48 protein-coding genes, 1 tRNA gene, 3 pseudogenes and 1 riboswitch (1 of these 53 running past the window's edge) are annotated in these 56,318 nt (G+C 63.6%); of the genes and pseudogenes, 21 read left to right on the top strand and 31 right to left on the bottom strand.

Features of this window, described 5'->3' with window-relative positions; translation table 11 throughout:
• Nucleotides 1–774 precede the first annotated feature (774 nt).
• Complete coding sequence (locus ACGLHR_RS20710; RefSeq protein ID WP_400096136.1) at nt 775–4,233, top strand: GLUG motif-containing protein; 3,459 nt, start codon at nt 775–777, stop codon at nt 4,231–4,233.
• A 267-nt stretch (nt 4,234–4,500) separates the two neighbouring features.
• Here the strand turns inward: ACGLHR_RS20710 and ACGLHR_RS20715 are convergent, their stop codons facing one another.
• The 6 genes from ACGLHR_RS20715 to ACGLHR_RS20740 all read right to left on the bottom strand — a co-directional run bounded on the left by ACGLHR_RS20715 (nt 4,501) and on the right by ACGLHR_RS20740 (nt 10,610).
• Entirely contained in the window at nt 4,501–5,196 is a 696-nt protein-coding gene (locus tag ACGLHR_RS20715) for a DUF2894 domain-containing protein (RefSeq protein ID WP_400096137.1), read from the bottom strand.
• Nucleotides 5,189–5,836, bottom strand: coding sequence for an OmpA family protein (locus tag ACGLHR_RS20720; RefSeq protein WP_400096138.1), 648 nt, complete (start codon nt 5,834–5,836; stop codon nt 5,189–5,191). Before ACGLHR_RS20720 ends, ACGLHR_RS20715 begins: the two co-directional genes overlap by 8 nt.
• Entirely contained in the window at nt 5,833–8,823 is a 2,991-nt protein-coding gene (locus tag ACGLHR_RS20725; RefSeq protein ID WP_400096139.1) for a DUF802 domain-containing protein, read from the bottom strand. The genes ACGLHR_RS20720 and ACGLHR_RS20725 overlap by 4 nt, the downstream gene beginning before the upstream one ends.
• 10 nt (nt 8,824–8,833) lie before the next feature.
• Nucleotides 8,834–9,589, bottom strand: a complete 756-nt coding sequence (locus tag ACGLHR_RS20730) for a DUF3348 domain-containing protein (RefSeq protein ID WP_400096140.1) — start codon at nt 9,587–9,589, stop codon at nt 8,834–8,836.
• Nucleotides 9,590–9,817: 228 nt separating this feature from the next.
• Complete coding sequence (locus ACGLHR_RS20735; RefSeq protein ID WP_400096141.1) at nt 9,818–10,219, bottom strand: cupin domain-containing protein; 402 nt, start codon at nt 10,217–10,219, stop codon at nt 9,818–9,820.
• A 100-nt stretch (nt 10,220–10,319) separates the two neighbouring features.
• Nucleotides 10,320–10,610, bottom strand: coding sequence for a hydroxyquinol 1,2-dioxygenase (locus tag ACGLHR_RS20740; RefSeq protein WP_400096142.1), 291 nt, complete (start codon nt 10,608–10,610; stop codon nt 10,320–10,322).
• A gap of 624 nt (nt 10,611–11,234) precedes the next feature.
• Here ACGLHR_RS20740 and ACGLHR_RS20745 point away from each other — a divergent pair.
• Nucleotides 11,235–11,309: transfer RNA gene (locus ACGLHR_RS20745), tRNA-Thr, on the top strand.
• Nucleotides 11,310–11,497: 188 nt separating this feature from the next.
• Here ACGLHR_RS20745 and ACGLHR_RS20750 read toward each other — a convergent pair.
• Nucleotides 11,498–11,641: pseudogene (locus ACGLHR_RS20750) on the bottom strand (6-aminohexanoate hydrolase); the annotation flags it as partial.
• A gap of 5 nt (nt 11,642–11,646) precedes the next feature.
• On the bottom strand, nt 11,647–11,781 hold the full coding sequence (locus ACGLHR_RS20755; protein ID WP_400096184.1) for a hypothetical protein: 135 nt from the start codon (nt 11,779–11,781) through the stop codon (nt 11,647–11,649).
• 429 nt (nt 11,782–12,210) lie between these two features.
• Here ACGLHR_RS20755 and ACGLHR_RS20760 point away from each other — a divergent pair, with 429 nt between their 5' ends.
• The 3 genes from ACGLHR_RS20760 (at nt 12,211) to ACGLHR_RS20770 (ending at nt 16,234) form a co-directional block, all read left to right on the top strand.
• Nucleotides 12,211–13,377, top strand: a complete 1,167-nt coding sequence (locus ACGLHR_RS20760) for an alkaline phosphatase family protein (protein WP_400096180.1) — start codon at nt 12,211–12,213, stop codon at nt 13,375–13,377.
• A gap of 4 nt (nt 13,378–13,381) precedes the next feature.
• Nucleotides 13,382–14,620: a cytochrome-c peroxidase gene (locus tag ACGLHR_RS20765; RefSeq protein WP_400096143.1), complete on the top strand. Its 1,239-nt coding sequence runs from the start codon at nt 13,382–13,384 to the stop codon at nt 14,618–14,620.
• Between the two features lie 180 nt (nt 14,621–14,800).
• Nucleotides 14,801–16,234, top strand: a complete 1,434-nt coding sequence (locus ACGLHR_RS20770) for an alkaline phosphatase family protein (protein WP_400096144.1) — start codon at nt 14,801–14,803, stop codon at nt 16,232–16,234.
• A gap of 163 nt (nt 16,235–16,397) precedes the next feature.
• Here the strand turns inward: ACGLHR_RS20770 and ACGLHR_RS20775 are convergent, their stop codons facing one another.
• The 10 genes from ACGLHR_RS20775 to ACGLHR_RS20820 form a co-directional block, all read right to left on the bottom strand.
• Entirely contained in the window at nt 16,398–17,216 is an 819-nt protein-coding gene (locus tag ACGLHR_RS20775; RefSeq protein ID WP_400096145.1) for a DODA-type extradiol aromatic ring-opening family dioxygenase, read from the bottom strand.
• Between the two features lie 18 nt (nt 17,217–17,234).
• Nucleotides 17,235–18,101: an IclR family transcriptional regulator gene (locus tag ACGLHR_RS20780; RefSeq protein ID WP_400096146.1), complete on the bottom strand. Its 867-nt coding sequence runs from the start codon at nt 18,099–18,101 to the stop codon at nt 17,235–17,237.
• Nucleotides 18,102–18,142: 41 nt separating this feature from the next.
• On the bottom strand, nt 18,143–19,273 hold the full coding sequence (locus ACGLHR_RS20785; protein ID WP_400096147.1) for an FAD-dependent monooxygenase: 1,131 nt from the start codon (nt 19,271–19,273) through the stop codon (nt 18,143–18,145).
• Between the two features lie 473 nt (nt 19,274–19,746).
• The gene (locus ACGLHR_RS20790; RefSeq protein WP_400096148.1) at nt 19,747–20,544 is read right to left on the bottom strand and encodes a YdcF family protein; all 798 of its coding nucleotides are present in this window, start codon (nt 20,542–20,544) and stop codon (nt 19,747–19,749) included.
• 130 nt (nt 20,545–20,674) lie between these two features.
• Nucleotides 20,675–21,289: a hypothetical protein gene (locus ACGLHR_RS20795; protein ID WP_400096149.1), complete on the bottom strand. Its 615-nt coding sequence runs from the start codon at nt 21,287–21,289 to the stop codon at nt 20,675–20,677.
• Complete coding sequence (locus ACGLHR_RS20800) at nt 21,286–21,939, bottom strand: PolC-type DNA polymerase III (protein WP_400096150.1); 654 nt, start codon at nt 21,937–21,939, stop codon at nt 21,286–21,288. The genes ACGLHR_RS20795 and ACGLHR_RS20800 overlap by 4 nt, the downstream gene beginning before the upstream one ends.
• A 47-nt stretch (nt 21,940–21,986) precedes the next feature.
• The gene (locus tag ACGLHR_RS20805) at nt 21,987–22,961 is read right to left on the bottom strand and encodes an oxygenase MpaB family protein (RefSeq protein WP_400096151.1); all 975 of its coding nucleotides are present in this window, start codon (nt 22,959–22,961) and stop codon (nt 21,987–21,989) included.
• Nucleotides 22,962–23,005: 44 nt separating this feature from the next.
• A complete protein-coding gene (locus tag ACGLHR_RS20810) occupies nt 23,006–24,028 on the bottom strand; it encodes a cytochrome d ubiquinol oxidase subunit II (protein WP_400096152.1) in 1,023 nt (340 codons plus the stop codon).
• Nucleotides 24,025–25,410 (bottom strand): cytochrome ubiquinol oxidase subunit I, encoded by a 1,386-nt coding sequence (locus ACGLHR_RS20815; RefSeq protein ID WP_400096153.1) that lies wholly within the window; start codon nt 25,408–25,410, stop codon nt 24,025–24,027. The genes ACGLHR_RS20810 and ACGLHR_RS20815 overlap by 4 nt, the downstream gene beginning before the upstream one ends.
• Nucleotides 25,411–25,414: 4 nt before the next feature.
• Nucleotides 25,415–26,032, bottom strand: coding sequence for a GbsR/MarR family transcriptional regulator (locus tag ACGLHR_RS20820; RefSeq protein ID WP_318232218.1), 618 nt, complete (start codon nt 26,030–26,032; stop codon nt 25,415–25,417).
• Nucleotides 26,033–26,472: 440 nt separating this feature from the next.
• Between ACGLHR_RS20820 and ACGLHR_RS20825 the strand changes: the two genes are divergently transcribed.
• From ACGLHR_RS20825 to ACGLHR_RS20855, 7 genes are all read left to right on the top strand, one after another.
• Nucleotides 26,473–26,991: an arsenate reductase (azurin) small subunit gene (locus ACGLHR_RS20825; protein ID WP_400096181.1), complete on the top strand. Its 519-nt coding sequence runs from the start codon at nt 26,473–26,475 to the stop codon at nt 26,989–26,991.
• Nucleotides 26,992–27,006: 15 nt separating this feature from the next.
• Entirely contained in the window at nt 27,007–29,493 is a 2,487-nt protein-coding gene (locus tag ACGLHR_RS20830; protein ID WP_400096154.1) for an arsenate reductase (azurin) large subunit, read from the top strand.
• A 165-nt stretch (nt 29,494–29,658) separates the two neighbouring features.
• Complete coding sequence (locus ACGLHR_RS20835; protein WP_400096155.1) at nt 29,659–29,985, top strand: ArsR/SmtB family transcription factor; 327 nt, start codon at nt 29,659–29,661, stop codon at nt 29,983–29,985.
• A gap of 12 nt (nt 29,986–29,997) precedes the next feature.
• On the top strand, nt 29,998–30,480 hold the full coding sequence (locus ACGLHR_RS20840) for an ArsI/CadI family heavy metal resistance metalloenzyme (protein ID WP_400096156.1): 483 nt from the start codon (nt 29,998–30,000) through the stop codon (nt 30,478–30,480).
• Nucleotides 30,481–30,488: 8 nt separating this feature from the next.
• Nucleotides 30,489–30,983, top strand: a complete 495-nt coding sequence (locus ACGLHR_RS20845; RefSeq protein ID WP_400096182.1) for an arsenate reductase ArsC — start codon at nt 30,489–30,491, stop codon at nt 30,981–30,983.
• Nucleotides 30,984–31,001: 18 nt separating this feature from the next.
• On the top strand, nt 31,002–31,496 hold the full coding sequence (locus ACGLHR_RS20850) for an arsenate reductase ArsC (protein ID WP_400096157.1): 495 nt from the start codon (nt 31,002–31,004) through the stop codon (nt 31,494–31,496).
• A 5-nt stretch (nt 31,497–31,501) separates the two neighbouring features.
• A complete protein-coding gene (locus ACGLHR_RS20855; protein ID WP_400096158.1) occupies nt 31,502–32,227 on the top strand; it encodes an MIP/aquaporin family protein in 726 nt (241 codons plus the stop codon).
• 264 nt (nt 32,228–32,491) lie between these two features.
• On the opposite strand, the gene ACGLHR_RS20860 is transcribed toward ACGLHR_RS20855, so the two are convergent.
• From ACGLHR_RS20860 to ACGLHR_RS20880, 5 genes and pseudogenes are all read right to left on the bottom strand, one after another.
• Nucleotides 32,492–32,857 (bottom strand): ArsR/SmtB family transcription factor, encoded by a 366-nt coding sequence (locus ACGLHR_RS20860; RefSeq protein WP_400096183.1) that lies wholly within the window; start codon nt 32,855–32,857, stop codon nt 32,492–32,494.
• Between the two features lie 171 nt (nt 32,858–33,028).
• On the bottom strand, nt 33,029–33,154 hold the full coding sequence (locus ACGLHR_RS20865; RefSeq protein ID WP_400096159.1) for a hypothetical protein: 126 nt from the start codon (nt 33,152–33,154) through the stop codon (nt 33,029–33,031).
• A 1,135-nt stretch (nt 33,155–34,289) separates the two neighbouring features.
• Nucleotides 34,290–34,982 (bottom strand): DsbA family oxidoreductase, encoded by a 693-nt coding sequence (locus ACGLHR_RS20870; RefSeq protein WP_400096160.1) that lies wholly within the window; start codon nt 34,980–34,982, stop codon nt 34,290–34,292.
• A complete protein-coding gene (locus tag ACGLHR_RS20875; RefSeq protein ID WP_400096161.1) occupies nt 34,979–35,179 on the bottom strand; it encodes a DUF1289 domain-containing protein in 201 nt (66 codons plus the stop codon). Before ACGLHR_RS20875 ends, ACGLHR_RS20870 begins: the two co-directional genes overlap by 4 nt.
• 187 nt (nt 35,180–35,366) lie before the next feature.
• A pseudogene (locus ACGLHR_RS20880) lies at nt 35,367–35,669 on the bottom strand (3-keto-5-aminohexanoate cleavage protein); the annotation flags it as partial.
• Nucleotides 35,670–35,807: 138 nt separating this feature from the next.
• Here ACGLHR_RS20880 and ACGLHR_RS20885 point away from each other — a divergent pair.
• The gene (locus tag ACGLHR_RS20885; protein WP_400096162.1) at nt 35,808–36,821 is read left to right on the top strand and encodes an AraC family transcriptional regulator; all 1,014 of its coding nucleotides are present in this window, start codon (nt 35,808–35,810) and stop codon (nt 36,819–36,821) included.
• Between the two features lie 121 nt (nt 36,822–36,942).
• Here ACGLHR_RS20885 and ACGLHR_RS20890 read toward each other — a convergent pair.
• Nucleotides 36,943–37,195 (bottom strand): annotated as a pseudogene (locus ACGLHR_RS20890) (hypothetical protein); the annotation flags it as partial.
• Between the two features lie 217 nt (nt 37,196–37,412).
• Here ACGLHR_RS20890 and ACGLHR_RS20895 point away from each other — a divergent pair.
• A complete protein-coding gene (locus ACGLHR_RS20895) occupies nt 37,413–37,721 on the top strand; it encodes a hypothetical protein (RefSeq protein ID WP_318232179.1) in 309 nt (102 codons plus the stop codon).
• Nucleotides 37,722–38,634: 913 nt separating this feature from the next.
• Here ACGLHR_RS20895 and ACGLHR_RS20900 read toward each other — a convergent pair.
• The gene (locus ACGLHR_RS20900) at nt 38,635–38,874 is read right to left on the bottom strand and encodes a hypothetical protein (protein ID WP_318232178.1); all 240 of its coding nucleotides are present in this window, start codon (nt 38,872–38,874) and stop codon (nt 38,635–38,637) included.
• Between the two features lie 530 nt (nt 38,875–39,404).
• A riboswitch (glycine riboswitch) is annotated at nt 39,405–39,502 on the top strand.
• A 167-nt stretch (nt 39,503–39,669) separates the two neighbouring features.
• On the opposite strand from ACGLHR_RS20900, the gene ACGLHR_RS20905 reads away from it, so the two are divergent.
• Nucleotides 39,670–40,938, top strand: a complete 1,269-nt coding sequence (locus ACGLHR_RS20905; RefSeq protein WP_400096163.1) for a D-amino acid dehydrogenase — start codon at nt 39,670–39,672, stop codon at nt 40,936–40,938.
• A 55-nt stretch (nt 40,939–40,993) separates the two neighbouring features.
• Here ACGLHR_RS20905 and ACGLHR_RS20910 read toward each other — a convergent pair whose 3' ends face one another.
• Nucleotides 40,994–43,441, bottom strand: coding sequence for a DUF3772 domain-containing protein (locus ACGLHR_RS20910; protein ID WP_400096164.1), 2,448 nt, complete (start codon nt 43,439–43,441; stop codon nt 40,994–40,996).
• A gap of 385 nt (nt 43,442–43,826) precedes the next feature.
• Between ACGLHR_RS20910 and ACGLHR_RS20915 the strand changes: the two genes are divergently transcribed.
• The 3 genes from ACGLHR_RS20915 (at nt 43,827) to ACGLHR_RS20925 (ending at nt 46,126) form a co-directional block, all read left to right on the top strand.
• Nucleotides 43,827–44,984 carry an acyl-CoA dehydrogenase family protein gene (locus ACGLHR_RS20915; RefSeq protein WP_400096165.1) on the top strand — a complete coding sequence of 386 codons (1,158 nt, stop codon included), beginning with the start codon at nt 43,827–43,829 and terminating at the stop codon, nt 44,982–44,984.
• Nucleotides 44,985–45,056: 72 nt separating this feature from the next.
• Entirely contained in the window at nt 45,057–45,296 is a 240-nt protein-coding gene (locus ACGLHR_RS20920; protein ID WP_400096166.1) for a DUF2789 domain-containing protein, read from the top strand.
• Between the two features lie 188 nt (nt 45,297–45,484).
• Entirely contained in the window at nt 45,485–46,126 is a 642-nt protein-coding gene (locus ACGLHR_RS20925; RefSeq protein WP_400096167.1) for a hypothetical protein, read from the top strand.
• A gap of 150 nt (nt 46,127–46,276) precedes the next feature.
• On the opposite strand, the gene cyoD is transcribed toward ACGLHR_RS20925, so the two are convergent.
• The 4 genes from cyoD to cyoA form a co-directional block, all read right to left on the bottom strand.
• Entirely contained in the window at nt 46,277–46,651 is a 375-nt protein-coding gene (cyoD, locus tag ACGLHR_RS20930) for a cytochrome o ubiquinol oxidase subunit IV (RefSeq protein WP_400096168.1), read from the bottom strand.
• Nucleotides 46,648–47,250, bottom strand: a complete 603-nt coding sequence (gene cyoC / locus ACGLHR_RS20935) for a cytochrome o ubiquinol oxidase subunit III (protein ID WP_400096169.1) — start codon at nt 47,248–47,250, stop codon at nt 46,648–46,650. Before cyoC ends, cyoD begins: the two co-directional genes overlap by 4 nt.
• A gap of 3 nt (nt 47,251–47,253) precedes the next feature.
• Nucleotides 47,254–49,230, bottom strand: coding sequence for a cytochrome o ubiquinol oxidase subunit I (cyoB, locus tag ACGLHR_RS20940; protein ID WP_400096170.1), 1,977 nt, complete (start codon nt 49,228–49,230; stop codon nt 47,254–47,256).
• Between the two features lie 89 nt (nt 49,231–49,319).
• Nucleotides 49,320–50,189: a ubiquinol oxidase subunit II gene (gene cyoA, locus ACGLHR_RS20945; protein WP_400096171.1), complete on the bottom strand. Its 870-nt coding sequence runs from the start codon at nt 50,187–50,189 to the stop codon at nt 49,320–49,322.
• A gap of 306 nt (nt 50,190–50,495) precedes the next feature.
• Between cyoA and ACGLHR_RS20950 the strand changes: the two genes are divergently transcribed.
• Complete coding sequence (locus ACGLHR_RS20950) at nt 50,496–51,899, top strand: PLP-dependent aminotransferase family protein (protein WP_400096172.1); 1,404 nt, start codon at nt 50,496–50,498, stop codon at nt 51,897–51,899.
• Between the two features lie 38 nt (nt 51,900–51,937).
• On the opposite strand, the gene ACGLHR_RS20955 is transcribed toward ACGLHR_RS20950, so the two are convergent.
• The gene (locus ACGLHR_RS20955) at nt 51,938–53,443 is read right to left on the bottom strand and encodes a PLP-dependent aminotransferase family protein (protein ID WP_400096173.1); all 1,506 of its coding nucleotides are present in this window, start codon (nt 53,441–53,443) and stop codon (nt 51,938–51,940) included.
• Nucleotides 53,444–53,716: 273 nt separating this feature from the next.
• Here ACGLHR_RS20955 and ACGLHR_RS20960 point away from each other — a divergent pair, with 273 nt between their 5' ends.
• Nucleotides 53,717–54,613 carry a carbon-nitrogen hydrolase family protein gene (locus ACGLHR_RS20960; protein ID WP_400096174.1) on the top strand — a complete coding sequence of 299 codons (897 nt, stop codon included), beginning with the start codon at nt 53,717–53,719 and terminating at the stop codon, nt 54,611–54,613.
• Between the two features lie 342 nt (nt 54,614–54,955).
• A protein-coding gene (locus ACGLHR_RS20965) for an aminotransferase class I/II-fold pyridoxal phosphate-dependent enzyme (protein ID WP_400096175.1) crosses the window boundary here: on the top strand, nt 54,956–56,318 show its beginning. It continues 1,445 nt past the right edge of the window; 1,363 of the gene's 2,808 nt are visible here — the first part of the coding sequence; its start codon is at nt 54,956–54,958; its stop codon lies off the right edge, out of view.

Below are 56,318 nucleotides of genomic sequence, written 5' to 3' on the forward strand. Positions count from 1 at the left end.
TTGAGCATGGCCGCGTACAACTTGGTGCGCATGCGCTCGCTGGGAGAAATCCGTCCGCAGTTGCAGTAATCGCGGTAATGAGGCCAGAAACGGGCGCCAAATCATCAAAAAATCGATGAAATGATGCGCAGCTTCCGGATTGTGAAAAATAGGCGGCACATCAACCATACAGTGGGAAGTCTTGCCGCTTGTGCGGTTAGTACTTCAGCAGCCTGCTAATTGTCTTAGGAAGTTTCTCTGTTGATGATCGGAAAATTCATATTTTCTTCCAACTTGCCTTCCGATGCCCGCTTCGGCGCTATAGTCCGCCTCTCTGGGCTCCCTGGAAATCAATAGCCGTACTTGCACGCTGGCGCGCGGCGGTGCGTGGCTAACTTGCTCTCGAAGAGTGGCGCGTATTCGGAAATCCGGATATCGGAGGTTCGAGAATGTTATTCCAGAAAATTTCCTGGGACGACGGACTTATGAACTTGAAACTTGACGAGCGCCGGTTGTGGGTCACACGGAATCGAATGTCATTGAGACGATCGACGCGCTTGGTCGCTAATCGACTTTTCGTTCAGCACCCCGGGTGTTCATTCCTGTTCTCCCAGAGGTTGTCTGTCATGGCATAGGCGCCTGGGGGCTGTGCTGTTGCTGTTTTCCATGGTGACCTCGGCGCAAGTACCCAACGCCGGGCAGTTTGTGCGCGATATGGAGAGTGTCCGCTCGAACCTGCCCGTCCGTTGTACCTGATCTGCTGGGAGCAGCAGAGTTTTCGACTGAAGAGGATCTATGATGAACAAGAGCTATGCATTGGTTTGGAACCAGGCATTGGGTTGCTGGAATGTCGCCAGCGAACTCACCCGTCGCCGTAGTAAGGCGGGCCGTGGCAAGGTGGTGATCGCGGCCGGCATATCGCTGCTGGGCCTGCTGGGGCAGGCGCCGGCGTTTGCCCTGCCGACTGGTTCGACGGTGGTCTCGGGTAGCGGGACTATTCAGATCAATGGCCAGCAGATGACCATCGATCAGCGCAGCGACAAGCTGGTCACCAACTGGAACGAATTCAGTGTGGGCGCCGCCGAAAGCGTCACGTTCCGCCAGCCCGGCAGCAACTCGATCGCCCTCAACCGGGTGATTGGCAACAACGGTAGCGATATACAGGGTCGCATTGACGCCAATGGCAAGGTGTTCCTGGTCAACCCCAATGGCGTGGTGTTCGGCAAGACCGCCCAGGTCAACGTTGGCGGCCTGGTGGCTTCGACGCAGAACATCAGTGATAAGGACTTCGTCGACGGCAACTACCGTTTCGCCGGCCGTTCCACCGCCGCCGTGAGCAACGCCGGTACGCTCACGGCCGCCGAAGGTGGCAGCGTGGCGCTGCTGGGCGCGCGGGTCAGCAACAATGGCGTTATCCAGGCGCAGATGGGCAGCGTGGCGCTCGGCGCTGGCAATGACTTCAGCATCAACTTCGACGGCAACGGCCTGCTCAACCTGCAGGTGAACAGCGCCACGGTGGACGCCCTGGCGCAGAACGGCGGCCTGCTGAAGGCCGACGGCGGGCAGGTGCTGATGACCGCCAGAGGCGCTGACAGCCTGCTGAAGACGGTGGTCAACAACGAGGGCACCATCGAAGCCAGGACCCTGCAGAGCAAGAGCGGCAGAATCACGCTGGACGGCGGCGATGCGGGTATTGTCCGGGTAGCGGGCAGGCTGGATGCCAGCGCACTGGGCGGCCAGGGCAATGGCGGTGTGGTGGAAAGCCATGGTGCCAGGGTGGAGGTCCAACTGGCGACTCAGGTGGACACCCGAGCAGACGGGGGACAGACCGGCACCTGGAAGATTCGTTCAAAGGGGGTGAGCGTGGCCGAGACGGCGAGCCCGGCTGGCACCGGCTCGGTTGCTCAGTCGCCCAACCTGGTCATCAACGGAGGCATCAGCGGTAACGTAGGGGTGAATGGACACGGCGCCTCGAATGGCAGCAGCGGCCCGACCTTGCGGACCGATACGCTTTCGAGCAACCTGGCCACGACCAATATCGAGCTGGCCAGCAGCGAAGGCAATCTGTCGGTTGACGGGCCGGTGTCCTGGGACAGCGGCAACAAGCTGGGCCTGACCGCCGAGCGCGGCGACTTGCTCGTGAACGGCGCGCTGAAGGCCAGTGGCGCCAATGCCGGCCTGGCGTTGAGTGCCGGACGGGGTGACGTCCAGCTGAACGACAATGTCGCGCTCACCGGGGAGAAGGCCAGCCTGGCATTGAACTACGGCAAGAACGGCTATTTCCTCAAGGACGGCAAGGCGGTGACGCTGTCCGGCAAGGGTGCCAGCTTCAGCGCCAACGGCCAATCCTACGAGGTGGTGCAGAACCTGGCGCAATTGCGCCAGATCGAGGCCAACATGGCTGGCCGCTATGTCCTGGGCAACAGGATCGCCGGCAATAACGCCAGCTTCCGATCGATTGGCAATGGTAACGCCCTCACCGGCACCCTCGATGGCCTGGGCAACACCATCAGCGATCTCTCGGTCTACGGTACCAGCGCCTTTGTCGGACTGTTCGATGCGAACTTGGGACAGATCAGCAACCTGAACCTCGACCGTCTCTCGGTCAGCGGGGCAGCGTCCACTCACCGCAATACCCAGGTCGGCACGCTCGCCGGTGTCAACCTGGGCACCATCTACAACATCAAGGCCAAGGATGTCCGCGTCACCGGCGCATCCCATGGCAACACCCTCGGCGGGCTCGTTGGCTTGAACCTGGGCGGCAAAATCGACAGCGCCTCTGTCAGCGGTCAAGTGATCGGTGATCGGTACACCAGCGCGATGGGGGGCCTGGTGGGCGCGAACGTCGCCGATGAAATTGGCATCGCGAAGATAACCAACAGCCGCGCGGACACCTCCCTGTCAGGCTACATGTCGAACGATCCTTCAGCCTACGGCGCGGGCGGCCTGGTCGGCAGGAACCACGGCGGGCAGATCAGCAACTCGTCCAGCCATGGGTCCATCGCGGTCTCGGGTGTCTCCATGAACGTCGGCGGCCTGGTCGGTCTCAACACCGCCTATGGCAACATCAAGAACTCCTCCTCCACAGCCAGCGTTTCGGGCGGCCGCTATACGGTGCTCGGGGGGCTGGTCGGCCTCAACCACTTTGGTTCGGTGACCAACTCCACGGCCAGCGGTGATGTGAATGGCCTCGGTGCGATAGCGATCGGCGGCCTGGTCGGGCTGAACAACTACGGCTCCATCGCCAACGCCTCGGCCAGTGGCCAGGTAGCCGACAACATCAGCTTCAACGTCGGCGGCCTGGTTGGCCGGAACAATAATGGCAGTATCTCCAGCTCCTCGGCCTCCAGTACGGTGAAGGGCGGTGCCAACGCATCTGTCGGCGGTCTGGTTGGCTATAACAACGGCAGTATCCAGAGTGCTTCCGTCACGGGTACGACTTCGGGTGGCTACAACAGCAAAGTCGGCGGCCTGGTCGGTTTCAACGAAAAGGGCTCGGTCACGGGCTCCTCGGCCGATGGTCGTGTGGATGGTTCCTCGACCCGCGCGATTGGTGGTTTGGTCGGCCATAACCAGAGCGGCTCCATCGTCAGTTCCTCGGCCAGCGGCGCGGTACGGGACGACACCGGCCTCGATCTGGGTGGCCTGATTGGCCGCAACGATGGCGGCCAGGTCCGCGCGGCCTCGGCCACCGGCGCGGTGACCGGCGGCGCCAACGCTTTCGTCGGTGGCCTGGTGGGTCATAACAGCGGCGGTACCCTCCAGGCCGTTTCGGCCGAGGGCAGGAGCATGGCTGGCACCAACAGCCGGGTCGGCGGACTGGTGGGCCATAACCAGGGCACACTGCGTACAGTGTCGGCCAGCGGCGATGTCTCCGCCGGGGCAGGTAGCCGCGTGGGGGGGCTGGTCGGCGAACTGATCGGCAAGGTCGATTCGGCTTCGGCCACTGGCAATGCCAAGGGTGGCGATGGCAGCCGCGTGGGTGGCCTGGTCGGGGTGAACGCTGGCCAGATCACCTCATCCTCGGCCTCCGGTACCGTCAGTGGCGGTTACGGCGCGGGTCTGGGTGGCCTGGTCGGCCTGAACGCCGGCTCCATTCGTCTGTCGTCAGCCAGCGGCAAGATCGATGGCTCCCCATCTTACGGGCAGATCTATGGCGGCCTGATCGGCATGAACGTGGGGCCAGGCCGGCAATCCCTCAACAGCGTTTCCGGAGAGGCGGCCAAGGTGCGGCTGATCGGCAATCAGTTCTAACGTCGAATCCCTTCGTTAAGAACACCCCATAGGCCACCGGCCTGCCATGCACAAACATGGCAGGCCGGTGTTTTTTTATGCCGGCACAAGCTCATTCTGGGCAACCGGCCCATGAGGCGCGTCACCAGACCTGCGGTATCGAGTTCATGCACGCGGCTGAACCTGGTGACCCCCGGGACGGCCAAGGGGCGACCCATGCTCACGACGCGTTATCAATAACGCGCCCGGGCTATGCTCCTCAAACGCGGTTCACTGCCCCCCCTGGCACTAGCGTGGCCTGCCGCGGGCGCTCGTCCTGGTACTCCCGGCGCGAGGTGCCTCTTTACCCGCCACGGCACTGCCGCCACCGTTCACCTGCTCCATCCACGACAAAGCGTCGACGTACGACAAGAACTGCTGGAGATAGCCTGGCGACAGTTCGTGCATCAGTGATAGCGACCGATGCACCAGGCGGCTCGAGTGGAGCGGGCCGGCATTATCGGGCACCTGCTCCAGCGACTGCCGCAGCTGTCGGTCGGTGCTGACCCTGGACCAGGTTGCCCTGAAGTAGTCGAGCACCTCCACTTCAGGATAGGAGGCGTGCGGGGCCACGGCGTCAATCGTCGCGCGGCCATCGCCGCCCGCCTGCGCATGGCTGGCGATGTAATCGATCAGTCCGGCCAGTGCACCGCGAGCGGGCAAGCAGGGCGATGCAGCGCCGCCGCTATCGCTTGCCGTGCCTGCGGCGCTTTCAAGATCATTGGCATAGGCCTCGAGCAGGCTGGACAGCCTGTCGTCCAGGATGCGTCGCGCATCTGCGCTGTGGGCGGCCGCCCGTCGCGCCAGCGCCTCGATGAACTGGAAGCGGACAGGATCCAGGCGATCGGCGCCACGTTCGCGCCATGCATCGAGCGTCGCCCGCGCGTCACGCGTTTCGCCACATGCTTCGCCGCTACCGACGCCGCTATCGACACCACTATCCACGGGGCTTCACCGTTGCGGTCGACGGTCTTGGGATCGGCGCGATTTCCACTCGCCGGTTCTTGGCTCGTCCCGCTTCGTCGGCATTCGCGGTCACGGGCTGCTGGGACCCGAATGCGGCCGCAAATACCGAGGAGGGCGGGAGGCCTTCCTCGATCAGCGCGCGGGTTACCGTCAATGCGCGCTGGGCCGACAGTTCCCAGTTGTCGGCGAATCGACGGTTGGCCTCACGCACCTGCTGGTCGTCGGTAAAGCCGCTCACCATCAGGATCTCCTCGCGGGCCTGGAGATACGCGGACAACGGCGCGGCCAGGCTCTTCAACACGGCACGGCCTTCGGGCTGCAACTGATCGGAGTTGAGGGCGAACAACACGCTGCCGTTGATGCCGATGCGGCCGTTCACCAGCGTCACCCGGCCCGCCGCCAGCGGCCCGGCCAGCGCTTTCTCCAGGGCCTCGCGGCGCTGCGTCTCCGCCTGCCGCTGCTTGACCTCCTGCTCCAGCCTGGTCGAGAGCTCCAGCTGCACGCCGACGACGCTCACGAGGATCAGGACAAAGGCGCCCAGCAGTACCGACATCAGGTCGCCAAAGACGGCCCAGACCGGTACGGTCGGCTCTACGCCGGCGTCGATGTCCTCGCTCATTGTGCTTCGGCGCCGGCCGGCGCCCGCTGGCCTGCGAGTTGTTGCAGGTTTTCGACGATCTGCTTCTGCGACAGCATGCTCAGGTCGATGACTTCCCTGGCCTGTGCCACGTAATAGCCAAGCTGTTCGTCACTACGCGCGAGGGATTTGTCCAGCGCGGCTTCGATGCGCTGCAGGTGGGCCACCAGCTTGTCGTTCGACTCGCCAAACAACTGCACGGCCATGCCGAAGGCTTCGCCCAGGCTTGCCACCTCGACGGCACTGCCGGTGACCTGTGCGGCAACGGCGGCCATCTTGCCGGTCTCGGCCTCGACCTTATCGGTGAACCGGGTGCCGACACGATCCAGCAGGTCCGCCGAGGTGGCGACCAGCGCATCGACCGCCACGCGCTGCTCGGTGGAGGCGTGGTTCACGGCATCGAGCAGCGTGCCCAGCGTTTCCAGCAGGCGGCTGCGCTCTTCCAGCATCGTGTTGTCGCGGGCCATGCTGTCGGAGAGCTTCTGGCGCAGCTCGGCGACGACGTCGGCCGCAGCCTTGGGGGCTTCCGAAGCGGCTTGCACGAGCCGGGCAATCTCGGCGATCGTGTTGCTGGCGTGTGCCTGCGTCTGGGCCGAAATGTCGCGCGCGGTCTGCGCCAGCGTGTCGCAGATTTCCTGCTGCCGGCTTGCGGTTTGCGTGCCCGTCTGCTCCCACTCCTGGCGCAGCGTGGCGGCCATCGAGGCAAGCGTCTCGGTCCAGGCGGCCAGCCGCTGCTGGTCCCGCGCTGCCAGCTCCGCCTGCTGGTCCGCATGCGACTGGCCGACCGTGCGCAGCAGTGATGCCGAGTGCTGCTCGAACGTCGCCGCGGCTGCCGCCAGGGCCTGCTGATTGTTGCTCGCCAGCGTCTCGCTGACCTGTTCGTGCCGGGACAGCGCGTCGCGCCACGCTTGCGACAAGCCGCCTGTTGCGGCTTCCAGGCGGGCGGAGACGGTCTCCAGCAACTTGGGGGCTGCCGAAGCGGCTTGTACGAGCCGGTCGATCTCGGCGACGGTGTTGCTGGCGTGTGCCTGCGTCTGGGCCGAGATGTCGCGCACGTTGTGCGCCAGCGTGTCGCAGATTTCCTGCTGGCGGCTTGCGGTGTGCGCGCCCGTCAGCTCCCACTCCTTGCGCAGCGTCGCGGTCAGCGCGCCGAGCGTATCGGCCCAGGCCGCCAGCCGTTGCTCGTCCCGCGATGCCAGTTCCGCCTGCAGGTCCGCATGCGACTGGTCCACCGTGCGCACCAGCGATGCCGATTGCTGCTCGAACGTCGCCGCGGCTGCGGCCAGGGCCTGCTGATTGTTGCTCGCCAGTTTCTCGCTGACCTGTTCGTGCTGGGACAGCGCGTCGCGCCACGCTTGCGACAAGCCGCCCGTTGCGGCTTCCAGGCGGGCGGAAACGGTTTCCAGCAGCTTGGGGGCTGCCGAAGCGGCTTGTACGAGCCGGTCGATCTCGGCGACGGTGTTGCTGGCGTGGGCCTGCGTCTGGGCTGAGATGTCGCGCACGTTCTGCGCCAGCGTGTCGGAGATTTCCTGCTGGCGGCTCGCGGTGTGCGCGCCCGTCAACTCCCACTCTTTATGCAGCGTCGCGCTCAGCGCGCCGAGCGTATCGGCCCAGGCCGCCAGCCGTTGCTCGTCCCGCGATGCCAACGCCGCCTGCAGGTCCGCATGCGACTGGCCGACCGTGCGCAACAGTGACGCCGAGTGCTGCTCGAATGTCGCCGCGGCCGCCGCCAGCGCGTTCTGATTGTCTCCCGCCAGTTTCTCGCTGACGCGCTCGTGCCGGGACAGCGCGTTGTTCCATGCTGCCGACACGCTGCCCGCCGCGGTTTCCATGCGGGCGGAGACGCCTTCCAGCAGGCCGGCCGAGCGTTGCTCAAAGGTGCCGGCAAACTGATCAAGCGCGGTGCGCAGGTCCTGGGTAAGCGCCTCGCTCGATCGCTGGTGCCCCGCCAGTGCCTTGTTCCAGATGTCCGCCACGGTAGTGGCCGCGGCCTCGAAACCGGTCGAGAGCCCATCCAGTTGCCGCTCAACGGCATGCGTGATGGTGTCGTGCAGCGAGGCCGTCTCGCGCGTGAGACTCGACGTCAAAGCCGCCACGGCCGGCTGGAGCGTCGCGCCGGCAGCGCGGGCGCTATCGGCGACGCTTTCCTTCAACGACTGCTCCACGGAGGCAGCCAGTCGGGTGTAGGCGGCCTCGGTCTTGCCGTGGAAGGCCTCCTGGCTGGCGAGATGACGCTCGTGCAAGGCCTGGCTCTGCTGCTCCATGGCCGCCATCATGGCCTGCAGCCGATCGACCAGGGTGGGCATCACATCGGCCTGCCGCTGCAGCAGCTTGAAGGTTTCCTCGCGCTGATGGGACTGCGAGTAACTACGCAATGTCGTCGCGATCCTGGCGTCGAGCATCTGCGCCGCCTGGATCCGCTCGCGCCGGCACAGCGTGGATAGCAACCCCAACATCGCGGAGGTGGCCACGCCCGCGACCGAGGTGCCGAACGCAAATCCCAGGCCCTTGACCGGTGCGGCCAGCGAAGCGCGGATGGCCTGCAAGTCCGTTGCGCTTTCCAGCGCCATGCCGGTGCCCTTCAGGGTGGCCACCATGCCCAGGAACGTGCCAAGCATGCCCAGCAACACCAGCAAGCCCACGAGATACGGCGTCAGCGCCGGTCCCGGCAAGCCCACGCGCTCACCCTCGATGCGCAGGCGCGCCGCATTGCGCAGGCTGGGATGCAATTGATCCAGCCAGGCGCCCAGGCTGGCCGGCGGCTCGGACAGGCCCGCCACGGCCCGCGCCAGGGTGGCGGTGGCCTGGTGGTCGCGCCGCAACTCGAGCGCGCCTGCCAGGTAGCAGGCGCCGATCAGCATCGTGACGGCCAGCGCCAGGGTGTTCGAGCCCGCATAGCCGGCGCCAATCCAGCACACGGCGGCCAGACCCACCAGAAAAACGGCGAAATTAAAAAGATATCTGGACATGGCGTCCTGGTTAGCTGGAGCGAAGGGCCGCAAGCAGCCCTTCGACCGGTTGAAAACGAATATCCAGTTCGGCAAGCAATACGCTGCGCATATCCTTGCGGAACACATCCAGCCATGCGCCGGGCGTGACCGCCGCGGATTCCCCCGCGCTTTTTCCCGAGACTTGGGCGTCGGCGAGCGTCGCCTGCCCGGCCTGGCGCAAACGCGCGAAGTGCCCTTCGAGCAACGCGGGCACGCCGGCAAGCAGATTCCGCTCGCGCGCACCCAGCGCCCCCTCCATGACGGCATCCACCGCCGCGAGCCGGGACATGGCGGGCGTCCTGGCGGCCAGCATCGCCCGCAAGCGGCCGCGCAAGCTGCCGATGTCCAATTCCATCGCCTGCTGCATGGAGAGATAACGCTGACGATAAGTCGCGTAATCGACTGCCGCATCCATGGGCTGCGCTTGGGTGGGCGCCTGCGCTTGTCCGCGCCGCTTGGCGGGGGCGCTCGCGCCGTCGCCTGCGATGGCATTCGCCAAGGCGGTCCGCGCACGGGCGCACGCAAGCTCCTCGGCGCTGCCGAAGGCGCGCGCTCCGGATGCCACCGCCGGCGCATCGCCGTTCAGGACCGCGGACAACGCGATGGCGTCGGCCCAGCCGAGCCATTGGCTCAGCCTGTCCGAGAGCGATTGTCTGGATGCGGGAACGTCGACGTCCGTCATGCGCGCAAGCAAGCGAATGAGCGTCGGGCCGCTTAAACTTGTGCGTTGTGACACTTGCACCATACCGGCGGAGTCAAAAACCCGCTAGTTTACACGCCGGCGGGTGGTGGACCTACTTCATTTCGATTTGCACGACCAAGATGCAGGCAACCTGGAGGCAGGCCCACATGCGAAGTTTGCCTGGAATTCAACCAACGCCTGCTTCCACTCGGTTGTAGTAGGTGAGGTTGTGGTACGCGCATGTCGCCTAGTTCGTCGTCGAGCGCTCAACCCTGTTGACGTGGATGCCGCTCACTTGGCCGGCACGACAAGCGGCGTCCCTTGCCTGACGACATACGTCGCGAGTTCCGCCGCGTTGCCGCTGCCGACGTTCTTCGCCGAGTGGGCCGTTCCGGCCGGGATGAACAAGGAATCGCCGGATTTGAGCGTGATCGGCGGTTTGCCCTCGAGCTGATACTCCAGCGAGCCTTCGAGGACATAGGCGATCTCTTCACCCGGATGCGCGTGCTTGGGGGCGAACGCGCCCTGGTCGAAGTCGACGCGCACCTGGACGGCCTCGCGTCCGGGCACCCCGAGATCGTGCTGCAGGAGATCGGTGCGGTGGATTCCCGGCTGTTGCGCCTGTGCCGCGTGGAGCGCCGATCCGCTCCCGGCGATCAGCATCGCGGCCACCATGATTCGAGTCGTTTTCATGTGGAAGTCCTTTCATGCATTGCATAGGCGTCAGTGGCCCCAGCGTAAGCCGGCAAAGGGGCACATAAGGCGCGCTTTGATCGTTCAACGATGCGGGGCGTCAGACGTAGGCGCCGTCAAGATAGGGATCAACATGGCGTGCCGGGTCTGCCGACACGCCAGTACGGTCCCAGCCAGCCACGGTGTGGGCACCGTCGTAGTACGGGCTACGCGGTTCCTGCACCGAGCGCGCGCCGTCGGTGTACGGGTCGCGCGAAGCGTTTACCGAGCGGGCGCCGTCAGTGAACGGGTCGCGCGCGCCCGCATGTGACAGTCCGGAGGCCTGCGCACCGGCAGCAGCAGCAATCAGAGCGACGGCGAATACAAAACGCTTGGCGAAGTGGGTAGTCATGATTGGTATCCTTGAAGTTTGCGTTGGGCTTGGTGTGGCTTTGTGTGGCCAGGGCTCGCATCGTTACTGCTCGCCGCCGGCCTACGGAAGCCATTAAAGGACACCGATGTATCCCGACCGTAGCGTGTGAAGGCCCCTTCTGTCAGGACACGTATCGTGCTGGCAGCCTGATACAGACGGGTACAAAGACGGTGTGGGAACGCGCCCGGAGGTGGTGTGGAGAGTCTTCGGGAGCCGGGCGCGAAGGCGTTGCGAAGGCGTTTTCTAAAGCAATACGTCAAGGCACGAATATTGTCTTCGGACGACTTTCGGCACAGACGCACTCAGCGCCATAGTTCGAAGTGACGACCCAAGGGTTCAATGCTGGAGCAGCGCAAACTGCCGGTCGCCGCTCCTGAGCAGCACGCCCGGTTCAAAGTTAGGGGGACGTTCGTCAACAAAAAACTTTCACGACAAGGGGGTTGCCGACCCGGGGTGATTAGTCCATAATGCAGTCCATTGATTCGCATGGAAGCCAAAAAACTCCTTAAGAATCAATGGGTTATGGCGATAATACCAGTCCCGTATCCCGCTTCCGTTGCATCAGGCAAGCGAGCAAGTAGTAGCAGTTGACAATCAGTAACTGCCCATGTGGCTCAGTGGTAGAGCACTCCCTTGGTAAGGGAGAGGTCGGCAGTTCGATCCTGCCCATGGGCACCATGTCATTTCCCTGAGTTCGCGTTCTTCGCGCGGGCTGTACAAGCTAGCTGGCGCCGACACGCTGTTCCTCCCGGCCCACGCCACTTGCGCCAATGCGGAATCACTGCATCGGCTGCCTTCAGATTCCACCAAGCATATAGCTCGACACACCGATACCGCTGGCGAAGTTGTCTTCGTGGTAGACGCCGCTCGTGTGGGCTGACCCACCACATATCGCGATAGCTCCCGCCAGGCATCGGCGCATAGCCGGCTTGCGCGAACTTGGCATTGTCGCCACCCTTGCGGATGTCATCGGCGACCGCCTTCGGCATGATCTGCTGACCATCGATCTGGCGGCTCAGTAGTCCTTGTCGTACCAGCGCACCACGATCCTGGAGACCTGCGCCATTTTCAGCAGCGTCAGCGCGATCAGCCGGCTCCCGGTCCGCCCGGGTTCCAAGGCAACGCAACGCAGTACGCGCAAATTCGACACGTTGTCACCAAATCCCCGTTCGTAGAACTCCGAGGCGACGCGCTTCCATGTGACTCGCTGTGAGAACGACAGGTCCGAAAGTTAGTTGCCATGAGCAATTATTTCTTTGGGAATCTATTTCATTCCAGTGTCACAAACCGAAGACATAGTCCCCACTCATGGGACGACGTTTCACCAGTGAAACATATCATGTGCATGATGCGTCTGCCCTCCCATCGGTAACCGGGCGCGCGTAAGGGATGCCTTCATGAGAGCGTTGCCTGGCGTTTTCAATCATCACGATCTATGCGTTGCGCCCGAATGCCAGTGAAACGTTTGACTGGCTTTTGGCGCAGCGCGTGCCAGCGTCACAACAAGGAAAAGCAAATGCGACAGGCAATCTGGGGGCGCGGAATTCTGGGCACAATTCTGGCCGCCTTCGTCGGGATCATGGTCACGGCGTGCGGATCATCGTCGTCAGTGGCGACACTGGGACAACAACAGATCAAGCACGTTTTCGTCATCACGCTCGAGAACGAAAACTACGCGACCACCTTCGGCGCGAAGAGCAAGGCTCCGTATCTTGCGCAGACGCTCGCTTCGCAGGGCGCGCTGGTGCAGCAGTATTACGGCACCGGTCACGTCAGCCTCGACAACTACATTGCAATGATCAGCGGCCAGTCGCCGACGCTGGAAACGGACAATGATTGCCCGACCTACCAGGACTTCAGCTTGACGGGCATGACGCCGGACGGCCAGGCGATTGGCACCGGCTGTGTGTATCCCGCCAGCGTGAAGACGCTGCCGGATCAGTTGAAATCCGCCGGCTACACGTGGAAAGGCTACCAAGGCGACATGGGCAACGACCCCACCCGGGAAGCGGCGACGTGCGGCCACCCGACGCTCAACACGACCGACCTGACGCAGGCCGCCGAGGCGCCGAGCGCGGCGGTGCCGCTGGGCGACCAGTACGCGACGCGCCACAACCCGTTCATGTACTTTCACTCGATCATCGACTCGCCCGATTGCGGGCGGAACGTTGTGAACCTGAACAGGCTCACGACCGACCTGCAGTCGATCTCGACGACCGCCAACTTCAACCTGATTACCCCGAACCTGTGCGACGACGGCCACGACGGGCCGTGCGTGAACGGCCAGCCGGGCGGCCTGACGAGCGCGAACGCGTTCCTGCAGAAGTGGGTGCCGGTCATTACCGCGTCGCCGGCGTTCCAGCAGGACGGGCTGTTGATCATCAACTTCGACGAAAGCAGTTACGCGACCGTGACCCAGCCGTCGGCAGGGGAGACGGACCTGACGTTCACCGGCACCACCTGCTGCAGCCAGCAGCCGGGTCCGAACCTGCCGGCCTTCCCGCAGTCGTCGTCGCTCTCGTACAAGGGCTTGACGATCAAGCTGACCAAGCAGAGTTTCGGCGGCGACCAGACCGGCGCGGTGATGATCTCGAAGTTCATCAAGCCGGGCACGGTGTCGAAGGTGCAGTACAACCACTATTCGATGCTCAGGAGCATCGAGGACATCTTCCAGCTCGGTCATCTTGGCTATGCCGCGCAGGCCGGATTGGTGGGCTTTGGCCCGGATATCTTCACGAACCTGTAAGCACATGCTGACGTCTGCAATGCGCGCCGCGGCGCTCTGCGCGTGCCTGGGCGTCGCGCTGCTGCCAATGGCGGCACCGTCGGCGCAGAACGCAGCAACGCCCGCGTACAGCGATGCGGCCGCGCTCGGCAAGCTGATCTTCTTCGATCCGTCGTTGTCGGCGTCGGGCAGGATGTCGTGTGCGAGCTGCCACAGCCCGTCGCATGCCTACGGGCCGCCCAACGGGCTGGCCGCGCAGTTCGGCGGCCCTGAGCTGCGTTCGCAAGGCACACGTGCGGTGCCGAGCCTGCGCTACGTGCTGAACCGAACGCCGGTCTGGAGCCACGCCCAGGCCGCGACCATCGCTGAACGGATCGCGGATACGGACAATGCACCGTCCGGCGGGTTCGGCTGGGATGGGCGCTTCAGCCATCTCCATGAGCAGGCCAGCTTTGCGCTGTTCAACCCGAACGAGATGGCCAACAAGGATGCTGCTGCGGTTCTGGCGAAGCTTGAGCGCGCACCGTATGCCACGCGCTTCAAGGAAGTGTTCGGCCAGAATGTCTTTGCGGACCCCACCAGAGCGTTCACCCAAGCGATATACGCAATCGAGCGCTTCGAACTCGAGGACCCGAGTTTTCATCCTTATACCAGCAAGTTCGATGACTATCTCGACGGCAAGGTCCAACTGACTGCGCGCGAATTGCGGGGCAAGAAGCTGTTCGACGATCCGGCGCGTGGCAACTGTGCCTCCTGTCACATCGACCAGGCGGGCGTGAATGGCGCGCATCCGCTCTTCACGGATCACAAGTTCGAAGCGCTCGGCGTGCCGCGCAATCCGGAGTTGAAGGTCAACGCAGACCCGAAGTATTACGACATGGGTTTGTGTGGACCGTTGCGCAGCGATCAGTCGGGCGATAAAGCCAATTGCGGCCTGTTCAAGACACCGTCGCTGCGCAATACGGCAACGCGTCAGGTGTTCTTTCACAACGGACGTTTTCACTCGTTAGAGGAGGCATTGCGCTTCTACGTGCAGCGCGATACCAACCCGGAGAAATGGTATCAAGCCGATCGTCACGGCAAGGCCAAGAAGTTCAACGACCTGCCGGCATCGGTGCGCGGGAACGTCGATACCATCGATGAGCCGCTTACGCGCAAGCGCGGTGAAAAGCCGGTCTGGACGGAGCAGGACATCAAGGACGTCGCGGCCTTTCTCTCGACGCTGAACGACGACTACCAGTCAATGGCGAGAACAGCCAAATGAAGACTGACTCAGCGTGTGCATTGAAATTCTGGAGGCAATCAGAGCAAATTTAGCGCGATGAAGCAGCTGATGAAGCCAGCACTATTGTCGCGACAGATTCACTGAAATATGTTCGCCGCCTCCTTAAGTGTCTTGTCTAGCGCTGACATGAGGACGCGGCGATGAGCGAAAGACCTAAACATGCAGAAAACTCAAGGGATTGCCAGCATGATGAGCAACAACCGCAACGATGATTGCGACCACAAAGACCCGTCAGTGCCCGACTCGCAGCGCCGCAAGTTGTTGGGAGGCTTGGCCGCCGCCGCGGGCATAAGCCTGCTGCCAAGCTGCGGCGGCGGCGACGGCAGCAGCTCGCTCGTCGCCACCGCCGCGCTGCCCGATCCGGGACAATCCGGCATCGATCACATCGTGGTAGTGATGATGGAGAACCGCTCCTTCGATCACTACCTGGGCTGGCTGCCAGGTGCCGACGGCAAGCAGGCCGGCCTGAGCTTTGCCGACCGCAACGGCAAGATCTCCAGCACCTACCCGCTGGCGCCGGAATTCCAAGGCTGTGCCTACCAGGACCCCGACCATTCGCACGAAGGCGGGATTACCGAGTACAACAATGGCAAGTGCGACGGCTTCCTGCTGACCAGTTCGGACACCTTCCCAATCGGTTACTACCGTCAGGAAGACCTCAGCTTCCACGGCCAGGCCGCCCCGGCTTGGACCGTCTACGACCGCTACTTCTGCAGCATCATGGCGGAGACCGAGCCCAACCGCTTCTATATGCACAGCGCGCAGACGCCGGCGATCCATAACAAGGACGTCAGACCCGCAATCGCCGCCCAGATGCCGACGATCTGGGACAAGCTCAGCGCCGCTGGTGTGAGCGGTAAATACTATTACAGCGACGTGCCGTACCTCGCTTCGTACGGCTCCAAGTACGCACATATCTCTCAACCCTTGGACCAGTTCCTGGCCGCCGCCGCCGCCGGTACCCTACCCAACGTGTCGTATGTCGACCCCGCCTTCGTCGGCAACGGCACCCAGAATGACGACCATCCTTTCGGGGACATCCGCGACGGCCAGGCCTTCATGAACCAGATTTATGGAGCTGTGACCCAGAGCCCGCAGTGGCCCAAGACGGCGCTGTTCTTCATCTACGACGAGTGGGGCGGCTTCTTCGATCATGTGCCGCCGCCCTTCGCCGGCGTGATCCCGCCGTTCGACCTGGCCGCATTCAAGGCGATCAACGAAACGCCGTCCTCCCAGCTCGGCTTCCGTATTCCGGCCATGGCGGTGTCGCCTTTTGCGCGGCGTGGCTACGTCGCCCACGACCAGTACGACCACACCTCGATCCTGAAGATGATCGAATGGCGTTTTGGCCTGACGCCGCTCACCGTACGCGATGCACAGGCCGCCAATATCGCCGAGTCCTTCGACTTCCAGTCCGGCGCCAACGTCAGCGCGCCCGCGTTCACCGTGCCCAGCGGCCCGTTCGGAAAGACCTGCGCTCCCAAGAGCCTCGCCGCCGGCTCCGCCGCCGCCGCGATCCGCGCCGAGCACAACGAAAACGTCCAGAGACTCGCGCAACTGGCACAGCAACATGGCTTCTGGGTTGCCACTTAAGTTAGGAATACGCAGGCGTATGAAAACCTAACTGATCGTCCTGTCGCGCTGACCCTTGCCGCCTGCGGCGGCAACGGCAGCAGCGGCGAGCCCTGCGTACCGATAGCCATGGCTCAATCGCCGCAGAAGCACGATAGGGGCTCGTCGTCCGCATCGCCAGACTCTACCGGCGGTCTCCCCCGAACATGAAGCTGGATACCGTGATGCCGCCGGCGAAGTTGTCCTCGTGATAGACCCGCGTAGCAGTGTCGGCTTCGGCTGCGCCGACGGCCACCATCAGCGGTAGCAGATGCTCTTCTCTGGGATGTGCCTGGCGAGCCGCGGGTGCGCTCTCCCAGGCAGTCAGCGCGGCGGCGCGTTGCTCCGGGGCGGTTGCGGTGAGCGCTTGCTCAAGCCAGGCGTCGAACGCTGCCGATACGTCCTTCCCCGCGGGGCCGAACGCGCGCAGGTTGTGGTAGCTCAGCCCGCTGCCGACGATGAGGATGCCTTCGTGGCGCAGCGGCGCCAGCGCGCGTCCGAGGGCGAGATGCGCGAGTGGGTCGAGCCCGCGCTTGAGCGAGAGCTGCACGGTCGGCATATCGGCGCCGGGATAGATGACGGCCATCGGCGCATACATGCCATGGTCAAAACCGCGCAGCGGATCGAGCCGCGCGGCAAGGCCGGCGTCCTCGAGCAAGCCTTGCACGCGCGTGGCGAGCTGCGGTGCGCCCGGTGCGGGGTACTGGATCTGGTAGGTGTAGTCCGGGAAGCCGTAGTAGTCATAAATCATGGGCGGCTTCGGGTTGGCCATGATCGTGAATTCCGGCTCTTCCCAATGCGCCGAAATCATCAGCACGGCCTTGGGCGCCGCGCCCACCAGTTGCGGCATCTGCTGCAGGGCGGCCTTCAGGCCGTCGTAACGGCCACCCAACTGGTCTTCCATCCAGGGCCAGGGCCCGCCGCCGTGTGAAATGAAAAACGTGGGGAGTGCAGGCGTTGTCATCCGGGGTCTCCTGGTAACTCAGCCGCGCCGCCCGGCAACATAGCCAAGCAGGCCGGACAAATCGCGCGCGGCGCGCTTGACCTCGCGCTCCACGCGTTCGCGCAGGGCGGGGTCGCGCTCGAAACGGATGTCCGGGCCGGCCACGCTGATGGCGGCCACGGTGGCGCCGCTGGCATCGAACACGGGCGCCGCGCAAGAGTCGATGCCGGGCTCGAACGCGGAGAAGCTCCATGCGCAGCCGCGCTCACGGTCGGCGGCGAGGATGTCGCCCAGGCGGGCATACGTGGCCGGGCTTTGCCCGGTGACGGTCGCCAGCGGTTCCTCGCCCAGCCGCTCGCGCAGCGTGTCTTCAGCCAGGCCGGCAATCAGCATGCGGCCGGGCGTGGTGAGGTGCGCCGGCACACGGCTGCCAACCTGGATATTGCTGACCAGGGAGGTCTGCGGCATGTCGCGCAGCAGGTAGAGCACGTCACCGCCGTCCAGCACGCCGAGATAGGCGGAGAGCTGCAGCGATTCGCTCAGGGCGGCCAGCACGCGCCGCGCAAAGACGGTGAGATCCTTGCCTGCCAGCACCTTCGCGCCCAGCTTGAGCAGATCGAAGCCCGCCTGGTGGCCGCCCTGCGGCAGGCGCTCCACCATGCCTTCGTGCTCCAGCGTGGCGAGCAGGCGCATCACGGTGACGCGGTTCACGTCGATGCGCCGGCCGACTTCGCTGAGGTTGGTGGTGGACCCGCCTTCCGCGATAAAGCGCAGCAGCCGCATGGCGCGGATCACCGGGCTGACCAGTTGCGTCTTGTCTTCGTCGCCGCCCTCGGTGAAGTTGGTGGCATTGGTTGCGTCGGTTGCGTCGGGCGCGGGCTGGTGCAGCTTGGGGTTCTCGCTCATCGGTTCCGTGGACGGGTGGGCGGCGCGGTAAGCCTGCGGGCTTAGTTGAGGGGTACCTGCCAGGCGTTGTAATCGTACACCCAGTCCGCGTTGCCGCCTTCCTTGAGCCAGGCGTTGCTGCGCGAGCCGATCTGGATGCGGCTGGTGCGCTCAAAGCGCGCGGCCCGGTAGCGTGCGAGCGCGGCGGGGATGTCGTTGCCGTTGGCATCGGCCAGGCAGCGCGCCAGCACCACGCCGTCCTCGATGGCCATGCTCGCGCCTTGCGCCATGAAGGGCATCATCGGGTGGCAGGCATCGCCCATCAGCGCGACGTTGCCCACCGACCAGGCTGGCAGCGGGTCGCGCACGTAGAGCGCGGAGATCAGCACGTCGTCGCAGGCATCGAGCAACGCGCGCGCCTCCGCATGGAAGCCGGCATAGGCTGCGCGCACGTCTTCCACGCGGCCCGGCGTGGTCCAGGATTCGTTGCGCCAGGCTTCCTGCGCCACCGTGGCGAAGATAAAGATCTCGCGGCCGCGGTTGAGCGGGAAGGTGACGATCTGCGAGGTCGCCTCCGGGCCCCACCACTTGGTGAAGGCCTGCAGGTTCGGCACGCCGGAAAGGCGCTCGGCCGGCACCACCGCGCGGTAGGCGACCACGCCGGTGAACACCGGATGCTCGGGCCCGAACAGCGCGGTGCGCACCACCGAGTGGATGCCGTCGGCACCGATCAGCACATCCACGCCTTCCTGCGTGCCATCGGCGAAATGCAGCGTGGCGCCGGCCGCATGGCGCTCGATCTGCGTCGCCTTCTTGCCGAGCTTGACGCAGGTGCCGGGCAGGGCGCCTTCCAGCGCGGTCATCAGGTCGCCGCGGTGCATGGTGAGCTGCGGCGCGCCGTAGCGGATCTCCGCCTCGTCGGACATGGCCAGGCGCGAGGTCTCCTCGCCGGTGTTCCACACCCGGCTGATGCGGTGGGTGGGCCGCGCGGCGGTCTCGCGCAATGCCTCGCCCACGCCCAGGCCATCCAGCGCGCGCACGGCATTGGGCGTGAGGTTGATGTCCGCGCCGACCCGCGCAAAGCGCGAGGCTTGCTCGAACACAACCACGTCCATTCCTAGCTTGCGCAGCGCAATCGCCGCGGCGAGGCCGCCGATGCCGGCGCCGTTGATGCCAATCTTTTGTGAAGCCATGGTGCTTGTTCCTCTGGGGTCGCCTTGGTGTGGGCCCGGGTGTGCGCCTCGCTGCTCAGCGGCCGCGTTTGCCGGTGTATATGTTCAAATATGAACGTAGTGTTCATAAAAGAATATAAAGGTGACGAGGGGATGTCAATCCGCGGGTTTACACGGGGGTGAACGAGGAGGAAGGCCAGATTGCGGCCTCAAACTGCTGACAAACCTGACGCATTAGCCGAAGCCGCCGAACGGGCCAAAGCCATGCGCTACGTCGACGGCTGTCTCACCCTCTCCCCCAGCCCCTCTCCCGCGTGCGGGAGAGGGGAGCGGGACAACGCAGATCCGGCTTTGTCAGCAAGCTGAGGCCGCATTGCGGCCTCAGGGGAAGTGGAAGGGGAGGAGCAAGGGCCGTGAACTAGGGAAAGCCCATTGGAAGTATGAAATACGCTATGAATTGATCGCACGCTCTTGAGACTTGCGCCTTTTCCCGGTCAATATTCCCGCAATACCCAACCACTGATAAACGCAAAATACTCGCGCAACCAGGCGTTGTAGCGTAAATAAAGTGGCGTTGGGGCTCCTGCGCCAGACACTGTCTGGAACCCGGCCTTATGCGCAATCCGCTTCGCGCGTACCAGATGAAAATCACTGGTCACCAGCACCAGCGGGTCTCCAGCGCTCACGCCCTGCTGCTCCAGCAACCGGCGGCTGAAGAGCAGGTTTTCCTCGGTGCTGGTACTCCGGTCCTCCCGGATCAGGCGGCCCGGCTCCAGGCCGTGCGCGATCAGGTAATCGGCCATGATGTCCGCCTCACTGCAGCGCAGCCCGAAGTCCTGGCCACCGCTCACCACCACGCGCGCCGCTGGCCATTGCCGTGCCAGTGCCAGGCCTTTTTCCAGTCGCGCAGCCAGGGTAGGCGACGCGGTGCAGTGTGGCGTGCCGGAGCCCAGTATGAGGATGGTTTTTGCGGGCGCCCCCGTTGCCGCGGATTCGGAAATGCCGGCGTCGATGAAATAGAAGAACATCCCCAAGGTCACCAGCCACGCGGCAAACGCCGCCCCGGCTACCCCCCAGATCCATCGGTTCCGCCGGCTAGCCCTGCGCCATTGCGCCACGGCCTTCCAGCGCCATGACAGCGTGAGAAAGGCCGCGCCGATCGCCAGAGGGAGGACGACACCAAAGTTGAACAGGCCCATCAGCATCAGCGCGATGGCATCGGCAACCAGCAGTGCGCCAGGCAGTGCAAGGCAGATGCGCCGCCAGGCAGCGCCAGTTTTCAAGTCATGCATTGTTGTTCGAACCCACACCGTCAGTTAGTTAGTTGGTTAGTTGGTCAATTAGCAGGGGTGATGCAGGGCCAGACGCAAGCGACCCGGCGCACGCCACTGTCCAGAGCGTTGACGGGCCATGTCGCTCCACTCAATCGACAACAGTGCGTGCGTCGCTTTCATCCAGGCAAACGGTCAGTTGCATGCCTTCCTTGTTGAAGGCGCAGTAGGGCAGGGGCGCACGCAGAGCGTTGGCGAGCGGGATGCCTGCGAGGATCAGAATCAATGATCCGGCGACCACGGATCGCACCAGCATCGCTGTGCCCGATATCGGACGATGACGCTGGGCGCGGACCGCCCTGACATGCAGGAATACCCCGCCACACAGCAGCGCCAGGCCGACCAGCATCGCTGCGGCAATCTCTTCCCGCCCTGGCGATAGAATCAGGTCGCCAACGTGATTTTCGGGATAGTGAAACAGCCACCAGGCACCTGCGCATACTTGCAGGACCCCAGCCATGCACCAGGCCGCACGGTGCCCCGCCAGGCGAAACGCCGAGGCCACGAGCATGCCGGCAATCGCCGCGATCCAGGCGCCGGCATACATCATTTGATTGAAACTACCGCCAAACAGGGTGCCGCCCACGTCCCGAGGCCGCATCCCGTGGACGGCGATCCAGCCGAGACTGGTAACGATTCCCAGAAGGGCAGTCCAGCTCAAAGCGGTGTCCAGCCATAACCACAGTCTTGGCGCAGGACGAGTCATCGGTGTCTTTCCGAGGCTTCGCTCACTTCGGATCGAGACTGGCTTTCGCCCAGCGAGCGCAGGAGCGCCGGCACCTTGGCGCTGCTGGTGGCCTGCACGCGGGTGATGAGGTCGTAGTCCACGCGGCTCATGCCGTAAGCCTGGGCGATATCGTGCTGCAGGCGGTGCCAGAGGTGGCCGGTCATCTGCGCATCGGCCATCGCACGGTGGGCACGCCCGGCCTTCGGCAGGCGCAGCATATCCACCAGCGTCGACAACCGGTGGTTTTGCGCGTGCGGGTAGACGCGCCGCGAAACGAGCATCGTGCAGGCGAAGGTCTGATCGGCTGGCATGCCCAGCAGCGCAAGCTCGGCTTGCCAGAACCTGCGGTCGAACCCCGCATTGTGGGCTACCACGGGATGCTTGCCGACGAATTGGGCCACTTCGCGCATCACCTTTGGCGCCGCGGGCGCCGACGCAATCATGTCATTGGTGATGCCGGTGAGGTGCACGACGTCCGAAGGGATGCGTCTGCCCGCGTTCATCAGGCTTTGATACTGGTCGACGATTTCCCCGTCGCGCAGCAGGATGACTGCAATTTCCGTGGCCCGGTCGCCTTGACGCGGTGACAGTCCTGTCGTTTCAAAATCCAGAACCGCAACGGTCTGCATAGTGTTCTTTTCCAATTGTTAGTCAATCGCCCGCCCGTGCCACCGGGTCAGGACGACGGCGCCTGCGCCGCCGGTGCGGGCTTCATCGCCCGCCGCCGCGCGCGCGCCGCCAGGCCGCTGCCCAACGCCCAGCGCAACGTGGGCGCCAGCACCCGCATGCCGGCCAGCGAGACCGGACGGCGGATCGCGGCGCTGCCATGCAGCCCAAGCTCGCGCTGTACCCAGCGCGGCAATAGCGCAATGCCAGCGTCGCCCATGATACGCACCGCCGGCACCAGCAGCGGGCTGGCCACCGGCATGGCCATGACCAGCCGCACCACTTCGCGCGTGCGATCGCTCACCACCAGCTCTGGGCGCATGCGCTCCAGGTAGGCGGCGATGGCGGCGGCGCTGCGCGGCACGCCGGTTGCGCCGAGCATCTCGGCGATCTGCGCCACTTCCGTGTAGTAGCGATCCTGCTCGGCCACCGGGAGTGGGCCGACATAGCGCAGGTAAGCGGTGAGAAAGCTCGACACCTCGGCCACATGCACCCAGGTCAGCAGCGCCGGATCGTCGGCCGAGTAGGGGCGGCCATCCGGCGCCGTGCCCTTGACCGACGCGTGGATGCGCCTGACGCGGTCAATCAGCGCCAGCGCATCGGCGCGGTTGCCGTAGGTGGTGCCGGCAATGAACTGCGCGGTGCGGCCCAGGCGGCCCTGCATATCGGTACGGAAGGTGGAATGATCCCACACGCCGGCCAGCGCCAGCGGATGCATGGCCTGCATCAGCAGGGCGCTGACGCCGCCGGCCAGCATCGCGGGGAAATCCGCGTGCACGCGCCAGCAGACCGCGTCCGGCCCGAACAGCCCGGGATCCCCGGGCGGGTTGTCGTAGTCGAGGTTGAGGCCGGAGTTGCTGCGGGTCAGGCCCCGCACCTGCGCGCCGGCACGGGCGCGCAGGCGGTCCAGCAGCCGGCGGGGAAGGGGAGTAGCCTGGGATGGGGACGGCGGGGTGCCGGGTTGTTGGCCTTGCGAGCCGCTCATAGGTGCCTGGTGTGCGTGGTGTTGCGAGGTTGATTGACCGCCGCTCAATAGTAATGCAGGTCGGTCGCCTTCCCCCAGAATACACGGTAGGCATACAGCGTGTAACCCAGGATGGTAGGCAGCACCACTGCCGCGCCCACCAGGATCACCCCCAGCGACTCCGGCGCGCTTGCAGCTTGCCAGATATCGATCTTGTCCACCACCAGGTAAGGAAAGATGCTGTACGCCAGGCCGTTGAACGCCATCAGGAAGATCACCGCCGTGCCGGCGAAGGGTACCCAGCACCAGCGGTCGTTGCCACGATCGTGCATGGCCGGCATGCGCCGCAGCAGGCGGTCGATGAGGATGAACAGCGCCACCGTGACCGGCGGGATTGGCGCCAGCAGGATGATGTTGGGCAGCGAGAACCATTTGTCGAAGATGCGCTGGCTCACCATCGGGGTGACCAGCGAGATCGCCGCCACGCCAATGCCCGTCAGCCACAGGCTGCGGCGCGCCCAGTACATGGCGCGCCGCTGCAGGCTGCCGCTGGTCTTCATGATCAGCCAGCCCGCGCCCAGCAGGCAGTAGCCTGCCACCAGGCACAACCCTACTACCACCGCAAAAGCCAGGTCGAGCCAGCCGTGCTGGAAACCCGTGATGTACAGGCCGAGCATCAGGCCCTGCGAGAAGGCGGCCAGCAGCGAGCCGGCGTAGAACGCGCGGTTCCACCACGGTTTGTGGTGAGCGCGCGCTTTCACGCGGAAGTCGAACGCCACGCCGCGCAGGATCAGCCCCGCCAGCATCAGCGCCACCGGCAGGTAGAGCTGGGTCAGGATCACGCCGTGCGCAATCGGAAAGGCCACCAGCAGCAGGCCCACGCCAAGCACCAGCCAGGTCTCGTTGGCATCCCAGAACGGGCCGATGGAGGCGATCATGGTGTCCTTGTCGGCATCGCCCGCGCGGCGCAGCAGCACGCCCACGCCCAGGTCGTAGCCGTCCAGGATCACGTAGACCAGCATCGAGATGCCCATCAGGGCCAGGAACACCAGCGGCATCCAGCCGGCGGGTTGGGTCAGGTCGGTCATTCTGCGCTCCGCAATTCGCCGGGCACCACGGCTTGAGGGGTTTCGATCTCGATCTCGGGCTGGCCCGCCTTCGGGTCAGTCCCAGCCTTGCGGGCCAGGTAGAACACCACCGAGACATAGGCCGCAATCAGCGACAGGTAAAGCGCCAGGTACATGACCAGCGTGGAGGCGATCATCGCTGCCGGCACCTTGGAGGCCGCCTGCGCGGTGGTCAGCACGCCGTACACCAGGTACGGCTGGCGGCCGATCTCGGTGACGTACCAGCCGGCCACCAGGGCCACCCAGCCGGAGAAGGTCATGGCAATCAGCGCGCGCGCCATCCACGGCGCGGGCTGGCCGCCGCGGCGCAATTGCCACGCCGCCACCCACGATACCGCCAGCATCAATAGGCCCACGCCCACCATGATGCGGAAGGCGAAGAACAGCGGCGCCACCGGCGGATGCTTGTCGCCAAAGGCATCGATGCCCTTGATCTCGCCATCCGCGCTATGGGTCAGGTAGATCGAAGCCAGCTTGGGAATGGCGATCTCGAAATCATTGCTTTGCGTGCGCGCGTTGGGCAGGCCGAACAGCACGGCGGGCGCGCCCTTCTCCGTCTTCCAGATCCCCTCCATCGCGGCGATCTTGGCCGGCTGGTGATGCAGCGTGTTCAGGCCATGGAGGTCGCCCGCCACGATCTGCAGCGGGATCAGCACCGCGGCGATGGTCACGCCGGTGCGCAGCGACGACAGCACCTCCGGCGCGCGGTCGCCACGCAGCCAGCGATAGGCGGAGATCCCCGCCAGCAAGAAGGCCACGGTCAGCCCCGACGCCAGCAGCATATGCACGAAGCGGTAGGGGAACGACGGGTTGAAGATCACCGCCAGCCAGCTCGTCACGTGCGCGCGGCCATCGATCATCTCGAAGCCCGCCGGGGTTTGCATCCAAGAATTCAGCGCCAGGATCCAGAACGCCGACAAGGTGGTGCCGCCCGCCACCAGCAGCGTAGCGATGGTATGCGTGCGGTTGCTCACGCGGCGCATGCCGAACAGCATGATGCCGAGGAAGGTCGCCTCCAGGAAGAACGCCGTCAGCACCTCATAGGCCAGCAGCGGCCCGGCTACGTTGCCCACGGTCTCCATATAGCCCGGCCAGTTGGTGCCGAACTGGAAACTCATGGTGATGCCGCTGACCACGCCCAGCGCAAAGGTCAGCGCAAAGATCTTCACCCAGAAACGGTACGCCGCCATCCAGCGATCGTCGCCGGTCCTATTGAAGCGCAGCTTGAAAAACAGCAACACCCAGCCCAGCGAGATGCTGATGGTGGGAAACAAGATGTGGAACGTGATGTTGGCGGCAAACTGCACGCGCGCAAGCACCACCGGGTCGAGCGACGAGAACATGGAACTACTCCTTCCGGGTGCGGGTCGACTTGGCCTTCACGGCACTGGCAGGTGGTTTGTCGGCGCGGGCTCTCCCGCCGATGGCAACGCTGAGCTTGTCCTTCACATCCAGCAGCTTGTTGACCTTGGAGCCGAGCTTCATCAGCTTCTCCAGCGTGGCCACATCCAGCTTCTGGATCTCGCCGAACCAGCTCGTCACCAGCAGGATCAGCCCGTACATCTCCTTCATCCGCTCCTGCGCATGGCGGTCATTGGGATCGCTCACGGCTTCCAGCTGGACCTCGCGCAGCATGGACAGAGTCGGATCGATCTCGCGCCGGCGGCGCTCCTCGGCCAGCGTGCGGAAGATGGCCCAGACATCATCGGGGGCCGAGAAATACTCGCGGCGGTCACCCGGCTGGTGCGACAGCTTCACCAGGTTCCACGACTCCAGCTCTTTGAGCCCGATGCTGACGTTGGAGCGCGAAAAGCCCAGCGCCTCGGCGATTTCATCTGCGTTGAGTGGACGGGAGGCGGTAAACAGCAGGGCATAGATTTGCCCGACCGTGCGGTTGATGCCCCAGCGGCTGCCCATTTCACCGAAGTGGAGCACGAAGCGCTGGATCAGGGGCGAGAGATGCATGCTTGTTTGTTTTGAATTTTTAGGAAGTTGTGAAAGTTTAGTACGAAAGGGCGGGTTGTGCCTGGGATGGGGGTGCGACAACGGGTCGCTGTTGTCACGTCCCACAGTTAGTGGGTTTTGTGCCGAAATTAGTGGCCCACCGAGCCGGCGTGACCGGCAGACCGCGCTCCACCAGATTGCGGTCGAGCGCCGCGCGCGCCAACGAGGGCAGCGCCACCTTGCTCGCTTTGGTGGGCCGGGGCATCTGTACCGCAGTGCAACTTGCATTCGCTGCGCCGTTGCCCTAGAAATAATTAAATATTTCCAAAAATATCGGCTGTTGTCATAGCCGCGTGGCCCCACCGGGGCTGCGGCCGCAAGCATGGCCCCCATGCCACGACCACGGAATGCCGGAGACCCGCGACGGGCATCGCGATCGCATTCCGCAGGAGGGGGTGATCATGTCCATCACGCGCAGACAGTTCCTGAAGGCCACCGGCGGCGCGGCCGCCGGCATCGGCGTTTCGGGAAGCCTATCCAATCCGGCGCAGTCCGCGCCAGCACCCGCCGATCTGGGCCGGACGACCCTGCCATTCAGCCCGAGGGTGGTCGCGCACCTCGGCCAGCTGCGGGTCAATACCCCGGTCAGTTTCCTCTACCCGGACGCGTCGTCGCCCTGTGCCGTCATCAAGATGGGGATGCCGGTGCCCGGCGGGGTCGGCCCCGACCGCGACGTAGTGGCCTATAGCACGCTTTGTACGCATATGGGCTGTCCAGTTGCCTACGACGCCGGCGCGCGCACGTTCAAATGCCCCTGCCATTTCAGCATTTTCGATCCCGAGAAGAGCGGCCAGATGGTGTCGGGACAGGCAACCGAGAACCTGCCGATGGTCCGGCTCCAGTACAACGCCAGCGATGGCACGGTGAAAGCCGTCGGTGTCGAGGGGCTGATTTACGGGCGCCAAGCCAACCTGCTGTGAAGGGGGCGTATTGCCATGGCAACCAACAAGGACCGGGTGGCGCTGCCGCCCGTGAATGCGCAGCGGACCAACCTGACCTGCCATTTCTGCATCGTCGGCTGCGGCTATCACGTCTACAAATGGCCGGAGAATAGCGAGGGAGGCCGAGCGCCGGGCCAGAACGCGCTGGGGCTGGACTTTCGCAAGCAACTGCCTGCGCTGTCGGTGGTGATGACGCCGAACATGCAGAACACCATCACCGACCGGGACGGCCAGCGCCACAACATCCTCATCGTGCCCGACAAGCAATGCAGCGTGAACCAGGGCTTGTCGTCGACACGAGGCGGCCAGTTGGCCAAGGTGATGTACAACCCGGACGGCGTGGCCAGGGCCCGCTTGCGCAGCCCGCGCGTCTATATGGCCGACCAGTGGGTCGATACCAGTTGGGATGACGCACTGGCCCTCTACGCCGGCGTGACCAAGCGGATCCTGGATCGCGACGGGCCCGCCGCGCTGGCGTTCGATTGCTTTGATCACGGTGGTGCGGGCGGTGGCTTCGAGAACACCTGGGGCACTGGCAAGCTGATGTTCACGGCGCTCAAGACGCCTCTCGTCCGGATTCACAATCGGCCGGCCTACAACTCCGAATGCCATGCCACCCGCGAAATGGGCATCGGCGAGCTCAACAACAGCTATGAGGATGCCGAACTCGCCGATGTGATCATGGCGATCGGCTGCAACTCCTACGAGACCCAGACCAACTACTTCCTGGCGCACTGGCTGCCGAATCTGCAGGGCCAAACCATGGACAAGCGCAAGGCGCGCTTCCCCGGCGAAAGCGTCGCCGCGGCCAAGGTGATCTTCGTGGACCCGCGCCGCACCACGACGATCGCGGTGGCGGAGCAGGCGGCCGGCAAGGACAACGTGCTGCACCTCGATATCGAGCCCGGCACCGACATTGCGTTGTTCGATGGGTTGCTGACCTATGTGGTGGACCAGGGTTGGCACGACAAGGAATTTATCGCGGGCTATACCAAGGGGTTCGACGCGGCGCTGCGCGCGAACCGGCTGTCGCTGGAGGACACCAATCGCATTACCGGCGTCCCGGTCGACAAGCTCAAGCGCGCGGCGGAGTGGGCCTACAAGCCAAAGGCGTCCGGCCACCGGCCGCATACGATGCATGCCTATGAAAAGGGCATCATCTGGGGTAACGACAACTACCTCATCCAGTCCGCACTGGTGGACCTGGTCCTGGCCACGCACAACGTTGGCCGGCGCGGCACGGGCGTGGTGCGCATGGGCGGGCACCAGGAGGGTTATGCAAGGCCACCTTATCCTGGCAGCACGAAGATTTACGTGGACCAGGAGATCATCCACGGCAAGGGGCTGATGTACACGGCGTGGGGCGCCAATCCATTCCAGACCACACTCAATGCGCAGGAGCACCGCGCCGTGATCCTGCGACGCACCGCGGTCGTGCGAGAGGCGATGGCACGCCAGCGCGGGGCCACCGTGCCGCAGATGGCGGATGCAATCTACGACGCCGTGAAGAGCAAGGGCGGGCTGTTTCTGACCAACATCAATTTGTATCCCACCAGCCTGGCTGACGCCGCGCACCTGATGCTGCCGGCCGCCCATCCGGGCGAGATGCACCTGACTTCGATGAACGGCGAGCGCCGGATGCGCTTGTCGGACCGGTTCATGGATCCACCGGGCACTGCGCGCCCGGACTGCTTGATCGCCGCCGATATCGCCAATACGCTCAAGCGGCTGTACGAGGCAGAGGGCAAGGGCGAGATGGCCGCGCGCTTTGGCGGCTTCGACTGGCGGACCGAAGAGGATGCTTTCAATGACGGCTTCCGCCAGGCGGGCCAGCCCGGCGCCGTCCCGATCGACAGCCAGGGCGGCAAGACCGGCAATCTGGTCACATACGAGCGGCTGCGTGCAATGGGCAACAATGGCGTGCAACTGCCCACGAAGGAATACCGCAACGGCCAGTTGATCGGGACCGAAATGCTCTACATGGACGGCAAGTTCGATACGGCCGACGGCAAGGCCGAGTTCAAGCCGGCGACCTGGCCCGGGCTGCCGAAGCCTGTCGCCGAGCAGAAGGCCAAGTATCACTTCTGGATCAACAACGGCCGGGTCAACGAGGTGTGGCAGACGATGTACCACGACCAGTTCAACGAATTCGTGCGCGCGCGGGTGCCCATGGCCTATCTCGAGATCCATCCAGAGGACGCTCGGGCGCTGGGCGTGACCTCTGGCGACGTGGTCGAGGTCTATAACGACTACGGCTCCACCTATGCCCTCGCTTACCTGGAGCCGGACATCAAACGCAACCAGACGTTCATGCAGTTTGGTCATTTCAACGGAGTCATGGGGAACGTGACCACGTCGTGGACCGATCGCAATGTTGTGCCGTATTACAAGGGCACCTGGGCGGACCTGCGCCGCGTTGGCAGCATGCAAGACTTCAAGGAGACGGTAAGCTTCAAGCGGCGACGCTTCGACCGCGCCTAGCGCGAACCCGGCCGGCGGCGCACCAACTCATGCCGGCTGGCCGGCGCGCGCACCTTTCCGATCACGTCACGTTGGCATCGACCGCGCCTACTGTCGAGTTGGAAGACGCCTTGCCCCGCGCTTGGCGCGCTTGCTTTTGATCCATTCTTCCAATATTATGGAATTATGGAAGAAAACGATGTGGTCCGCTCCCTCGCCGCGCTGGCCCATGGCCTGCGCCTTCAGGTTTTCCGCCTGCTGGTGGTGGCCGGGCCGTCTGGTTTGACGCCCGGTGCGATCACCGAGCAGGTCGGGGTGCCCGGTGCGACGTTGTCCTTCCACCTGAAGGAATTGATGAATGCCCGTCTGATCACGCAAGAGCGTGAAGGGCGGCATCTGATCTATCGCGCCGCGTTTGAGCACATGAACGACCTGCTTGGCTTCCTGACGGCCAACTGCTGCCAAGGGGAGGCCTGTTTCGAGAATACCGCCGGCACCGTTTGCGAGTGTTAAAGGGAAACTCCAATGAAGCGCTTTCACGTCCACCTCAACGTCCAGGACCTCGGCAAGAGCATTGCCTTCTACTCGAAGCTGTTCGCGGCCGAGCCGACGCGGATCGAGAGCGACTACGCAAAATGGATGCTAGAGGATCCGCGAGTGAACTTCGCCATCTCCACCCGTGGTGGTGAGCCTGGCGTGGATCACCTGGGGTTCCAGACCGACAACGCGCAAGAGCTGGTGGCGCTGAAAGACCGCGCGGAAGCTGCCGATATGGCGCTGCTTGATGAAGGGGAGACGACCTGCTGCTACGCACGCAGCGAGAAACACTGGGTCACGGATCCCCAAGGCATCGCGTGGGAGCATTTCCACACGCTCGGGAACGTACCGGTGTTCGGTGAAAGCCGGCCTGCGGAAGCTTCTACTGCAGACTCGGCATGTTGCGCGCCGCGCGCCCCACAGGGCAAGCCGATTGGCATCGCCGTGAAATCCAACTCGTCGTGCTGCTGAAGGCCATCATGAGCGAAAAGACCTGTAACGTGCTGTTCATCTGCACCGGGAATTCGGCGAGGTCCATTCTCTCCGAAGGGCTGATGAACCATCTGGGCAAGGGGCGCTTCCAGGCTTACTCGGCTGGCAGCCACCCGACGGGTATTGTGAATCCCCTTGCACTGGCGACCCTGCGGCGCTACGGGCTGCCGACGGAAGCCTTCCGCAGCAAGAGCTGGGACGAGTTCTCCCAGGATGGCGCACCGCAACTCGATTTTGTCTTCACGGTCTGCGACAAGGCCGCCGGAGAAATGTGCCCGGTATGGCCCGGGCAGCCGATGACGGCCCACTGGGGCGTGCCAGACCCGGCCGCATGCGATGGGACTGAGGCGCAGAGGCAGCAGGCGATCAACGATGCCGCCATCACGCTGAAACGACGCATCGAACTGTTCCTGTCCCTACCTATCCTTAAGCTCGATGCCGTTGCCCTTCAGAAGGCAGTGCGCGATATCGGGCAAAGCTGACCATTGCTAGCAGTGCTTATGACAACCAACGTTCTAATCCTCTGCACCCACAACTCAGCGCGAAGCGTACTGAGCGAAGGCATGCTCAACCATTGGGCAAAGAAGCTGGGCAAGAATGTCCGTGCCTATAGTGCGGGGAGTGCGCCAAGTGGCCGCCTGAATCCGTTCGCCCTCGAAGCGCTGACCAATGCCGGTGTTGACGTCAGCGGCTATCGCAGCAAGAGCTGGGACGAGTTTGTCGGCGAAGGCGCGCCTGAGATGCACATTGTGATCACCGTGTGCGACAGCGCGGCCGCAGAGGAATGCCCATACTGGCCGGGCAGTCCGGTGAAGGTGCATTGGGGGTACGTCGACCCGTCGAACGCGCCCGGTGGGGATGACGGTAAGCGTCAGGCCTTCGAGCTGACACGCCAGGCCATCAGTTATCGCATGTTGCAATTGCTGCAGTTGCCGCTTGAGAATCTGAGCAAGGCCGATCTGCAGCAAGTCTTGACCGCCATTTCGAAGAGCTAAGCATCATGGCAGACCTGCCTCGCAAACTTGGGGCGGAAGCCCTTGGCACGGCGCTACTGCTGGCCGTTGTCATTGGTTCGGGAATCATGGCCGAGCGCCTGGCCGGTGGCAATGTCGCCATTGCCTTGCTGGCCAACACACTCGCCACCGTGGGCGGCCTCTATGTGTTGATCGAGGTATTCGGTCCGATCAGTGGAGCGCACTTCAACCCGGCCGTCAGCGCGGTCATGGCGGTCCGGGGCGAACTGCCCATGCCGGCCCTGCTGCCATACATCGTGGCCCAACTGCTCGGCGCCGTGCTCGGCGCGTGGCTGGCCCACGCGATGTTCGACATGAGCATTCTGCAGTTTTCCACCAAGGTGCGAACCGGCCCCGGCCAGTGGATCGCGGAAGCAGTGGCGACGGCCGGCCTGCTTCTGGTCATCCTGCGGGCGCCGAATGGGCGCGCACCCGCCATGGTGGCGAGCTACATCGGCGCCGCGTACTGGTTCACCGCTTCCACTTCCTTCGCCAATCCGGCCGCCGCCTTCGGTCGGATGTTCAGTGATACGTTTGCCGGCATCTCGCCTGCGAGCGCGCCTGGATTCATGGTCGCCGAGTTGGTTGGCGCTGCCGTCGGACTGGCGCTGCACAGCGCGTTCGAGCCTCGCACGAAGAGCGCCGGTCATCCGAACGTGATCGAGTCCTCAGGTCAACAGGACCGAGCTCCAGGGGCGCGCGAGAACATCTAGGGTCTCGCCAGGAGCGCGGTGGCCGCTGCGTGGTTACGCAGCTCCAAATCCATTCCATCCGTAACGGCAGCGCCCAGCCACACCGGCTGGGCGCTGCCGTCTTTCATGGTGCGGTCTGCGCCTATGCAGTCCGGGCGGCGACGGCGCCTGCGCCTTGCCATTGGCAGGGGGGGCAACCACATTAGGGATTCTCATCGTCCGAGACGACGCGGGCCTAGTGCCCTGTGCGGGCTTCGAGGACTATGGCACTGAGAGCGCCGTCGCTCAAGTTGTCTTGGCGGCCGGCCTGGTTCGTTTTGCCGACTTGGGCTCGCATTCGAACGGCGTTACGTTGCAACCGTTAGGGTTGCCCTCGCAGCAGTGTTCGGTGAGGAAACCTATGAGCTCGTTGATCTGGTCATACTGGGCCTGGTAAATGACGAACCTGCCTTCCTGGTGGCTCCTTATCAGCCCGGCGTGGACGAGTTCCTTGAGATGAAACGAGAGGGTGGCCGGCGGCAGCCCCAACGCCTGGCCAATCCGTCCGGCGTTGACGCCTTCCAGGCCCGCTTGAACCAGCAGGCGGAAGATCGCCAGGCGAGATTGCTGCGCGAGCGCGGCTAGGGCTTTGACGGCGGAGGCACTTTGCATTGGTTGTTGCATTTGGGGAAGCGATTCCACGTATTCTCCGTCAGTTTTCAGACGGACGGTTGCTTCCTGGCATGGATGCATGGAAACAAATATGATCTATTGTGCACTCTGTAGTGCCGGGATTCCCGCATCACTATGAAGGCGCAAAGCGCTGTCGACTGGCGCGTCAGTTCACTCGAAGATCTCGACAAACGGCTTCTTGTCAATCACGGCCGCGCGGACCTTCTCGCGTAGCAGAGAGACGAGATCTCGCTCATTCATCAGCAGCATGTCGATCTCGCGCAGCGGGCGAGCCAAATAGTGAGAGCTCTTTAGGGTGGGGTTTTCATGCTTCTAGCTGCTGTCGCGGCTGTACGGTGTTGGCCGTTTTAGAACGTGTGAGATGTCACTTTTCTTTACTCGTAAAGAAAAGTAACCAAAAGAAAGCGATCCTTGCAGGAGGCTGGCTTGTCGGGGTTGCGCAGCCCAATGGTTTCGTCGTCAGGCCCCGGGTTTTAATTAACTCGTGCCGTTACCGGTTTAAATGGCCACGATCCTTTTAATGACGCTGGTTTCGTGGTGAGGCCCCCGGTAGCGGCATCCTTGCCCACTCGCCCATCTGCCGGTACCGGTGCGAAGCACCACGATATATCACGTCGTGATGGTTTCGTGGTGGGGTGGGGCGCGGTGGTGATACCATCGGATTTATTCCTCGGTGCCACCGCGCCCACGACGAAAACGGGATGCTTGCAACTTCGTGGCCGCCCGCGCCGCGAGCGACAGACGGCTTGAAATTCGTGGTGGTGGCTACCGGTGGGGGCCACCACGAAACCCTGGGCACTGGCAGCGTCGTGATGATCTAAACTGGTAACGGCACGAGGTCATTAAAACCCGGGGCCGTACGACGAAATCATTGGGGTCCCCAATGACGCCACGCCAGCCTCCTGCAAGGATCGCTTTCTTTTGGTTACTTTTCTTTACGAGCCCGCGAGTAAAGAAAAGTGACATCTCACACGTTCTAAAACGGCCAACACCGCCCAGCCGCGACAGCAGCTAGAAGCATCAAAACCCCGCCCTAAAGAGACACCCCCGCGTCAGCGGGCCACAAGCAATACACATCGCACACTTCCCCCAACCTACAATTCCTGCTCCAAGCTCAACAGACTTTGCGAACGAATCAGCGGAACGGGACACTGATATGTATTGACCGAGTCAAGTGCTGAGTTCCTTGTTCATAGTGATAGTCCAGTGTGTTTGGGCCAGGCCCGGCGGTTCTTCGACGGTTGATCATTCTGATATGCGCGGGTTGGCTACCGAATGACAAACGATTCGTCGAGGAGCTGCCTCGGTCTAGCGTCGAGGGTTGTGCTGTTTCCAGTTGCCTCCTAGTGTCCGCGAGGGTTCTCCACCGCTGCCGGACCTGGCCCAAACACACTGTGCTGTATCGGTTCGCTTAGGCCCTGCCGATCTCTGGCAAGGCGCGGGCGAGCGCCCGATGCATCTCCTTGAGCAATATTTGCGGTGGTCTTGCGCCGGAGATGCCCTGGACGCCGTTGAGCACAATGTTAGGCACGCCAAGGCCAGGGCGTGGTGGTAGCGCATCCGCTTCGCGCAGCGCCGGCAGCCAGTCCAGATCCATGCCTGCGGCGGCTTCCGACGCTTGCGCCATCGGGATGCCGCAGGCGATGGCCGCTCGGTGCAGCACGCGCGGATCGCCGAGATCTTCCCCGCGCAGGAAATAGCCTTCAAACAGCCTGTCGATGAGCGCCGATGCGGCTGCCCGTCCGCAGGTCTGAGCGGCAAAGCGGATCAGGCGGTGCGCAAGCACGGTGTTGGGCAGGGTTTCGATGCGGTCGAGCTCCAGCGCGATGCCGGCCTCGCGCGCCGCGGCGCATACCTGCGCCTGGCGCCTGGCCAGCGCTTCGGCGCTGCCCAGCCGCGCAAGATAGAAGTTGCGGTACGGGATACCGGCGGGCGGTATCGCCGGGAGCAGCGGACAGCTTCGCCATTCGATCGTGACGGCGACGTCGGCCCGCTCGTGGCCAAGCCGGGCGAGTGCCGCTTCAAGATGGCGTTTGCCGATCATGCACCATGGGCAGATCAAGTCAAAGTCAACCTGGACCAGCAGGGAATCCGGGTAGTTCATGGCAGTCTTCCCGAAGGGTTATGCTGCCGGCGACGGCCCGGCGCTGCCGCGAGCACTTGCGCGCGCTCCGCGGCGGTCATCTGATCCCAGCGGCCGATTTCGAGCAGTGTTCTGCTGCAGCCCTGGCAGTAACGGCCGGCCAGGTCCATGCGGCAGATATTGATGCATGGATCGCCAACGGGGTTGGGGTGATTCATCACTGGCTCCCGGTTCATCAACCTGAGGAATTGGGGTAGACGGCAGGCCAGCGCGAAGCCACCGCGCCGGCCCGGCGGCAAGGCTTCAGGCAGCCGCGCGCAGCGGCAGGTTCTTCTGCCCTGCCGTGCGGTTTTTCACCATGCCGTTGATGCGCGGTGGACGAAGTTGAAGAATTTGAATGGATTGGGACCATCGAATCCGCCCCCGATGCCGGTCAAGGTGAGGTTCAGCGGCGGTGCGCAAGCCGGCGATCAGCTCATTGAATTTGGACAGCCGCTTGGAGCCTTTGCCGTCCAGTTCCCGCACGTGCAGGTGCAACACCGTGGCGCCCGCGTTGTAGCAGTCAACGGCTTTCTGAACCTGTTCCTCCATGGTGACGGGAATGTCCTCGGGAAAGTCCTGGGGCATCCATTCCGGGCCATAAGGGGCAACGGTGATCACCACTTTGTCCATGTTCTCGGGATGCAGGGAATCGTCAAGGAATTGCATAAATCGCCTCCGGCTGGGCTGTGCTTGTCAAGGGAGCTGCCATGCCTGGAGTATCGGTGAACGCCGTGTTCCGATTTGACTATTCGGGACATTCGATTTACATTTTGGGACAGCCAGGGAAAACACGGTGTTCGACTAATGTCCTACTATCTGCGCAGCGCCAGCCTTACCAACTACGTTGAAGTGGCGCGCGCCGTCGACCTGGATCCATACCAGCACCTGCGGGCGGCAAAGATCAGCCGCTCGGTCTTGCTGGATCCCGATATCCGGATACCCGCGGCATCGGTTGGCCGGCTGCTGGACACGTCGGCGAGGGCAGCCAAGGTGGACGATTTCGGCCTGCGCATGGCTGAGTTGCGCGAATTCTCCAACCTGGGGCCGCTTGCCTTTGTGGTACGCGAGGAGCCGACGCTGCGCCGCGCGCTGGAGTCGATGGTCCGCTACATGGGTTTGCAGAACGAGGCGCTTTCCATGCGCATGGAGGAAGGCGACGGCGTGGTGATGATCCGGCTGCAGGTGCTAAGCGACCAGCCCGGTACGCTGCGCCAGGCCAGTGACCTGGCGGTCGGCGTGATGTTCCGCATGCTGCGCCTGTTCCTGGGGCAGTCGTGGCGCCCGCGCAGCATCTGTTTCACGCATGCCGCGCCCGCCAGCACGGCCACGTTCGCACGGGTGTTCGGCATGCCCACGGCATTCAACCAGGACTTTGATGGCATTGTCTGCCTCGCATCGGACCTGGAGGCGCCTTTGCCTTCGTATGACCCGGTGATGGCACAGCAGGTGAAGCGCTATCTCGGCACGCTGCTGGCGCAGTCGACGGCCGCCACGATGTCGGACAAGGTGCGCAAGCTCGTCTATGCGCTGCTGCCCACGGGGCTGTGCTCAGTCGAGCGTGTGGCCCAGCACCTGAGCGTCGACCGGCGGACCGTGCACCGCCGGCTCGAGCAGGAACATACGACTTACCTGGCAGTCCTCGCCGAGGCACGTGCCGACCTGGTGATCCGGTACATCGAGAACGGCGAGCGTCCGCTTTCCGAAGTGGCTGCGCTGCTCGGCTTTTCGTCGCTGAGCGCGTTCTCACGCTGGTTCAGTGGCCGCTTTGGGTGCAGTGTGTCGGCGTGGCGCGCGCAGGGGCGGCGCTCAGATGGCTAAAAAAGCCGCTGGCTAACCCGCAGCGCGGCGGCGGCCAAGGCGAGCGTCGGGCAGCCCGCTACGGTGCGGTCAGAACTTGTGGCGCACGCCTGCGGCAACGCCAACCATGCTGCGCTGGTCGCATCGCCGCGACCAGGCCCGCGCGATCGGTTCCCAAGCCGTAGTAGCGGGAAAGGAAGCTGGACATCCATGCCAGCAGCGCCCCCATGACGAGCAACTGCAGCGCGCTGCCCGCATAGGCGCAGAGAATGGAGGGCGCCGCAAGGAGTTCGTACAGCCTCTGGCGAGGTTTCAGGCACTTCGGCGATGCCCACACTGCCATAGGCCGCCTCGCCAATGCCTACGCACAGCCGTGCAATGAACATCTGTCCAAAGCGAATCAGCGTCATGTGCGTTAGCAGACGTTCGCGGCGAGAACTAGCATGCATTCTAAAGATCCCTTGGGAGGTTCCTCTCAACCTTCCTTCGCCTTGCCGCATCTCCTTCTGTGCGGCGAGGCGTTTTTCGTCCCCTGATTGCCGCGCGCAGGGTTACCTGGCACTCCCGGGGCGTGGGAGCGGTTTATATCCGAGGGCAGGAACCACGACGGAAATGGAGCCGATTGTCGTCCTTGGGCCGTGCTACGATTCTCTTGAACAACTGGAGAAGGCTATGGATCTCCAAGGCTTCACGTACTACAAAGATCACTGGTATGAGGCTAGCGCAACGTCGCCAACCGGTGGACCTTGGCAGGGCGAGGTGACGATCTGTGCAAAAGCGGCGGACGGAAGCTCGATCAAGATCTTCGAGCACGAACCTGTGCCTGGGCAGTACTTTTCCGAAGGCGAGGCGTGGCAGCATGCGCGCGACTATGCCGAGAAGCTGATAGACGAAGGCCGGGCGAACCCAGGCGCTCTCTGATTCGCGCGCCGTATCCCCATCCGGGTCAACCACGCAGCGTGCTGCGGTCCTCCGAAATCCGGCGAGGCACATATGGACTTCAAGTACAAAGGCCGGGATATCTCCATCCAGACGATAAGGGTCGCGGGTGATCGGTGGGACTGGTCCTATGTCATCCGTGGGCACGGACACAGGCAAAACACTCGGGAGCCTGCAGCCTCGGAAGATATTGCGATCGATGATGCATATCGAGCCGCGAAGCGAGAGATTGACCATATTGCCGTTGACAGTGACGATTAACATTTCTGAAATCCGCCACCCCCGCCCAAAAGCTCGTCTCCCAAACACTGGTGCCCGTCGCCGCATGCTAAAGAAAAACGCGCCCTGGCAAGGCGGCGGCGCGAGGTGCGAACGGGAAATGCAGAGTGACTGCATGCAGGCAGGCGATGGTGACGCGTTGGGTGTAAAAGTTGCAATCCGATGGTTCTGACCCCGAGGCGGCACGCTGACAAAAAAAGAAGGCGCGGTGGTGCCGCGCCTTTTGGTGCCGAGACTCATACACGGGGAGCGTACAGTCGGGAGAGGAAAAAATCCTCAGAGTCCAATCTATGTCAAAGTCCGACAGATAACAATCATTCCGAAATAACATCAGATTTAACAGATTTGTCACATTATCCGGCCGACCGGGATGATTGGCGGGTGTGGTTGCGCTTCGACTCGCTGACTTATCTCTGGTAATTTATCTCTCCCTATCTCGACAACTCCTTTGTTTTGAGCCAACCAATGCCCGCACGTTTAAGGCCGGCATACGGCATAGCTTTCCTCAAACAAAGCAGGGGTGTTCCAGGAATCGAATCTGCTGCATCTTGTGCGATGCAGTAGGAAACAGTCGCCCTGTTGCCGCTGCAAACGCCTTTCGAGAATTGGAGCGCCCTCATACGACAGACAGCGGCGCAGGCGACAGATCGAGCATGATGCGAAGCTCGACGTTGTCCGGGGCGCGTGGCTGCCACATGCGACCGATGACCACAAAGATGATTGGTTGTCCCGGGAACTGGATCAGGTCGCCGATCACCGGCGTTAGCGCGCCGGTGTGCGGTGTCAGGTCCAGGTCGATGTCTCTGGCTGCGGCCTGTGCAGCCGGGGTGAACTCAAGGGTGATCGTGAGTTTCATTCGGGCCCCTTCGTGGTTGAGAAGGTCGGATTCCTCGTTTGTGCTAGCTTGCCAGCAAGCCCAAGATCTTGCTGGCGGGCGCGCCGGACGCGCGTCGGGCCAGCAGATCATGCGCGGTGCCTCGACAAGGGTACGGCTTGCGCGGCTCGCTTTGTAGGAAATGCCTTCTCGTAACTTGTACTTTGAATATTAGGGGGATCCACGTGTTTCAGAGGCGTCTGACTGCGTCGTGAAGCCGGCGTCGGAGAGCGCAGGGAAGGCCGAACCCGACGGGCTGCACGGGAGGGCCGCGCAAAGGCACCGGGGGCGGCACTGTCGACCAGACTGGAGTCCCCGATGCCAAAGGCCGCTAATATCAACGCCCTGTTATCAACGCCCTGTTCGGACCTGGCATCTCGGCCGCCTGACAGGTTCTCCTTGAGCGGGCAATAAAAAGTTCCTCACGCGGACATGACTAATGCTAAAGTTCTGCATCGCGCCGCCGGAGACTCGCTTGGTAAAGCAGGCAGGCATCCAACGGCCGCGACGCAAAGTTGATATCGGGAGAGACCGCCTGGCCATGCTGCCAGGCAGCGCCGAAGGAGCAACCGCCCCGGAAACTCTCAGGCAAAAGGACCGATATCACGTTTGAACTCTGAAGAACCCCGGCGCTCGTCAGCCGGCGGTACCGAAGGAGCAAGCGATCCGCGCCACCCCAAAGTGGCGCATCGTGAATCTCTCAGGTCAAGGACAGAGGGGGCGTCTTTCGCGCATGTCGCGCAAGAGGCTCCCACTCGACGTCCTGGAACCAAAGAGATGAGAACAATTGCCGTTATCGGTGGTGGCATCACTGGCGTGACCACTGCCTACGCACTCGCCAAGCGCGGTTTCTCGGTCACCCTGCTCGAAAAACACCGCTATGCCGCCATGGAAACCTCGTTCGCCAATGGCGGCCAGCTTTCCGCCTCCAACGCCGAAGTCTGGACCCACTGGTCCACCATCCTCAAGGGCATCAAGTGGATGCTCAAGAGCGATGCGCCGCTGCTGGTCAACCCGCGCCCGAGCTGGCACAAGCTGTCCTGGTTCGCCGAGTTCATCGCCGCCATTCCCCAATACCGCAAGAACACCGTGGAAACGACGCGCCTGGCGATTGCCGCGCGCGACCACCTGTTCGCCTGGGCCGCGGCCGAGGGAATCGATTTCGACCTGAAGAAGGAGGGCATCCTCCACATCTATCGCGACAAGGCGGGCTTCGACCACGCTGGCAGGGTATCGAAGCTGCTGGCCGAGGGCGGCCTTGCGCGCCATGCCGTCACACCGGAAGAGATGCGCGCCATCGAGCCGACCCTGGCCGGCGAGTACTACGGAGGCTATTTCACCCAGAGCGATTCCACCGGCGACATCCACAAGTTCACCAGCGGCATGGCCGCGGCGATCGACCGCCTGGGCGTGCGATGCCTGTACAACCAGGATGTCCAGTCGGTCAGCACTGATGGCCGGCAGGTCGCCATCGTCAGCAGCGACGGCCAGCAGACCGAATCGCGCGTGTTCGACGGCGTGGTGGTCTGTGCCGGCACCGCCAGCCGGGCGCTGGCCGCCAGCCTTGGCGATCGCGTCAACATCTATCCGGTCAAGGGCTATTCGATCACGGTCAACCTGAACGACGCGCAAAGCCAGGCTGCCGCGCCCGTCGTCAGCCTGCTCGACGATGAGACCAAGCTGGTCACCAGCCGCCTGGGCGTCGACCGCTTCCGCGTGGCGGGCACGGCGGAGTTCAACGGCTACAACCGCGACATTCGCGCCGACCGCATCCGTCCACTGGTGGAGTGGGTCAACCAGTGCTTCCCCGGTGTCAGCACGCGTAGCGTGGTGCCTTGGGCCGGCCTGCGGCCGATGATGCCTACCATGCTGCCGCGCGTGGGCCGGGGCCGTGCGTCCTGCGTGTTCTACAACACCGGCCACGGCCATCTGGGGTGGACGCTGTCGGCGGTCACCGCCGACATGATCGGCGATGTCGTGCAGCAAGCCATGGGCGCCAAGCGCGTGCATGGCGTGCAGGATAGGGTGGCGCTGGTTAGTCCTTGACAGGCTGCCAGGGACTGGCAAGGGCCGGCAATCGGGCCTGAAGCCAGCCAACGCGTTACACGCCGAGCGCGGCCATATTCTCCACCCGCAACGTCTGCGGGACCGACAGCGAGATATCGGCCGCGCGCAGCCGCTTCAGGATCTCGAACAGCAGGTCGCTCTTGGTCGCGGTGGCGATCCGCGGGCTGCCTACGTAGCCCGTCACGCTAAGCGTGATCCCGTTCGGCGCCAGCTGGCTGAACGTGACGGATGGCGCGGGCTTGTCGAGAATCGCCTCATTCTCCCGATAGGAGTCGAGCAGCAGTTCGCGCACCTGTTCGGGATCGATGTTCAACGGGAAGGTGAGCAGCAGCGTCGCGACGCCTTGCGTGCTGTTGCTCATCGTCACGTTGCGCAGGTTCTGCGAGATCAGCTGCGAGTTAGGCACGATCACGGTGGAGCGGTCGCCCAGCAGGATCTCCGTCGCGCGCACGTTGATGCGCTTGATGTCGCCTTCCACGCCGCCGATGCTCACCATGTCGCCGACCTTCACCGGGCGCTCGGTCAGCAGGATGAGGCCCGACACGAAGTTCTTGACGATCTCCTGCAGGCCGAAGCCAATGCCGACGGACAGCGCGCTGACGATCCAGGCCAGGTTTTCCCATCTGACGCCCAGCAGCGATAGCGTCAGCAACACGATCAGCACGTAGCCGATGTTGCTGAACAGCGTGACGAGCGAGGCGCGCAGGCCTGCTTCCATGCAGACTTTCGGCAGGAGTTCCGCATCCAGCCAGCGCCGCACCGAGCGCAGCAGGTAGATGCCGACCGACAACGCGATGACAGCGTTCAGGATGCGGTCGGGCATGATGTTGAGGCTGCGCAGCCGCTCCCCGCCGAGCATCGTCAGCAGGCTGTTGAGCAGGTCGCTCGGCGTGGTGCCGAAGCCGCCGGTCAGCAGCGCAATGACCGCCACCAGGAGCAGCAGGCTGGTGCCGATCCCCGACAGCACCGTCGACGCTTGCTCGAGATGGCTGTCCCCGAGGCCGAACAATTGCTTGATGACCTTGCCGCTCGGATGGTGCGCGCTGAACACGCTTTCGCAGACGTCGCGGGTCAGTTGCGTCAACAGGTACAAGCTGCACAGGACGATGTCGATCCACACGAGCTCATAGGTCAGGAAGCGCGCGAACGTGATATAGCCGATCAGCAGCGCCAGCAATGAGGCGACGACCGTCACCGTCACGCCAGCGTGAATCAGGCCGGCGAAGGTGGAGCGCGCTTCAGGCCGCTCGCCCGCCGCGGCTAGCATCGTGCGCACGCGGTTGGCGCGCAGCAGCGCTGCGCCGATTGTCAGCACCACCACAAGCGACACCAGGCCGCGGCCTAGCAAGGTCACCTGCAGGCTCGTATCCGCGGTCCGGTTGAGTTGCTCGAGCGTGCCGGCAATCAGTAGCAGGCCCGCGAGGGCGGTCGGGAAAGGACGCATCGCCAGCGCGACCTTGTCGGCGAGCGCCGGCAGGCGCCATGAGGGATGGCGCGTGCACAGCAATGCCCGTCCCAGGCCCGCGATCAGCGCGCTCGTCAATGCTAGCTTGCCGAGCTCGCTGATCAGGTCTTGCACCTGCCCCGGCAGCTCGTAGTGCGGGGCGAACGCGATACACACGAGCTGTACCGCGATGGCGGTCGCAGCAACCGTCGCGAGCACAGTCGCCAGCGCGAGCGCGCTGCGCCGCAGCCGGCTTTCGGGCAAGCGTGTCAGGCAGAACCACGCCAGTGCCCGCTCGATCAACCGTCGGCCGATGGTCCAGACGCCGATCGCAAGTAGCAGGAGTAGCGCGGTAATCGCTTGCCGCCCGGGCTGCCAGGCCAGGTCCCACAACGGCGTGACTTGTCCCTTGAAAGCGCTCAGCCGCTGCTGGTCCTCCGGGCTTGGCGCGAACAACGGTTCCCAGAATTGCTTGCTAAGGATGCCGGCCGACTGCAGCGCGAGCTGGTTCTTCAAGCGGCTGCGCTGCAGCTTGGCGATCTGCTCGGTCAGGTTGGTGACATTGCCCTTGACCTCGGCGGCCTGCTTGAGTCCGCTGTCCAGTTGGGCCTTGCGCGCATTCAGGTCTGCCCGCTGCTGTGCGACTGCAGCCGCCTCCGGCGTGGTGCCCGCGGCGGGTGGCGGCCCGAGCACGTCGAGTTGTGCCTGCAACTGCGCGCGCTGGGGCGTGAGCGCTGCGGTCAGCTTGTCGACGTCGCTTGCCAGCTGGTGGATGGCGTCATCCAGCCCTTCGAGCTGCGTGCCGCTGGTGGGCGACGACGCCAGTTGCTTGATGCGGTCCTGTTCGGTCTGGAGCCGTTTCAGCTCGGCCACGGCATCCGCGTGCGACAGCGGCTTGGTGGCGGGCGCGTCCGCATTCGAGGTGGTGTCGGCGGCTGTGGCTGCCGTTGCCGTTGCTGCATTCGGGAGCGCTGTGGGGATCAGCTGCAATAGCGCAACCAGCACAAGGCTCAGCGCGAGCTTGGGGAGTTTGCTCATAGGACAAGAACTTTGCTGATCGGCTAGCCGGGCAGGCAATCGAACAGGTTCGCGTGGATTGCCATGCTTCGCCAGACGGCGGGTGACCGGGGTCGACGATCAGGGTGTTGGACGGCCGCGCTGGCGATCAAGATGGGAATCGATCGGAGCGCCCGGGGCGATGCCGCGTGACTGGCAAGCCGCTTGATGGCAAGCCGCTTGAAGCGGAAGGTTTGCCTGAAAGAAGTCGAATTATACAGAAGGCATGGCGTGCCGTTGCGCAGTGCACGATACGCAACTCGGGCGCCAGGTGGCGTGCGGATAATCCTGCACTAGAATTTCTACCAGTGGCCCGCATCGGCCCAACCAGAACACGAACCACCACGAACCAACACGAGGCAAGCCAATGGACTTCAGTCTGACTTCCGTTCAACGGGATTTGCAGGAGCGTACCCGCCAGTTCATTGCTGACCAGGTCATGCCGATGGAGCGCGATCCCCGGCAAACGCCGCATGGCCCAACCGAGGACCTGCGGGCGGACCTGGTGGCAAAGGCAAGGGCAGCGGGCTTGCTGACACCCCACGCCAGCACGGAGGCCGGAGGCCTCGGGCTTTCGCACCGGGACAAGGCCATTGTCTTTGAAGAGGCGGGCTACTCGCCGCTGGGGCCGGTCGCGATGAACATCCATGCGCCGGACGAAGGCAACATCCACCTGATGGAACTGGTCGCCACGCCGGAGCAGAAGGCGCGCTGGCTGCAGCCCCTGATCGACGGGCACACGCGCTCGTGCTTTTGCATGACCGAGCCGGCGCCAGGCGCGGGAGCCGATCCGTCGATGCTGCAAACCACGGCGGTGCGCGATGGCGATCATTTCGTGATCACTGGCCGGAAGTGGTTTATCACGGGCGCCACCGGCGCCACCTTCGCCATCATCATGGCGCGGATGGAAGACGGCTCGGCCACCATGTTCCTCGCTGACATGAACCAGGCCGGTGTCGAGATCGAGCGGCAGATGGATGCGCTCGATACGTGCTTCACGGGCGGGCATGCCGTGGTGCGCTTCGATGGCCTGCGAGTCCCGGCGAGCGACGTGCTCGGCAAGCTCGGCGAAGGATTCCGCTACGCGCAACTGCGCCTGGCCCCGGCGCGGCTGACGCACTGCATGCGCTGGCTCGGGGCGGCCCGGCGCGCGCACGACATCGCGGTCAACTATGCGCGGCAACGCCGCGCGTTTGGCCGGACCTTGGTGGAGCATGAGGGCGTGGGGTTCATGCTGGCCGACAACGAGATGGACATGCACACCGCGCGCCTGACCATCTGGCACTGCGCCTGGGTGCTGGACCAGGGCGAGAAGGGGCGCGATGAGTCCAGCCTGGCCAAGGTGTACTGCTCGGAGGCCTTGTGGCGGGTGGTGGATCGTTCCGTGCAGGTGCTTGGCGGCAGCGGGGTGACGGATGAAACCATCGTCGCGCGCATCTTCCGCGACATGCGCGCCTTCCGGATCTACGATGGTCCCTCGGAGGTGCATCGCTGGAGCATGGCCAAGCGGATTGCGCGGGGCTGAATCCCTCTCAGCGTGCAGGATCAAACAGTGATTTAAACAGTGATGCATTTCACCGCAGGAGGTTCGCTCGCCATGGACAATGCCTTCCACCATTTTTCCGAGCTGTTTGCGCAACTGGGCCTGCCTGCCGACGAAAAGGGCATCCGTGAATTCCTGGCCGCGCATTCTCCCCTGGCCCCCGACGTCGTGCTTGCCGACGCCCCTTTCTGGACGCCCGCGCAGGCCACGTTGCTGCGGGAGGAAATCCTGGAAGATGCTGACTGGGCGGAGGTCGTTGACCAGCTGAATGCCGCGCTGCGGGTGCCCGGATAAAGCCTCGGTGAAATTCGAGCCTGCTCCGTTCCAAATAGTGTACTTCTGCTCCTGTTCTGCATTGCTGCGGTGCGGCAACATCCCCTGGACGCGCGTCATTGTCGACGCCAGGGGAAATCGCCGCAGCCATGAAGTACCAGTTATTTGTATTGGCCGGATGTCCGGCCTGCACCGCGCTTGAACTGTGCATGCGAGACGCCGGTCTCGCCTATGACCGTATCGTGCTGGCGTCGCCGCGCCACGCCGCCGATGTGCTGGTTTTGCTTTCCGAATCCGATCCGCGTTGTCCGGTTTTAAGTCATGGTGAGCAGAGCGCCAGCGGCCTCGCGGCTTGCCTTGCGCTTCTGAGCGAAGGCCATCCCGACCGCGCCTCGCTTGCACCGCTGGCATTCACTGGCGCAGGCAAGGAACTGGTGGATGGCATGCTTAGCGGGCGTGTGCTGATGGCCAGGAACGAGCGGGCGTTCTCGCTCGCGCTCGGTGCATTGCGTGCTGGCATCCAGGTATGGACCACCGCGATGCCGGCGGCGCTGCGCCGCACCGGACTATTCGTGCCTTACCTGGACCTGAGAATCGCGGATGGCCTGTCTGGGGGGAAGTTCAGGCTTGCTGGTGCGCTTGGCGTCGACGAAAGCGCGCTGGCCTCACTCGCCCATCGCGTGCCAGCCGGATTTGAAGACGCCTATCTGGACCGCCTTAGAAGAGGCCGGAGCTGGGTCTATTGGGAGGGGGGCGCCAGCATGCTCGGCGACCGGACTACGCGGTTTCAAAATGCCCGTCACTGGCCCGCGGCCAGGAGCGCGGCGGCCGCCGGCGGTCTGCTTATCTAGCTTTCCGGGGTCGCCAGGCTTCAGTGAGTGTGGATTCACCGCTGGGTTGCTCCCCTCTCCCACGAAGCCCACGAAGCCCACGAAGCCCACGAAGCGGGAGGGGATCAAACCACGGATCCGCATAACGCGAGATCCGGCCGCGCTGTGGTCCTAGTCGCGCAAACGCGCGCGTTCCGGCGACATATCCATCGGCATCATGTTGACGTTGGCGTTATGCATGACCCATAGCGAGCCTGCCACGATGATGGCGATCAGCAGCCCGGTGCAGACGAAAATCGCGGTGTTCATGCGCTGGTCCGCAGACGTGCCGATATGCAGGAAGAACACCAGCTGCACCACCAGCTGCGCAACGCACAGCAGCACGATGGCCGCAAGGCCCATGCCCTTCGGCACGAACCCTCCCATCACCGCGCCGAAAGACGCGAGGGTGAGCGCCAGCGACAGCGCAAAGCCGATCACATAGCCTTTCATGCTGCCATGCGCGGCGTGCGCAGCGGATCCTGTGGGGAGGTGGGCGGTCTTCATACAAACTCTCGCAGATAGACAAAGGTGAACACGCAGATCCAGATCAGGTCCAGGAAGTGCCAGAACAGGCTCAGGCAGGCCAGGCGGCGCCGGGTCACGCCATCCAGCCCGAAGCGCTTGACCTGGTGCATCATGACCAGGATCCACAGCAGGCCGCAACTCACATGCAGGCCGTGGGTGCCCACCAGGGAGAAGTAGGCAGACAGGAACGCGCTGACGCCCGGCCCCGCGCCGGCATGCAGCAGCTCGGCGAACTCATACAGCTCCATGGCGATGAAGGCCGCGCCGAGCAAGAACGTGACGCCCAGCCACTGGATGACCTGGCGCTCCCGCCCGGGCTGCATGTTCAGCATGGCCACGCCGAAGGTGAAGCTGCTGACCAGCAGCAGCATGGTTTCGCCGAGCACGAATGGCAGCTCGAACAGGTCGCGGCCGCCCGGGCCGCCTGCCGTATTGCCGGCGAGCACCCCGAAGGTAGCGAACAGCACGGCGAAGATCAGGCAGTCGCTCATCAGGTAGATCCAGAACCCCAGCGTGGTCTTGGAGCCGTCGTCGTGCGCCACGTGCTCGTGCGTGTTGTGAATGACTGTGTAGCTCATGGGTCAAGCCGCCTTGCGTAGCTGCGCATAGCGCGCGTTTTCGATGCGTTCGACTTCAGCCGCCGGGACGTAGTAGTCCACGTCGCGGTTGTAGGTCCGTGCGATGAAGGTGCCGATCACGCCCAGCAGGCCCAGGGCCGCCACCGCCCACATGTGCCAGACCAGGGCGAAGCACAGCACCAGGCCGAACGCGGAGACGATCACCCCCGCGCTGGTGTTCCTTGGCATGTGGATGTCCTCGTAGTGGCTTGGCCGCACGTAGGCGCGCCCGGCCTCCTTGTCATCCCAGTGCTGCTCCAGCGAGGTGATGTGCGGCACATGGGCGAAGTTGTAGAAGGGCGCCGGCGAGGCCGTGGCCCACTCCAGGCTGCGGCCATCCCACGGGTCGCCAGTGAGGTCGGGGTTGTGCTTGCGGTCGCGCACGCTCACGGCCAGCTGGACGAGCAGGGCGACGATGCCCGCGCCGATGATCACGGCACCGCACAGCGCCACGATCAGGTAGGGCTGCCAGTCTGCGTGCGTGTAGTGGTTCATCCGGCGGGTCATGCCCTTGAAGCCGAGCACGTAGAGCGGCATGAAGGCCAGGTAAAAGCCCACCAGCCAGCACCAGAACGAGATCTTGCCCCAGCGCTCGTTCAGGGTGAAGCCGAACACCTTGGGGAACCAGAAGCTCATCGCGGCCAGGCAGCCGAAGATGACGCCGCCGATGATCACGTTGTGGAAGTGCGCGACCAGGAACAGGCTGTTGTGCAGCAAGAAGTCCGCGCCGGGCACGGCCAGCAGCACGCCGGTCATGCCGCCCACGGCAAAGGTCACCATGAAGCCGATCGTCCACAGCGTGGAGGAGTGGTAGCGGATGCGGCCGCGGTACATCGTGAACAGCCAGTTGAACAGCTTCACCCCGGTCGGGATCGAGATGATGGTCGTCATGATCCCGAAGAAGGCATTGACGTTCGCGCCCGAGCCCATCGTGAAGAAGTGATGCAGCCAGACGAAGAACGACAGGATGCCGATGGACGAGGTGGCGTACACCATCGACTTGTAGCCGAAAAGCGGCTTGCCGGAGAACGTGGAGATGATCTCGGAGAAGGCCCCGAAGCACGGCAGGATCAGGATGTAGACCTCGGGGTGGCCCCAGACCCAGATCAGGTTGACGTACATCATGGCGTTGCCGCCAAGCTCATTGGTAAAGAAATGCATGCCCAGATAGCGGTCGGCGGTGAGCAGCGCGAGCGTGGCGGTCAGCACCGGGAACACGGCAACGATCAGGATGTTGGTGATCAGCGCGGTCCAGGTGAACACCGGCATCTTCATCAGCGTCAGGCCCGGGGCACGCATGCGCAGGATGGTGACGATGAAGTTGATCCCGGTGAGCGTGGTCCCCAAGCCCGATATCTGTAGTGACCATATGTAGTAGTCCACCCCCACCGTCGGGCTGTATCCCAGCTCGGACAGCGGTGGATAGGCCACCCATCCCGTGGCGGCAAAGTCGCCGACGAACATCGACATCATCACCAGCACCGCGCCCGCTGCCGCCAGCCAGAAGCTGAGTGAGTTGACGAACGGATAGGCTACGTCGCGCGCGCCGATCTGCAGTGGCACGATGACGTTCATCAAGCCGAGGATGAACGGCGTCGCCACGAAGAAGATCATGATCACGCCGTGGGCGGTGAAGATCTGGTCGTAGTGGTGCGGGGGCAGGTAGCCGGCCGCATCGCCGACAGCGATCGCCTGCTGCACGCGCATCATGATGGCGTCGGCAAAGCCGCGCAGCAGCATGACCAGCGCCATGATGATGTACATCACGCCGATGCGCTTGTGGTCGACCGAGCAGATCCACTCGGTCCACAGGTACTTCCATTTGCCGAAGTAGGTCACGGCGCCGAGCAGCGCGATGCCGCCCAGAATGACGGCGACCAGCGTACCCATGATGATGGGCTCATGGTACGGAATCGCCTCGAGGTTTAATTTGCCGAACATGGATCAGTGCTCCGTGGCCGCGGCGCGGTGGCGTTGCGTGTGTTGCATGCAGTGCATGTATTGCATGTATTGCGGATTCATTGGCTTCATCAGTTGGCAGCCAGTGGGGGGCTTTGGGCTGTGCAAACGTCGCCACGCACATCGCCACGCATATTGGCGCGCATATCGCTATGCATGTACTTGTTGACGATGTTCTGGAACAGGCCGGGCGCAACGCCCGCGTAGACCGTCGCCGGCTCCTTGGTGCTCGGCAGCTCCAGCGTCTTGTAGGCCTTCTCGTCCAGCGTCAGTAGCGACCGCCTGGCCTGCCGTACCCACGCGTCGAATGCCTCGCGCGAGGTGGCCACGGTGTCGAAATGCATGTCGGAGAAGCCGGGGCCGCTATAGGCCGCGGACAGCCCGGCATAAGTGCCCGGCGTGTCGGCGATCAGGTGCAGCTTGGTCTCCATGCCGGCCATGGCATAGACCATGCTGCCGAGCTGCGGGATGAACAGGGAGTTCATCATCGATTCCGCGGTGATGCTGAAATTGATCGGCGTATCGACGGGTATAGGCAGCCGGTTGACCGAGGCGATGCCGTAGTCCGGGTAGATGAACAGCCATTTCCAGTTCAGCGCCACGGCTTCGACGCGGATCGGCTTGACCTTCGACTCAAGCGGTTTGTAGGGATCCAGCGAATGGGTGGTGTTCCAGATCAGCACCGCCAGGCCGGCCACGATCACGCACGGGATGGTCCAGATGACCACCTCGATGCGGGTGGAGTGCGCCCACTTGGGCGCATACGTTGCCTTGGTGTTGGAGGCGCGATAGCGCCAGCCGAAGTACAGCGTCAGGAAAATGACCGGCACCACGACCAGCAGCATGATGAACAGCGAGACCAGGATCAGCGTCTTTTCCTGGTGCCCGATGTCGCCCTTCGGGGATAGCAGCTCCAGCTGGCAGCCACTGAGAAGGAGCATCGCTGCCCCACCGAGGAACAGCCCCGCATGGCGGAGCCCTCCCTTGCACGCATTCAGCCAGTCGCTGGATTCTCGCCGGACAGCAGCGCTTGCGCCGGCAATTGAGTTACGCATAAGACACACCTCAGTTATGCATCACATAACCGGCGCACGCGTCGAGACTGCCTGCCACGGCACGCTGGAAACCATCGCGAGAGAGGGGATTCCGCCGGACTGGCGGGAAACGCATGCAAAGCGTTAAATGTATGGATTTGTGTGATGCTGCGGCGCATGATAATGTAAGACAAAGCCCATACATCAAGCAAAATGCATCAGAATAAATCCATACAAGATGAGGGCGACGGACCCGACTGGGCCGCCGCCTTCGTGCGCGGCGAGGGCGCGCGCTACCAGCAGATCGTTGGCTTCATCGAGCGCGCGGTGGGAGAAGGGCGCCTGAACCCGGGCGACCGCCTGCCGCCGCAGCGCGAGCTGGCCAGGCAGCTCGGGGTGGATCTCACCACGGTGACGCGGGCGTTCACCGAGGCCAAGCGGCGCAACCTGATCGAGGCACGCGGGGCGCTGGGCACGTTCGTCGCCCCGCCAAAGGTCGAACTGGCGCAGATGGTCGACCTGAGCATGAACGTGCCGCCGCCTCCCGCTGGGGTGGACTTCCATGACCTGCTGCAGCGAGGGTTGTCACAGGTGCTGCTGCGCTCCGATGCGCACCTGCTCATGACCTACCAGCTTGGTGGCGGCAGCAGGGCGGACCGGGCCGCCGGCGCCATGTGGCTGAAACCGGTGCTGGAGTCGGTCAGCCCGCAGCAGTTGATTGCCTGCCCCGGTGCCCAGGCCGCGCTGGCGGCGCTGATCCTCACGCTCACGCAGCCAGGCGAGGCGATCCTTGCGGAGCCGCTGATCTATCCCGGTTTGCGCGCGGCGGCCGAACAGCTCGGGCGCCGCGTGGTGACGGTGGCCACCGATGACGAAGGGATGCGGCCCGATGCGCTGGAGCAAGCGTGCCGCGAGCATGGCGCCCGCGCGATCTACCTCAACCCGACCATCCAGAACCCGACCACGCGGACCATGCCCGCGCACCGGCGCCGCGATGTCGCGCTGGCCGCGCAGAAGTGTGGCGCCTGGATCATCGAGGACGATCCCTACTGGCTCCTCGGCATCAATATGCCGCCGCCCGTGGCCCACTTTGCGCCGGGCCAGGTCTACTACGTTGCCACGCTGTCGAAATGCCTGAGCCCGGGGCTGCGCACCGCCTACATCCGCCTGCCCGAAGCGCGCAGCCGGGCCGGCGTGCTGGCCGCGCTGCGCTCCTTCGCGCTGATGTCGACACCGCTGTCGACGGCCCTGGCCACTCAGTGGATTCACGAAGGCTCCGCCGCCCAGCTGCTGGCCGGGATCCGCACGGAAGCGTTTGCGCGGCGCGAGCTTGCGCGGCAGTTGCTCGCAAGCGTGGACCAGGCGCCGCCCAGCGGCATACACGTCTGGCATACGTTGCCGAGCTACTGGACTTCGCTGGCGCTGACGCAGGCCGCGCGCGCCGAGGATCTGCGCGTCACCGCTTCCGATGCGTTCTATTCCGGCCCCACGCCGCCTAATGCGATCCGCATCTCGTTGGGTGGGGTCGAAACGCGTGCCCATCTCGCCGCTGCGTTGAAAAAGCTCGCAGAGCTATTGGTGCGCAGGCCGCAGATGTCCGGGGAGATCGTGGTCTAGTGTCGGGCCGTCAGGAGGAAATCAGCAGCTTGCGCGGATCAGGCGTTCTTCAGCACATCGATGGCCAAAGCCAGCCTGGCCACCGCCGGCCGGATCTCGTCATCCCGTACGCCGCCGTAGCCCAGGACCAGGCCGTTCTGCGAGCGCTCGGGCGTGGCGAAATAGGACGACAGCGGGCGCGCCACGATGCCTTGCGCCAGGGCGCAACGCGATACCAGCTGGTCGTTGGCGTGCCGGAGAATGACGCTCAAATGCAGCCCGGTGTCCGTGCCGACGATTGCCACCTCGTCGCCGAGCTGACGCTGCAATTCATCAATCAGCAGCGCCTGGCGCTCGCCATAGATCTTGCGCATGCGCCGTACGTGCGCCGCGTAATGGCCATCGGAAATAAACTCCGCCAGCGCCGCCTGCACCGATAGTTGCCCGCCACGATGGAGCTCGGATTGCGCCACCGAGAAGGCGTCGACCAGCTCCGGCGGCACGATCAGGAAGGCGAGCCGCAAGCCGGGATAGAGCACCTTCGAGAAGCTGCCGACGTAAATGGTGTTGCGATGCGGGTCCAGTCCTTGCAGCGACGGCAAAGGCGCGCCCTGGTAGCGGAACTCGCTGTCGTAGTCGTCTTCGATGATCCACGCATTGTGGCGATGCGCCAGCTCCGTCAGCAGGCGGCGCCGCGCAAGGCTCATCACCACGCCGCTAGGGTATTGATGAGAGGGCGTGACGAACATCAGCCTTGGCGCGGTTTCCGGCGCAATTGGTGGCTGGATCCCGTGCTCGTCCACGGGGATGGCCTCCATCTGCAGGCCCGCCGAGCGAAAGACACTACGCGCGCCCCAATAGCATGGGTCCTCGACCCAGACCAGTTCGCCGGGGTCCGCGAGCAGCCGGGCGCAAAGATCGATGGCCTGGTGGCTGCCCTGCGTCACGATGATCTGTTCCGGGGAACAATCCACGCCCCGGGCGAGCGACAGATACTCCGTCAACGCACGCTTGAGCGGCGGATAGCCATGCCGGCTGCCATAGCCCAGCTGCTCCTGGCTGGCGGTCTTCCAGACCTTGGTGATCAGGCGCTGCCACACGCCGCGCGGGAACTGGCTGACATCCGGAATGCCGGGCACGAACGCACCCACTTGCAGGTCAGATGCGCCAACGCTGGCAAGCAGCTCGCGCGCGCGCTGGGAGAGCCTGGATGCATTGCCAGGGAGCGGCGTGGGTTCGCTGGCCTGGCTCGGGTCCACCATGCGGGCGAGCAGGGCAGGATCAGGGGCGGTATCGCCAACATAGGTGCCACTGCCGCCATGTGTGTGCGTGTAGCCTTCGTCGGTGAGCCGTTCATAGGCATACAAAACCGTGTTGCGGGCAATGCTCAGTTCCCGGGCAAGTTCGCGCGTGGGTGGCAACCGTGTGCCCGGGGATAGCTGGCCGGCGAGGATGGCCTCGCGGATGTCGTCAAACAACTGCCTGTTCAGCGGAGCGCCGGATCTTTCGGGCTGGCTCCAGTGACTGCGCGCGAGAAGCCAATCGGTCAGCGGCGTCTCTCTCAATTCTTGGCTCCATCTGAAAATTTGTACCGGCACTATACAGTGGAGCCAACAGGCTTGTAGAGTAGATCCCATCATGTCGCGGCATTACCACATAACCATTTAAAACAAGTAACGAACCGCCGCCGTGAATCCAAAAAACAGGAAAGACCTGCGAAAGACCTGCAATTGAGCGGGCACTTAAATCATTGCCTGGACGGTTTAAAAGGTGATGGCGGATATCCCCATGTCGGTGCGTGGTTAATCGCTGATATGTTGTATTTCTTGAGGCATTCAATGAAGCGTTTTGCAGTAGCAGGTATCCAGATGCCGGTGTCGGCATTCGAAGAGAACATCACGCAGATGCATCGCTACCTGGCGCATGTCAGGCATCGCTTTCCCTGGGTCGACATGGTGCTGTTCTCCGAACTGGCGGCCTTCGGCCCGAGCCCGGCCAAGGCCGAGGAAATGCCGGGCGCGGCCGAGGCCCGCCTGTGCGAGATGGCCGCCAAGTACGGCTTGTGGCTGATACCGGGATCCCTGTTCGAGCGCCGTGATGGTGCAATCTACAACACCTCGCCGGTGATCGATCCGGCCGGGAACGTGGTCGCCCGTTTCCGCAAGCTGTTTCCCTTTCGGCCCTACGAGCAAGGCATTGCCGCGGGCAGCGAGTTCGTGGTGTTCGACGTGCCGCACGCGGGGCGCTTTGGTATCTCGATCTGCTATGACATGTGGTTCCCGGAGACCACCCGGACACTGGTGGCGATGGGCGCGGAAGTCATCCTGCACCCGACCATGACGGACACCATCGACCGCGATATCGAACTGTCGATCGTGCGGGCATCGGCCGCAACCAACCAGGTCTACTTCTTCGATATCAATGGGGTCGGCGATGGTGGCGTGGGCCGCTCCATCGTGGTGGATCCTGCTGGCTATGTGCTGCACGAAGCCGGCTCGGGCACCGCTGAGATCATTCCCGTCGAGATCGATTTCGAGAAGGTCCGGCGCGAGCGCGAGCGTGGCTTGCGTGGGCTTGGCCAGCCGCTGAAGAGTTTCCGCGACCGGGAGGTGGAGTTCCCGGTCTACCAGCGCAACAGCGGTGCCGATGCCTATCTCCATTCGCTCGGAAAGCTGGTGAAGCCGGGTGTCCTGGAAGACGCGCAGCCGGAAGTGACCGGGCCGGCGGGCGAGTAGCCGCAGGGGGAAAGCCCCGGCAGGCCGCCATGCCTTCCCGGCGTGGCGGGAAAAAAACCGTATTCAAATATCCGGGGGAAAGCGTGATCGCTGGCCCAATGGGTAGCGCTTGCCTTCTGGGTTGTTATTGATCCGGTTAATGGATATCGACGGGTAAATATAAAACCAGGAATAAAACGGTCGTTCGATTCAACGGATTCGCAGCTGCTGATCCGCGCGTTGAGATTATCTAGTTAGCAGAGGAATAACATGGCACGCAGCACGGCACGAAAAGCAAAGGCCGGGCAGAACATTTCCCTAAACCGTTACCGCAGCGTTTGGGAAATGCGCGCGGATGGCTGGATGAATCTGACTGATGACCTGGGCCGCCTGGTCAATCTCGCGCGGGAGTGCAAGGAATTCGTCGAGCGCCACGCCCGGGTAAAGGAGACGCTGGCCATGCTCGAGCCGATCGAGCGGTTCTGGGCGTTTCCCGGGCACCGCTTGTTCGAGGAGCTGACGGCGTGGTTCGAGGCTGGCGATCTGGGCCGGCTGAATATCGCCGTGCACCGTATCAACCGCATGCTGGCCAGCGATACCTACCGCCACAAGAAGCTGTCGCTGGATGCGGAATCCGAAGAGCCGTCGGAGATCGAGACGGAAGAGGAGATGCAGGCGCAAATAGCACGACCGTACTTCGAAGTCCTGATCGTCGACGACATGACGCGCGAGGACGAAGAGGCCCTGCGCCGGCGCGTCCAGCGCAAGCAGCGGGTGGATGACCCCTTCGTCTGGGACGTGGTGGTGGTGCCAAGCTTCGAGGACGCGCTGATCGCCACGCTCTTCAACTTCAACCTGCAGGCTTGCGTGATCCGGCATGGCTTTCCGTTCAAATCGGAATACGAACTGGACCTGCTGCGCAAGTTCCTGGAAGGGCTGGACGAGGGCATCGAGGAGCAGCCGGAGTCCGAGCGCGGCCCCTTGTTGGGTCAGAAGATTGCGGAACTGCGTCCCGAACTGGATCTGTACCTGGTCACGGATGTGAAGGCCGAGGAGATCGCGTCGCGGCTGGGCGAGGTCTTCAACCGGATCTTCTTCCGGGAGGAGGATCACACCGAGCTGTACATGTCGATCATGAAGGGCGTGTCGGAGCGTTACAAGACGCCGTTCTTCACGGCGCTCAAGGAGTACTCGAAGCAGCCAACCGGGGTGTTCCACGCCTTGCCGCTGGCGCGCGGCAAATCGATCATGAACTCCCACTGGATCCAGGACATGGCGCAGTTCTATGGCCTGAATCTCTTTATGGCGGAGACCTCCGCCACCTCCGGCGGGCTGGATTCGCTGCTGGATCCCATCGGGCCCATCAAGGTCGCGCAGGAGTACGCTGCGCGCGCGTTTGGTGCGCGCCGCACCTTCTTCGCGACCAATGGCACGTCGACTGCCAACAAGATCGTGGTGCAGGCGCTGGTCAAGCCGGGCGATATCGTGATGGTAGACCGCAACTGCCACAAGTCGCACCACTATGGCATGGTCCTGGCGGGTGCCAAGGTGGCGTATCTCGACTCCTATCCGCTGGACGATTTCTCGATGTACGGCGCCGTCCCCATCGCCCAGATGAAGCGCACGTTGCTGCGTTTCAAGCAGGCGGGCACGCTGCACAAGGTCAAGATGGTGCTGCTGACCAACTGTACCTTCGATGGCGTGGTCTATGACGTGAAGCGCGTGA

Origin of the sequence: Cupriavidus sp. CuC1, from assembly GCF_044627735.1 — a bacterium.
Lineage (GTDB): Bacteria > Pseudomonadota > Gammaproteobacteria > Burkholderiales > Burkholderiaceae > Cupriavidus > Cupriavidus ulmosensis.

Excerpts from the sequence above, each read along its gene's own strand:
- ACGLHR_RS20710 (WP_400096136.1), top strand. The coding sequence starts at position 775 with ATGATGAACAAGAGCTATGCATTGGTTTGGAACCAGGCATTGGGTTGC.
- ACGLHR_RS20720 (WP_400096138.1), bottom strand. The coding sequence starts at position 5,836 with ATGAGCGAGGACATCGACGCCGGCGTAGAGCCGACCGTACCGGTCTGG.
- ACGLHR_RS20725 (WP_400096139.1), bottom strand. The coding sequence starts at position 8,823 with ATGTCCAGATATCTTTTTAATTTCGCCGTTTTTCTGGTGGGTCTGGCC.
- ACGLHR_RS20730 (WP_400096140.1), bottom strand. The coding sequence starts at position 9,589 with ATGGTGCAAGTGTCACAACGCACAAGTTTAAGCGGCCCGACGCTCATT.
- ACGLHR_RS20735 (WP_400096141.1), bottom strand. The coding sequence starts at position 10,219 with ATGAAAACGACTCGAATCATGGTGGCCGCGATGCTGATCGCCGGGAGC.
- ACGLHR_RS20740 (WP_400096142.1), bottom strand. The coding sequence starts at position 10,610 with ATGACTACCCACTTCGCCAAGCGTTTTGTATTCGCCGTCGCTCTGATT.
- ACGLHR_RS20760 (WP_400096180.1), top strand. The coding sequence starts at position 12,211 with ATGGTCACGGCGTGCGGATCATCGTCGTCAGTGGCGACACTGGGACAA.
- ACGLHR_RS20765 (WP_400096143.1), top strand. The coding sequence starts at position 13,382 with ATGCTGACGTCTGCAATGCGCGCCGCGGCGCTCTGCGCGTGCCTGGGC.
- ACGLHR_RS20770 (WP_400096144.1), top strand. The coding sequence starts at position 14,801 with ATGCAGAAAACTCAAGGGATTGCCAGCATGATGAGCAACAACCGCAAC.
- ACGLHR_RS20775 (WP_400096145.1), bottom strand. The coding sequence starts at position 17,216 with ATGACAACGCCTGCACTCCCCACGTTTTTCATTTCACACGGCGGCGGG.
- ACGLHR_RS20780 (WP_400096146.1), bottom strand. The coding sequence starts at position 18,101 with ATGAGCGAGAACCCCAAGCTGCACCAGCCCGCGCCCGACGCAACCGAC.
- ACGLHR_RS20785 (WP_400096147.1), bottom strand. The coding sequence starts at position 19,273 with ATGGCTTCACAAAAGATTGGCATCAACGGCGCCGGCATCGGCGGCCTC.
- ACGLHR_RS20790 (WP_400096148.1), bottom strand. The coding sequence starts at position 20,544 with ATGCATGACTTGAAAACTGGCGCTGCCTGGCGGCGCATCTGCCTTGCA.
- ACGLHR_RS20795 (WP_400096149.1), bottom strand. The coding sequence starts at position 21,289 with ATGACTCGTCCTGCGCCAAGACTGTGGTTATGGCTGGACACCGCTTTG.
- ACGLHR_RS20800 (WP_400096150.1), bottom strand. The coding sequence starts at position 21,939 with ATGCAGACCGTTGCGGTTCTGGATTTTGAAACGACAGGACTGTCACCG.
- ACGLHR_RS20805 (WP_400096151.1), bottom strand. The coding sequence starts at position 22,961 with ATGAGCGGCTCGCAAGGCCAACAACCCGGCACCCCGCCGTCCCCATCC.
- ACGLHR_RS20810 (WP_400096152.1), bottom strand. The coding sequence starts at position 24,028 with ATGACCGACCTGACCCAACCCGCCGGCTGGATGCCGCTGGTGTTCCTG.
- ACGLHR_RS20815 (WP_400096153.1), bottom strand. The coding sequence starts at position 25,410 with ATGTTCTCGTCGCTCGACCCGGTGGTGCTTGCGCGCGTGCAGTTTGCC.
- ACGLHR_RS20820 (WP_318232218.1), bottom strand. The coding sequence starts at position 26,032 with ATGCATCTCTCGCCCCTGATCCAGCGCTTCGTGCTCCACTTCGGTGAA.
- ACGLHR_RS20825 (WP_400096181.1), top strand. The coding sequence starts at position 26,473 with ATGTCCATCACGCGCAGACAGTTCCTGAAGGCCACCGGCGGCGCGGCC.
- ACGLHR_RS20830 (WP_400096154.1), top strand. The coding sequence starts at position 27,007 with ATGGCAACCAACAAGGACCGGGTGGCGCTGCCGCCCGTGAATGCGCAG.
- ACGLHR_RS20835 (WP_400096155.1), top strand. The coding sequence starts at position 29,659 with ATGGAAGAAAACGATGTGGTCCGCTCCCTCGCCGCGCTGGCCCATGGC.
- ACGLHR_RS20840 (WP_400096156.1), top strand. The coding sequence starts at position 29,998 with ATGAAGCGCTTTCACGTCCACCTCAACGTCCAGGACCTCGGCAAGAGC.
- ACGLHR_RS20845 (WP_400096182.1), top strand. The coding sequence starts at position 30,489 with ATGAGCGAAAAGACCTGTAACGTGCTGTTCATCTGCACCGGGAATTCG.
- ACGLHR_RS20850 (WP_400096157.1), top strand. The coding sequence starts at position 31,002 with ATGACAACCAACGTTCTAATCCTCTGCACCCACAACTCAGCGCGAAGC.
- ACGLHR_RS20855 (WP_400096158.1), top strand. The coding sequence starts at position 31,502 with ATGGCAGACCTGCCTCGCAAACTTGGGGCGGAAGCCCTTGGCACGGCG.
- ACGLHR_RS20860 (WP_400096183.1), bottom strand. The coding sequence starts at position 32,857 with ATGCAAAGTGCCTCCGCCGTCAAAGCCCTAGCCGCGCTCGCGCAGCAA.
- ACGLHR_RS20870 (WP_400096160.1), bottom strand. The coding sequence starts at position 34,982 with ATGAACTACCCGGATTCCCTGCTGGTCCAGGTTGACTTTGACTTGATC.
- ACGLHR_RS20875 (WP_400096161.1), bottom strand. The coding sequence starts at position 35,179 with ATGAATCACCCCAACCCCGTTGGCGATCCATGCATCAATATCTGCCGC.
- ACGLHR_RS20885 (WP_400096162.1), top strand. The coding sequence starts at position 35,808 with ATGTCCTACTATCTGCGCAGCGCCAGCCTTACCAACTACGTTGAAGTG.
- ACGLHR_RS20895 (WP_318232179.1), top strand. The coding sequence starts at position 37,413 with ATGGAGCCGATTGTCGTCCTTGGGCCGTGCTACGATTCTCTTGAACAA.
- ACGLHR_RS20900 (WP_318232178.1), bottom strand. The coding sequence starts at position 38,874 with ATGAAACTCACGATCACCCTTGAGTTCACCCCGGCTGCACAGGCCGCA.
- ACGLHR_RS20905 (WP_400096163.1), top strand. The coding sequence starts at position 39,670 with ATGAGAACAATTGCCGTTATCGGTGGTGGCATCACTGGCGTGACCACT.
- ACGLHR_RS20910 (WP_400096164.1), bottom strand. The coding sequence starts at position 43,441 with ATGAGCAAACTCCCCAAGCTCGCGCTGAGCCTTGTGCTGGTTGCGCTA.
- ACGLHR_RS20915 (WP_400096165.1), top strand. The coding sequence starts at position 43,827 with ATGGACTTCAGTCTGACTTCCGTTCAACGGGATTTGCAGGAGCGTACC.
- ACGLHR_RS20920 (WP_400096166.1), top strand. The coding sequence starts at position 45,057 with ATGGACAATGCCTTCCACCATTTTTCCGAGCTGTTTGCGCAACTGGGC.
- ACGLHR_RS20925 (WP_400096167.1), top strand. The coding sequence starts at position 45,485 with ATGCGAGACGCCGGTCTCGCCTATGACCGTATCGTGCTGGCGTCGCCG.
- cyoD (WP_400096168.1), bottom strand. The coding sequence starts at position 46,651 with ATGAAGACCGCCCACCTCCCCACAGGATCCGCTGCGCACGCCGCGCAT.
- cyoC (WP_400096169.1), bottom strand. The coding sequence starts at position 47,250 with ATGAGCTACACAGTCATTCACAACACGCACGAGCACGTGGCGCACGAC.
- cyoB (WP_400096170.1), bottom strand. The coding sequence starts at position 49,230 with ATGTTCGGCAAATTAAACCTCGAGGCGATTCCGTACCATGAGCCCATC.
- cyoA (WP_400096171.1), bottom strand. The coding sequence starts at position 50,189 with ATGCTCCTTCTCAGTGGCTGCCAGCTGGAGCTGCTATCCCCGAAGGGC.
- ACGLHR_RS20950 (WP_400096172.1), top strand. The coding sequence starts at position 50,496 with ATGCATCAGAATAAATCCATACAAGATGAGGGCGACGGACCCGACTGG.
- ACGLHR_RS20960 (WP_400096174.1), top strand. The coding sequence starts at position 53,717 with ATGAAGCGTTTTGCAGTAGCAGGTATCCAGATGCCGGTGTCGGCATTC.